Source organism: Chitinophaga sp. H8, from assembly GCF_040567655.1.
In the GTDB taxonomy this organism is placed as follows: Bacteria; Bacteroidota; Bacteroidia; order Chitinophagales; family Chitinophagaceae; genus Chitinophaga; species Chitinophaga defluvii.
The window spans coordinates 57672-115342 of the sequence record NZ_JBEXAC010000004.1; the positions used below are offsets into that span (position 1 = coordinate 57672).

Below are 57671 nucleotides of genomic sequence, written 5' to 3' on the forward strand. Positions count from 1 at the left end.
AAACTAAAAATGTACTGCTTAGCATCGCCATGCCTGGTTCTGCCGGACTGGACGGCAGTCCTACCATGAATGCCGGTATCATCCGCAATAAAGGATATGAATTACTGGTAAACTACAAGGGCAATGCCGGACAAGTACAATATAGCCTCGGTGTGAATGCTTCCACTGTAAAGAACGAAGTGAAAGCGATCACTGTAGGTAGCTCCAAACAAGAGTTTGGCGGTTACAACCCGCAAGGCGAAGGTACCATCACCTGGGCAAAAGTAGGTGATCCTATCGGGGCATTCTACCTCATTAAAACCAACGGTATCTTCCAGAGCCAGGAGGAAGTAAGCGCACACACCACCAATGGCAAAATGATACAACCGGATGCCAAACCCGGCGACATCCGTTTCATTGACTTCAATGGCGATGGCAAGATCACCGATGACGACCGCCAATATGCCGGCAGCCCTTTCCCGGATCTGACCTATGGCATCCGCGGTAGTGTTCAATACAAAGGCTTTGACCTCAATTTCTTCTTCGATGGTATGGTTGGCAACAAGATCTACAACTATACCCGTGCAAGGATGGAATCTATGAATGAGTTCACCAACTTCGGCGCCGGTGTGCTGAATGCCTGGTCTGAAACAAACAGGAATACCAATATGCCCCGCTTTACACAGGAAGACAAGAATAAGAATGCCCGTCGCGTGAGCGACCGCTGGCTGGAAAATGGTGCTTTCTTCCGGCTCAAAACACTGGAATTGGGCTATGCATTGCCTGGCTCGCTGGTAAACAGAGCCCGCCTGCGTGATGTACGGGTATTTGCGGCATGTGAAAATGTATTCACCGTTACCAAATACAAAGGCTATACGCCAGACCTCGGTCAGAATGACGATCAGAATGGCGGTGGCTCCAGCACCATGTCAAGGGGTACCGACCACGGCAGGTTCCCGCTTGCCAGAACAATCATGGCTGGTCTGCAGCTGAATTTCTAATCGTGTCACCATCACCTATTTCAAAAAAAGCAACAGATGAAAATCTCCATCATACAAAAAATCACCATGGCAGCTGCACTTACATGCTCCATGGCAGCCTGCAATGAATCCAAGTTTCTCGACCTGGTGAATCCCAACCAGGCGGTAGATAAAACCTTCTGGACCTCGGAGGCAAATGCACAATCTGCACTGGCCACCGTTTACTCCCCCATCCGCGGACAGATGTACGGTTATTTTGGCGGATATACCGGCTGGCATACCATGAACCGGGCCGACGATGTATGGTTCATCCTCGGAGAGGAAATGCACAATTGGGAACCGGCTACCTATACCAATACAGCCAACACCGCTGAAAGTGACTTTGGCAGGCTGTACAATTGTATCAACCGCGCCAATGTGGTAATGAAGAATATACGAAATGTGCCAATGGAGGAGAACAAGATTAACGAACTATATGGTGAGGCTGCATTCCTTCGTGGTTACGCCTACTTCCTGCTGGCCAGCAACTTCGGTGATGTCCCCCTTCGGCTGGTATCTGCCGGCGATGATGCGAGTGAGATCATGAAACCGTCCTCTCCTGAAGCAGAGGTGTGGAAACAAATCGTAGAAGATTTTAAAACCGCCAAATCATACCTGCCGGTTACCCGCCCTTCAGCACAAGCTGGCCGTATAACAAAAGGTGCTGCTATTGCACACCTCGGTAAGGCATACATATACATGAAGCAATATGCTGAAGCAGAAACAGAGCTGGCGGCCCTTCTTAAAGCTCCTTACACCTACGACCTGATGCCCAAGTTTGAAGACAACTTCACTGAATATACGGAGCTAAACCAGGAGTCTGTTTTTGAAATCATGTATGATGGCAGCTTTGGTGAAGGCTCCTGGGGTTCTGAAGAACCTACTTCCACACAGGGATTTGTGATTGCCAACTTCGCTGGCCCTCAGGGTACCGGCGGCTGGTTCAAATGGATGCCCACCGCTTCCATCGTGAAAAGCTTCATCACGGAAGAAAGACCTGCTGGCGCTGATACCAGATTCGACAAACGGATGTACACCAGCTTCTACTGGAAACACTCCGACTTTAAAGACAAAGTGGCCGATGGTGCCTGGTTCGGGAACCTGTCCTTCGACAAAATATGGGAGGCTTCTGCTACCAAACGCTTACGCGGTGAGCCGGACTACCCTTCCATCGATGGCGTAAAAGGCCGCTTCCTGATCAAGAAATACACGAATTTCTACAAGAACCAGCCCGATGCCAACAGCATGTACAACCAGCAAAACCAGAACAACAACCTCCGTATCATGCGCTTTGCGGAAGTATTGCTGCTGCACGCGGAAGCATGTATCAAAAACAACAACCTGAACGGCGCTATTGCAGACCTTACCCGCATCCGCGACCGTGCCGGCCTGGCCAAAAAGACCTGGGCTACTCCGGATGCCCTCTGGCAGGAAATGATTCATCAGAACGAACTGGAGTTCTTCTTTGAGGGACACCGCTTCTTCGATCTGAAACGCTGGTATCCCTACGACCAGATGAAACAGATCCTCGTAGCGAATAAAAAACAAGGGGCGGAAAACTTCCTGGCAAAACACTACTATCTGCCTATTCCGCAGAATGAACTGAATACCAATACCGCTATCAAACAACATCCCATGTGGTAATACCTTAAAAATGGTGCAAGGGCGGGAATAATATTCCCGCCCTCTCCTTTTAACTGCTGCTATGAATACAAAAAACTTTTTTCAGGGCATGAAGAGCATACTGTTCCTCGCCTCCTTTATATGCCTGGTACAGGCCTGCCGTAAACATCAGGCTGATACTACGCCTGAAGATCATACCACACAAAAGATACTGGAGCGGATGGCAGATAGTGGCTATCTGCTGAATAGCTTTATACAGGAAGATGCTGCTTATCTTTTCCACTTCGAAACGGAAGATGTACGCATCCCTGTTACGGATATCAAAAACATCAGTGAAGACAAAGCGCTCTGGAAAACACAGGTAACACTACGTGATGGTACCGTTCTCACCATCCCTTCGAAGGGGGACGGCCTGGATTTTATGGTGAAGGAAATAACCTTAAACCCCTCCGGATTCAATCCCCTTGCTGCTGTGGCAGACGTATGGCTCCCCGCTGCAGGAAGGGTAAAGGTGACGGTTTATGGAAAGGAAGGTTCTTCCGGTACCATTTCACATTTGTGCCAGTCAGTTACCGAGCGTCAACAAGTACCGGTATTCGGGCTCTACGCCGGATATGATAACACGGTACAACTTACCTTCACCGATAAAAACGGTAATGAACGCGGCAGCACAAAGCTGCACATCAAAACCAACCCTTTACCTATACAGAACTTCCCGGTGCCACGAACAGTAACGGCGCAACCTCAAAAAATGGAACCAGGTCTGAACCTGGTCAGTTATCCCGGCGAAAGTGAGCTGGACGTATCCTGCCCTTATATGGTAGATGCAGAAGGGGAGATCCGCTGGATACTATTACTAAAAAACTCGCCCGACTTACAACGTTTCGGTGCAGCCATTGGGCTGAAAAGGAGGAAGAACGGCAACTTCCTTTCCGGCGACGGACAACTTCACCGTATCGTAGAGTTGGATATGTTCGGCAAACTCATTAAGCAATGGGATCTCTCCAAATTAAACTACACTTTCCACCATGAAGTAGCTGAAGCTGCAAACGGCAACTTTCTTATTACCGTCAGTAAATCCGGGGCGCGTCTGGTAAACGGTAATCCTCGTATCAATGACCACATCATTGAACTCGATCCCGCTTCAGGTGCTGTGGTAAAAGAATGGGACCTGTCTAAGATGCTGGATACTTCCAGGTATGAAAAATCCGATGGTATCACACCTCCCATGTTTTCACAATCTCCTGGCAACTGGGCACACAATAATGGGGTTACGGAATTGGGTGATGACCTGCTGATCACTATGCGCTATCAGGGGCTGGCTTCGTTTACCCGGACAGGTAATCTGCGTTGGATCATTTCACCACACCAGGGATGGAGTGAACCCTATCGCAAATTTCTCCTTCGTCCAGTGGATGAAGAAGGACACCTGCTGACAGACACAAAAGTGATCACAGGCGAAGCTGCTGCACCTGGCTTCGACTGGGCCTGGGGACCACATACACCGGTAAGCCTTCCCAATGGAAACATCCTCGTGTTCGACAACGGGTTTAACCGGCATTTCATTCCCAATGCACAAACCGCGAATTATAGCCGGGTAGTAGCATATCGGGTGGATGAAGCAAAAGGAACCATTCAGCAATTATGGTCATACGGACAAAGCCGTGGCCTCCAGGGCTTTTCCCAGGCGCTTTCCGGGGTACAGTACCTGAAACAAACCGGACACGTACTGTTTTGCCCTGGTATGGGCGTATCCACTTCTAAAGGATATGGCGGGCGTGTAGTGGAGATCGACCCGCTCACAAAAGAAGTCATCTTCGATCTGGAAATCACTGCTCCCAGTAATACCGCTTTTCACCGGGTCACAAGAATACCATTGTACCCGGATAATATCTGATGTGTAGCTTTTTTTGATAATCCATTAGTTGTAGTAAGAGAAAAATTTTATGAGAGATCAGTTTCAGCAACGCTGGGAGGAACTTATGCAGCAACAGGAAGCATTGCTGGCCCAACTGAATACACCGCATCAACACCACAATGGCATCGTACGCAGATACCGGAACCCGGTGATCACCCATCATCATGTACCCATCGACTGGCGGTATGACCGAAACCCGGACACTAACCCATATTGCCTGGAGCGCATTGGTATTAATACCACCATGAATGCAGGCGCCATTAAGTGGAACAACAAATACCTGTTGATGGTAAGAGTGGAAGGGACAGACCGGAAATCTTTTTTCGCTATTGCAGAAAGCCCCAATGGCATCGACCAGTTTCGCTTCTGGCCCCGGCCTGTAGAAATACCGGATACCGACCCACACGAAACGAATATATACGACATCCGGTTAACGGCACATGAAGATGGCTGGATATATGGTATTTTCTGCAGTGAACGCCATCACCCTGAAGCCGTGCCAGGCGACCTGTCTTCTGCGTTGGCCAGTGCTGGCATTGTACGTACGAAAGACCTGCTGACCTGGGAACGTCTCCCCAACCTCAAAGCCTCCAGTCAGCAGCGTAATGTGGTACTGCACCCGGAATTTGTGAACGGTAAATATGCGCTCTACACCAGACCACAGGACGATTTCATTCTCGCCGGTACTGGCGGAGGTATCGGCTGGGCATTGATAGAAGACATCTGCAACCCGGTTATCCGCGAAGAGCAGATCATCAACAAACGCTACTATCACACCATCAAGGAATTAAAGAACGGAGAAGGCCCTCATCCTATCAAAACCCCAAAAGGATGGCTGCACCTGGCGCACGGTGTACGAAACTGTGCAGCGGGGCTACGGTATGTATTATATACCTACCTGACCGCACTAGACAACCCTGCTCACCTGATTGCAGAGCCTGGTGGTTATCTGCTGGCACCGGATGGCATGGAACGTATCGGCGATGTATCGAATGTGTTGTTCTCTAATGGGTGGATCTGTGATGAGGATGGGACGGTATATATCTATTATGCCTCCAGTGATACCCGTATGCACGTGGCGGTATCGAGCATAGATAAATTACTCGATCATTGCCTGCACACGCCCGCTGATGGCCTCCGGTCCGCAGAATCAGTAAAGCGGATCAATGAGCTGATCAACAGGAATATGGCCTTCAGGGAAACCTACAGATAGCGACAAGTTGCCCCGCTTAAAAATAATCTTATCTTTAGTGATTATAGCCAAGTTAAGAGGATACGCTACCCATGAAGCTCGCTTTTATCGATATACTCATTATTGCCCTTTACCTGGTTACTATGATCGTGATCGGTCTGATAGTCAAGAAAAGAGCATCTAAAAACCTGGATGAATATTTCCTTGGTGGTAAAACATTGCCGTATTACCTGCTCGGATTATCCAATGCTTCGGGTATGTTTGATATCTCTGGTACAATGTGGCTGGTGTACCTGGCTTTCGTTTATGGGCTGAAAAGTTTGTGGATTCCCTGGTTATGGCCTGTATTCAACCAGGTGTTCATGATGGTATACCTGTCCATCTGGCTGCGCCGCTCCAATGTACGTACCGGTGCAGAATGGATACAGACGCGCTTCGGCTATGGCAGCGGAGCAAAGTTATCTCATGCTATTGTAGTCTTCTATGCCGTCATTGGCGTAGTGGGATTTCTGAGTTACGGTTTCATCGGTATAGGCAAATTTATGGAAGTATTCCTACCCTGGAGTGCAGTATCCGCCTACGTTCCGTTTGATGTACCCGCTGCTTTTGTACCTCATCTCTACGGCATATTTTTTACCGGCATCGCCACCTTTTATGTAATCCTGGGAGGTATGCAAGGTATCGTGTGGGCAGATGCCGTACAGTTTGCCATCATGACGATATCAGGGGTTGTAATCGCAGCAACGGCTATGAGCGCCATCAGCCCCGATATGCTGGCCACCCATATACCTGCAGGCTGGGATAATCCTTTCTTTGGATGGGAACTTAACCTGGACTGGAGCCACCATATCCCCGCCATCACAGGGAAAATTGCCGCCGACCAATACAATCTCTTTGCCGTTTTTGTGATGATGATGCTGTTTAAAGGTATCTTTTTCAGTATGGCCGGCCCTGCTCCCAACTACGACATGCAGAAAATACTGGCTTGCAGAACACCCCGGGAGGCTGCACTAATGAGTGGTTCCGTATCAGTATTTCTAATGGTACCCCGGTATCTCATGATCATGGGCTTTACGCTGCTCGCCATCGTTTTTTTTAGCGACGACTTCCGGCAAATGGGTAACGGAATAGATTTTGAAACAATATTACCCCGGGCTATCAACCAGTTCTCCCATGCCGGCATGACCGGCCTGCTGCTGGCTGGCCTGCTGTCTGCATTCATTTCCACTTTTGCTTCTACCGTAAATGCAGCTCCTGCCTACCTGATCAATGATGTATACCTGCGGTACATTAACCCTACTGCTTCCAGCAAATCACAGATACAGGCAAGCTATCTGATCTCTATTGCAGTGGTAGTCTTTAGCACCATTATCGGCTTTTATATTCATGATATTAATTCTATCCTGCAATGGATCGTTTCCGCCCTCTACGGTGGATATATTGCTGCCAATGTGCTGAAATGGCACTGGTGGAGATTCAACGGCTACGGTTTCTTCTGGGGGATGTTCACAGGTATTCTTGCGGCCATGATCGTGCCCCACCTGTTCCCAAATACACTGCCATTATATTATTTCCCGGTAATGCTGGTAATATCACTGATCGGCTGCATTGCAGGCACCTATTGCTCTAAACCGGTAGACGAAGCAACTCTGATCGATTTCTACTTACGGGTGCGGCCCTGGGGATACTGGGGACCAATAGCACAAAAAGCCCAGGCACGCTATCCAGGCCTTACAAGAAATACCAACTTCCGTAGGGATGTGTTTAACATCGCCGTAGGTATCGTATGGCAATGCTGCCTTACCCTCCTTCCCATGTATATTGTATTGCAATACAACCTGTCTCTGCTAAGTACCCTGTTGGTGCTTGGTATTACTACGCTCATTCTCAAAAAGAGCTGGTATGACAAAATGAACCGGGAGGAGGAAGCGTATAACAAATTTATGGAAACGATTGCTGTAGATCGGGTAACACCTGTAACCGCTGCTCCTTAGGATATGTAAAGCCCTGCGGATGGCAAGGCTTTACACATTATTTTATCATCAAGGTTGTGAAAGTACCGTACTGCTGCAGGTACCATTGGATTCCAGTCTCAGACACTGAAGCATCCTTCCTGATATAGTTACTGTACAGGTAGTAGATCCACCAGCACAGTATTTCCGGTACACGCAAGGTGAGCCTTGGTCAGGTACCTGCTGGAGGTTGGTATACCCATCCTCCGAGAATGTAACATTGGTAGCAAAAGCACCTGCGATGGCAATCGCAAATACCGCTACAGAAAGACCCATTTTCTTTAAGTTCATAACAGTGAAATTATTAGTTCAGATATATGCCTACTATTTTCTACAGGTTTTCGGCTACTCCTGTTCTATTGCAATAGAAATGATATTAATTACCTGTAATGGTATAGGCATGCAATGCATGTTCATATAAGGCAAACAGCTGATTCCCTTTTACTACAAAGTCTGTCATACGCGCTTTCCTGTTAAGCGGAATATATAAAGTGTGGATATAATCACCTTTTTCCAATGAGAACACATCTATTATTTCATTATGCTGGCTGTGCTGCCTGTCCTCATTATCTGCCAGCAGGGAAGAAAGTACATAGATCTTACCGTCGTCTATGCTGGCGCTATTGTTTACATAGTTGGGGGGTGCAGAAAACTTACTAACTCCCGTAGACATATCTGCTACCTGTATCTTGGCCGTTGTATTGGTGTCCAGCGTATGCCCTTTATAAATCACATGCAGGTTAGTATCGAGGGTGATAAATTCATTCCGGTAATGGTACAGATAAACCAATTTTCCTGTACGTTTGTCGTAGTCTAGTGTACCGTCTGTACAGAAGATGCCATCCACCTGTTTTGTAATAATATCCTTTCCCAACTTTACGAAGGGCGAATCCGTTTTTATTTTTACAAGTATATTCTGCTTATTCCCCAAAGTATCAATATGAATACTGCGTGAAATAAAAGAAGTAGCCGAGATATTTTGCAGTACATTAAAGAAACAGCTTTGTGGCAGAAAGCGACGCATACTCAAATCACCCAGTTGCCCGTTATAAAGAACAGGTGTATTTCCTTCTGCCATATATACCGCAGGGGAATCTACCATTACCCGCGCCAGCTTCCAGGCATATCGTTCTCCGGGAGGGGTTTTAAGTGTCAATTGCTGTGTATCCTTTAAATTCTGGTGTACTGCCAGCAAATGCAAAGCGGCAGAATAATTGCCTAAATAAAGATGTTGATCTGTACATCCGGCAATATAATAGGCAGGGCTGCGTAATTCAAGTGAGTGCGTAAGTATTGCTGTATGTGGCTGCAGCTTACGGGTAAAACCGTTCTTTTGCTCATTAGGTTTATCTGCAAAAACATACAGCCCCAGTACCAGCATCAGACAAGCCACAATGCAAAACGCGGCAAATTTAAAAGGTTGTTGCATAACAGGTAGGTTAAGTATGAACGGATTTAGTATATAACCACATACCCCATAACGCCAGTAGTACGAAGACGATATTAAAATATAGATGTTGCGTCCAGGTCATACGGGAAATAACTCCTCCGCACGAACAGGGAATTTTCTCTGATAATGTGACCAATACAATAATGTAAACAGTGAAAAGCATCATCATTGCAAAAGAGGCATAGAGGCCCACCCGCCGGTAAACCGGAATAACAAGCAGCAAAGCAATAGCTATTTCAGCTACAGGCACTACTATGGCAAGCACCGGTGCAAACCGCGTAACAAGGGGAGATTGTCCTATTACAGCCCGGAAGTTTTCATAATCAAGGAATTTACTCACCGCTGTATAAACGAATAACAAAATGAATAAGAGACATATCGTCTCCAGAACGATTTTTCTTAACATGGGATTGCGGGTTTTCAGGTTAATCATCCAATATCACGGCATTCATGCCTGCAAGTGAACAAAATCGGAGAATTTATAATAGTCTTAGGAAAGTTTTCGGGTCTTCACAAGTGTCGTTGGCGATCTGTTAACCTAATTTACGAAGAAATTTTAAATATCATGTTATCATCCGGGCAGATTCTTTTTATTAATATTGTGCTAATCCTCATTGATAAAAAATGAAACAGGTCATAGTCTCAGTTATTCTCGCCCTTTTATTTACAGCAGTTTATGCACAGGATTTTAACCCCAATGACACACTTATACTGGATATGGATTTTGACAAAAAAACAGATACAATCATTTTTGACAAAACACGAGCGGTTATCATCAGCATGCTGTCAACCCAAAAATTCATAGCGCGAACAAGCCTGGAGCTTGCTTTTGAGGAACCCCTTTCGGGCATACGCAAAACATCCGGCACATTCAACGGCTTTACCTATTTCGTACCGCATATGCGGGCTGGTTATCATTGTGAATTCACCTACAATAAGTCGCTTAAAAAAATTCAGCTTACTGCTATGACCAGATATGAATTTGGACCAGCTAATAATGATGGTAGCGGGGAATCCAGCATTAACTTATTAACAGGTAATTATGTGGGCGACTGGAATTATTTTGATATGGAAAGCGATGAACTGGTAAAAATACCTACTATAAAAAGAAAAATCACATTACCTAAAACCTATCTCGAAAATTTTAATGATGAAATAGTCTACAAATACATAGATACCTGTGCAGGGATTTTCGATAAAACCAAACAGGCAATGATTGCTGCAACCACATTACAACGCCTTACAAGGGCAAGTATTGTTGTGCGTAAAACCTTTCATGATGTATTTGGGGAAAATAACCTGCAGGTAAAAGTTATAAACCCCTGCAATACAGATTCCTCCATCTTTGATGGTGCGTTAACACAAATAGAAGCGATTCTTAAAAATAAAAAAACAACCATATTAACATACAGGCATCCTGACGCTGAAATGTCGCTTATCCATTTTGTAAAAGAAGAAATACATATCCGGGACTTTGGCGGTAAAAAGGCGGTATTTATACCTTTTTATTATTGCGGGGGCTATGAAACATATGACAGGAAAGTCTCCTATCTCATCTTATATGATAATAAAAAATACACCTTCCACATCGATTACTACTGTAAAGGAGCACAAGATTGCAAACCTGTTAACAGTCTGGCTATTTTGCTTAAAGATTTATCTCCGGTGATCAGGCCCTATTTTATCACGTACCTAAACAAAAAGCATACATCAAGAAATAGCTTTCACCAGGATTAAAACCCAATACATAAAAGATGCTCCCAGTCATCCGCGGAGCGTCAGCCCATCAGCCTGAGGCTCATTAAATGATCTTACATCATCAACACTTTTACTAATAGAAGAATTGTTCTGATATAATCTGACCATCTTTCACCTCATATAACATGATCTGATCCATTTTTATTCTCCCGAAACCTTCCACAGTAACATCCATACCCCGCCCTACTGCAAAATGATTGCCGCCAACAACAGGATGGGTAGTATAAGCTCCATAAACGTGTGTTATCCTGGCCACCCAGTCCTTGGCTTTTTTACGAACAGCTGCTTTACCCATAGCATCCTCCAGATAAGGAGAACCAGGAGGTTCCAGGCTGCTTATATTCTCTGCAAAAAACGTTTCCTGGATTTCAAACCACTTCTCTTGCTGGGCAAGCTCATCAAATCGTGCCGCAATTTCCTGCGTAGTTAGTATTTTACTGGTTTCCTGTATCATAACCTTTTGATTTATTTTAATGTTAGCTCAAAACTAAGGAACACTTATTGATACCATAATTGGCAGAAATGACAAAAAAGAAGGCAATATTGCCATATCTTTAACATAAAGAAACAACCGTGCGTATTGCTATTCTTGATTACAAAAATGTGGTGCCCAGCTGCGTGACCGGACCTGCTGATATCTGGAGCGGACTTAACCGGATGTATCCGTTGGTCACCGGGATACCGCTAAAGGAAGATATCGGAATCGATTTTATTACAACAATCGATGGGGAGCTTGTCCGTAGACCTTTAGGAGGAAGCCAATCCCAAAAACTCCGCTCCCGGGATCAGTTCCGGTTAATCATTATTCCGGCCATGCGTTATGATAAAATTGACGAAGTGATTAGCCAGGAGGGTCGTCTGATAACATGGTTAAAAAAACAGCACCAGAAAGGATCCGATCTTGCCAGTATTTGTATTGGAGCCTTCCTGCTGGCAGAAACAGGCTTATTGGATGGCAAAAAAGCTACCACTAACTGGCTGTTCGCAAAGCAGTTCGAACAGCGCTATCCCTCCATCAATGTACAGGATGATAAGATCATCGTAGACGAAGGGCCGCTCTGTTCCTGCGGAGGCGCTTTCAGCTTTACCACATTCATGATTTATCTGATCGAAAAACTGCTAGGGCATCAGGAGGCTGTCATGGCTTCCAAAATATTGATGATCAACACCCATGAAGACTCCCAGCTGGCCTTTTCTGTTTTCCGCTACCAGCACGATCATGCTGATGAGTCGATAAAAAGCGTGCAGGAATTCATAGAAACCCACTATCAGCAAAGCATTCTTTTAGAAAAACTGGCTGCCGACTATCATATGAGCGTTAGAAATTTCATTCGTCGCTTCAGACAGGCAACTGGTAATACGCCGCTGGAATACCTGCAACGCGTGCGTATCGAAGCTGCAAAAAAGCTGCTGGAAAACACCCGCGAGAGTATTGAAAATGTAGCACTGCAATGTGGCTATGAAGATATCAGCTTCTTCAGGAAAATCTTTCGCCGGCAAGTAAACATGTCTCCAAAAGAATATCACCTGAAATATGGTAAACTGAAAGTGGGATAACACTACCCGGTATCCTGCCGCGCATTGAGGCCGGTACCTCCCGAAGGCACTGACCACTATGTTATATTTATTTTAACCCGAACTTTTCATCTCCTTCATTTGTACTACATTCACTTATGGTAGTTATATTCTGACTATCGTAGCTGCTACCTCACCACCGTACTATTGGTATATTTTTAACCACAAAAAACATAATCATGGCAAACAAAGACCTAACAATTATCCTTGTCCATGGGGCATGGGGAGACGGTTCACATTGGCGGCATATTATCCCTGCATTGCATAAAGAAGGATATAAGGTCAGAAGCGCACAGAATCCGTTGACCTCTTTGGCCGATGATATCAATAAAACCAGGGATTTAATTGACGCACAGGAAGGAAAAGTGCTGCTGGTTGGGCACTCCTACGGCGGCGCTGTAATTTCAGGGGCAGGAAATCATGATAAAGTAGTGGGGCTGGTATATATAGCTGCCTTTGCACCCGATGAAGGAGATAGCCTGGGAGGCATTTTCAGCCGGAGAGGTCAGCCAGCCGGTGCAGCCAGCATATATCCGGATAACAAGGGCTACTTATGGATTAAATACGATATGTATCATCAGGCCTTTTGTGCTGATCTGGGAGAAGATGAAGCACTGGTACTGTCACTTTCTCAAAAGCCCATTCATGGCAAATGTTTTGGTGATGCTGCCGGCACTCCTGCCTGGAAAAACAAACCCAGCTGGTACCAGGTTTCCGACAAGGATTTGATGATTCCTCCCGCTACACAACAGGAGATGGCGGAACATATTAAAGCAAAAAAAATTATCCACCTGGACGCCAGCCATGCATCACTGGCTTCCCATCCCAAAGAAGTGCTGGAGCTGATCCGGGAAGCAGCTAGCTATAAATAATACTACAATATTTATTCTTTCCTACCGGACCTTACTTATGTGGCCCGCAGGAAAAATAGTGCTAAATAGTACCCCTGTTTTCAGGCAAAAAGGTGGGTTGTGAAAAAAAAGCGGTCAAAAAACCGAGATTACAATAACTTAGACATTATAACTAATGCTAAAACTACTCACAGCAGCTCACTTTTACTAAAGCCTGAAAGCATATGACATTCAATCATTTTCTCTATAAAAGATGGAAAATCACACTGCCATTATGGTGTATTATCAGCCCTGTAATAGGCTTGCTGTTGTTAGGACTGGCCGGAGAACAGCAAAGTGGTATTTTCACCGCTATTATGGGCATCTCATTGATTAGTGTGGTATTATCCGCAGTGCATCATGCAGAAGTAGTGGCCCATAGAGTGGGAGAACCTTATGGTACGCTCATCCTGGCCCTGGCCATTACTGTTATCGAGGTTTCTCTGATTGTTTCCATTATGCTTACTGAGGCAGCGCAGGAATCCACCTTAGCACGGGATACCGTTTTTGCAGCGATTATGCTGATTCTTACAGGGATCATTGGCATGTCTTTATTCCGGGGCGGCTACATTTATAAGGAACAACCTTTTATTAAACAAGGTGTCAGTGCTTCATTGGTAACTTTAACGGCTATTTCTATTTTAACGCTGGTGTTGCCTAATTACACGACTACCGAAGCGGGGCCTATTTATTCCAGCAGCCAGTTGATATTTGTAGCTATTATTTCCCTGATACTATATGGCAGCTTTATTGCCGTTCAAACAGTACGCCACCGGGATTATTTTCTGCCAGGTGATGCCACAGCAGAAGATGAAGATGCACACGCTGCACCACCTTCCAATTTAACTTCATTAGTTAGCCTGCTTCTTTTAATAGTGGCATTGGCAGTAGTAGTACTGCTGTCAAAAAAATTATCCCCTACCATCGAAGCTATTGTCATTGATCTGGGCGCTCCCAAAAGCCTCGTAGGGGTGATCATTGCAGCAGTTATTCTGCTACCGGAAGGGATTGCCGCTATCAGGGCAGCCGCTAAAAACCGGCTTCAGACAAGCCTGAACCTGGCATTAGGTTCTGCCCTGGCCAGTATCGGCCTTACTATTCCTGCGGTAGCTATAGTAGCCTATTTTGGAGGATTCTCGGTTACCCTGGGTATCGATGCTAAGTCCACTTTACTGCTCATACTCTCCCTGTTCACCGTCAGTATTTCTTTTAACGCCGGTAAAACCAATATCCTGCAAGGTATCGTACTGCTGGTGATATTAGCTACTTATCTGTTCATTACAATAGTTCCCTGAGAAATGATTTATTCGGGCAGGAGGGCGGGATTGATCCCGCCCTTCCTATTTATTATAAGCCGCTTCCAATGCCTTGAGATCAAGTTTCTTCATTTTAAATAAAGCGCTCATCATCCTGCCTGTTTTTGATTTATCCGGATCCTGCAGCATATCAGTGAGCGCTTCAGGTACAATTTGCCAGGATACACCAAACTTGTCTTTCAACCATCCACACACTTGTGCTTTTTCATCACCTCCGGCGGTCAGCCTGTCCCAGTAATAATCTACTTCTTCCTGTGAGGCACAGTTGATAATAAAGGAGACCGCTTCATTAAATTTGAAGTGAGGGCCTCCATTCAGCGCTACGAACTCCTGTCCTTCAATCATAAATTCTATTGTCAGCACTGTTCCTTCCGGCATACCGTGTATTTCAAATCCTTCACTGCCATAATAGGCTACTCTTCCTATCTGTGCATCCTTGAAGATAGACATGTAAAAATTTACGGCTTCTTCTGCATTCCTGTCAAACCAAAGGTTTGAGGTTATTTTCTGATTAGAAATTCTCTTTTTCATTTCAGTACTTTTTTAAGTGATAAATTAGCTTGCCTGCTATTAAGTAGTCCTGCAAAAATAGCATGCTCACTATCAACTGGAGCGGTGCAGAAGCGACTTTCTGAAGGGGTATTAAGGACATCTGCCCGTCGCCTCCTCCCCCTTATTTTGTCGCTTTCGCCCTGTTATCCTTATAAAAAGAGACAGTAAATTTGAACTATCTTATTAATCACTAAAAGATAAAAGCATGAAAGGCAATCTTGCTGCAAACATAGATGAATACATAGCTGGATTCCCCAAAGAAACCCAGCAACTATTGGAAACGGTGCGGACCACCATCAAAAAAGCAGCCCCTGAAGCCGAAGAGGCTATCAGTTATGCTATACCTACCTTTAAATTACATGGTAACCTGGTGCATTTTGCAGCCTTTAAAAATCATATTGGTTTCTATCCTGCCCCCAGAGGAATCGAAGCATTTAAAAAGGAGCTTGCTGTCTATGAAGGAGGCAAGGGCACGGTACAATTCCCCATAGATCAGCCATTACCTTTAGGCTTAATCAGTAAAATTGTAAAATTCAGAGCGAAAGAAAATATAGCGCTTGCAAAGGCCAAAAAGGCCAAAAAGAAATAGCCGCCTTTAAGCAGTATTAAAACATGCAGAAAACGACCCTATTGCTGTCAGGGCCAATATGCTGCTATGGCGGGTTGTGCTTAACCTTTTCTAAAATCAAAAGCCCCTTTCCGCAGGTTAATACCATATTCCAGATAGGCTTTCAGACAAGCCAGGAAGTTCGCCCATCCTTCTGCGTTACCACCCAGCCATGCAATCCCCGCTTCATTGTTTTCCATTTCTCCCTCAGTGATTTTTACTACGGTACTATTACCCGGGGCAGCAGTAAGCGTCATTTCCACCTGGTTCTTTTTGCCTTCTCCCATTTCCCATTCGTAAGACACGAATTCATTCATTCTGATCTTCAAAACTTTTATGGGAAACCTTTCCTCATATTCCGGGAATTTCCACAACAACTCCTTTCCCTCTTCCATCTTCCCGGAACTTTCCGAAATAAAATAATTAGACATTTTTTTGTCGTCTACAATGGCTTCAAACACCTCATTCACGGGTTTGGAAATCTGTATGCCTGCATTAACTCTTAATAAACTCATAACAATAGGTATTAAATGATTAATTGCATCAGAAAAAAAAGTTAACAAAATAACAAACACAATCCTTGCGCTACCAATGCAGCAAAAAGGGTATTCAGAAAATTCACAATATCATTCCCGATATAATGTTTGCGCTCCAGGGAAGCCCCCAGTACAGAATCAGCCAGATTACCCAATATCCCTGCCAATACAATGAAGAGACATCGCTCATCAAACCCCGCCATGATCGCATATATCACGGCTATGATCATGGCGCCTCCGGCCCCCAACAAAGTACCTTCCAGACTTACTACACCATCCAGCCCTTTAGGTTCTTTCTTTAAAGTTAATATATTATAGAAACTACGGCCATATACAGTACCTAATTCAGAGGAAAGTGTATCAGCAGTGGCAGCAGCCAGACTCGCTGCCAACATCATGATGTACATTGCTACACGTTCAGGGTCAATTATCGCCAATAGCGCCATCCCTGCGGCAACGCCTCCATTTGCCAGCACCTGACCGGTTTTTCTTTGTTCAGGATGCAGCCCATCTCCGCTAACCTTCGCTTTTAAATCTTTCCTGTGGGCAGTTGCTAATGTACCCAGTACAAAAAATGTTCCTAACATGCAGATCCCGCCATATCCGGCACCAGCAAATACCAGTGCTCCCACCAATCCTCCTGTTATAGCTGCCGGTACCGATAATTTGCCTGCTCTTACACATACCACCATAACAGCAATAAGCAATACCGTGGCAATGACCAATTCACGAATAGATAATTCCAGCATATAAGCTACCAAACTATTTAAACATCTTCCTTAATAGTGAGTTTCATCATCAGGTCTGTTTGCTCATCCTTCCCTAGTTTAAATGCATGCGTTCCAAACCGGACAAACCCATTTTTTTCATAGAATCCAAGCGCTTTCACGTTCTTCTCCCAAACACCTAACCATATATAGTCCACTTTTTGCTCCCTGGCTATTTCCATCGCCTTATTAAACAACAACTGCCCGATTTTTTCCCCATGAAATTCTTTCAGCACATAAATCCGTTCTATTTCCATACCGCCCGGATCCTGCAACTCCGTTTGTGCCGTACCAAAATTCACCTTCAAATAACCTACCGCGCTACCTGCCCGCATTGCAAAATAAAACAGGGAATCAGGATGATTAATTTCCTTCCTTAACTGCTCCGTTGTGAGCGAGGTATCCAGATAATGCTGCATATTTTCCGGCGTATTCACCGGGGAAAAAGTTTCAGAAAATGTTTGCCGGCTGAGTCGTAGTAACAATTCCACATCATCCGAAGTAATCCTCACCAGTTGTATATCCTGTTTGTGCATTGATCAAAGCATTAATGTGTTCCCGTATAATAGATTAAAGTTACATTTTTACCAGCTGGTTTGCCGGATTCCCGGCAAAATAAGTAAGGCACAAGTACATCTTCCTTCGTAACTTGCCGCATTATTATACAAATATGCATACATCTGCTATACATAACGCTTCCTCAGACAATTATCCAGAAATTACCGCTGTTTGGGAGGCTTCCGTAAGGGCCACTCATCATTTCTTAACAGAAGCAGACATTCAGTTCTATAAGCCGCTGGTATTAAATGAATACTTAAAATCCGTTACGCTTTATTATATCAAAGGAGCTAACAACGATATACAAGGTTTCATAGGTATTGCCGCGGATAAAATTGAGATGCTTTTTATCCATCCTGATGCGAGGAGGAAAGGACTAGGCAAATTGCTGCTACAGTATGCCGTAAAAGAGGCCGCCGCCTTTAAGGTAGATGTAAACGAGGAGAATGAACAGGCAGTGGCTTTTTATGAGCACATGGGGTTTGTGGTAGTAAGCCGTTCTCCGCTGGATGGTTCCGGCAAGCCACACCCTATTCTATCCATGGAATTAAACATTCCTCAATAAAGAACGGCACAGCAAAAGCAGTGCTTTTGCTATGCCGTTGTCATTCATATTGACCACTTATTCAGGTAATGCCAGTACTTGTGCATCTTTCAGTAATCTTTTGCTGAGGATGCTGTAATCCACCTGCTGAACATCCTTTTTACCATCAATGGCCAGTACAGCCGCCGTAGCTGTTGATTGGCCCAGCACCATAAACGTCCACTCCAGGCGGATAGCGCCATATGCGATGTGGCTGGAAGATGGACAGGTAGGGGTGAGCAGATTGGTACATTCTGTCTTCCTGGGTACCAGTGCCCGATAGGAAACCGGCAATGGGCGCCAGGAACCGGCAGGTTCAAAAATAAACCCTTCATTGTAGGCATAACCATCTTTCACAATTCTTCTCACACTATGTACATCCGGAGGCCAGAATGCCACTCCTACAGGATCTTCTACAGGGGTAGGATTAGGTTTCAGAATATGATGCTCGGTGATCACATAGTCCGACACCATCCTGCGCGCATCCCGGATATAAAACATATGCGGCCAGCCTTCATTATCTGTAAATTCATCTTTGGCAAGTCCCCAGGCAGCCCACTCCTGTTGCAATTCCGGGGCCAGCTTCGCAACGGCGGTGTCATTGGCCAGGAAATAAAAAAGCCCTTCCGTAAAACTCCTATGCTCATTATACACCCGTTTCCGGGTGGCATAGTTTCCTCCCGGGTAATCCACATTCATACCATAAAGGTTATGCGACAGGTCATGCCAGGCACCTAAATCAGATTTACCATTTGGGACACTGGCCCATGGGCGCAGTAAATGCCCCCCGGCTTTCAGATAACGGACATAGATTTCATAATTCTTCCGGTCATAATCAGCAGGCTGTTTAAAAGGAATACGGTTATCCGGATCTCTGCTTAAACAAGCCCGGAAACAATAGGCCTGCAGATGTTTATCTGCAGCACCTGGTGTACCAATCTCCCCTTTCTGGATGGCAGGGATTAATCCGCTTTCAGGATCGCCGGGGATAACGTAGGGATCTACCTTTACCTGAAATTGTGCATGTGTAGTTACACCCCGTATCCCGTTTAATGTTTCGCCGTATTGCGCATTAGCTTCCCGGCCAATCACCGTAGCAACCCCCGCAGCTGCCAGCAAATCGCCTTCATAGGTAGCGTCAATAAACATTTTTCCGCTGATGGTTTTACCATCTTCCAGTTTTATCCTGGTAATACGGGTACCTTTTTTTGTCACTGCCTGCGGGCTCTCTACCAAACGGGAATTAATCAAAAGGGCTATTTTATATGCTGCCAGCCAGTCCAGGATCACCTTTTCTCCTACATGTGGCTCATGCGGCCAGAGATCATGGTTCTTTATCCTGCGCTGCAAAGCTACTTCAAATGCTTCCCGCCGGCCATACACACTGGCTATACGCCGGTAAAACTCTAGTGCCAGCCCTCCTACTGCTACACTGTTCTGAAATGCCGGCTGGCTGTCAATATCCGTCACGCCAAGGCCATTCACCAGGATGCCGCCAATATGGGCAGATGGTTCTATTAATGCGACTGTCTTGCCCATTTTAGCAGCCTGTATAGCGGCTGTAAATCCACCCGGTGATCCTCCATATACTACTACATCATAACTGGATTGTGCCAGTGTGATGACCGACAGCAGGCACAGTCCTGCTGCAAATAAATATCTCAGTTTCATCAAATCTCAAAGTTTTAAAGCCCGATAATCTAGTACCCTTCATTTTGTATTAAAGCAGTATTGGCATCCACTTCCCGCTGAGGAATAGGCATTAATACCTGGTAGGCTTTAATAGGTGCATCCCTGCCAAAACTGTTTTCGGCTTTTACCGCTGCTTCCAGCCTGCCGGTACGTACAAGATCAAACCACCGCTGTCCTTCAAAACAGAACTCCAGCCGGCGCTCTTCCAGGATCGCATCTTTAAATGTGGTCTTTGACAGGCCCTTTAACGGATCCAGTCCGGCACGCTTACGCACTTTATTAATGGCATCATATGCTTCTCCATCCGGTGCGCCTTTGGCTTCATTCAATGCCTCAGCATAGATGAGTAACACTTCAGAATAACGCATATACGGCCAGCTGGTACCTCCCTGTGAACCTATCTTTGTAGTAGGATCTGCTAATTTCCAGAAAGAAACAGCCAGTGCGGGGTCTGTTGTTTCTACAGATAATTGCACCGTTTGCTGCGTAGCAGGATGTACGTAAGAGGTCAGGAAAGTAACGGCTTTACGTTTATCAGTAGCTATATATTTATCAAACAGCGATTTGCTTACCCGGAAAATACCGAAGCCATTACTGGGTACAATAGGTGCACCCCGCGGGGCATAGCCGGTAGTAAAGGAATTACCCTGTACATCTGTTACAAACAATACTTCAAAAAGCGATTCTTTACCACAGCGATTCTTCAGTGCAAATACATCTGCATAATCTTCCCACAGGTCATATACTTTCCCGTCTATTACTTCTTTCGCCTTGTTGGCTGCCTGCTGCCAGTATGGTGAGTTGGCTGTATTCCCTGCCCTGGTAAGATATACTTTGGCAAGCAAACCTTTTGCAGCTCCCTGTGTTGCCCTGCCTGCATTACTGCCGGTATATCCTTTGGGCAACACCGTTTCTGCATCTTTCAGGTCTGCTTCTATCTGGTTGTACACATCATCCAGCTTGGCTTTTGGCGCCATTACCCCATCCAGAGAAGTGATTTCCTGCGTTACCAAAGGCACCTCACCATAAAAACGCACCAGGTTAAAATAATGCAGTGCCCGTAAGAACTTGGCTTCCCCCACATACTGCTTCTTTAAGGTTTCATCCATTCCAATACCTGGTATACGGGCTATGACTACATTGGAAAACTGAATACCCCTGTACGCTGTGCTCCAGATCTGCCCGGTGTATACATTGGAAGGAGCCATGGTGTATTTCCACAGCGCAATCCTGTCTGCGCTTCCTGTCAGGAACGGTATGCCATCATCTGCACCAATTACATTGGGTGTTAGAATATGTTCATTGCGATATACATCGTACAGCATAGCATAGGCACCGGTAACGGCAGCTTCTGCGTCTGCTGCATTTTTATAAAAGGTGCTGGTACCTTTCCATCCTGCCGGAGCGAGGTCCAGGTTAGGTTTACAGCTTATGATCAGAAAAGTGAATATTATAACGAGGTATTTCATGATGCGTCCAATTTTAAAATTTTACATTTAATCCTACTAACACAGTTTTGGCGGTAGGATAACCACCATAATCCATTCCCTGGCTAATAGAGGAATTGCCGAAGCGGCTTACCTCAGGGTCATACCCCTTGTAGCGGGTAAACGTAAGCAGATTCTGTGCGGACACGTATATTTTTACATTTGCAAGAGAGAGCGTCTTTAATACTCCGGCAGGCAGATTATACCCCAGCGATATATTCTTTAAGCGCAGATAGGATCCATCTTCAATATGGAAGCTGGACAGGATACGCTGGCCACCCGCCGAATTGGCGCGGGGGATTTCATTACTGGGGTTATCCGGTGTCCAACGGTGCAGTACATCCGCAGATTGATTGTTGTTGCCGTTTAAGTTGTACAGGTCAAAGCGTCCGAAGTTCAGAATATCATTGCCATAACTACCCTGGAAAAATACGTTCAGCTCCACTCCTTTAAAGCTGAAGGTGTTGTTGATCCCACCAAAGAACTTCGGATTACCATTACCTATTACCTTACGGTCCAGGTCATTGATCATGTCATCACCATTCACGTTTTCGTAACGCAGATCACCCGGTTTGGCATCCTTCTGGGCAGACGCATCGATCTCCGCCTGGTTTTGAAAAATGCCTATTACATTTCTGCCATAAAAATTCCCCAATGGTTCTCCTACTTTCATCAGGATAGTATTTCCCCATACCCCCAGGTGACCACTTCCGGAGCCATCCAGGAATTCCGGACGTCCGTCCAATGCAAGGATCTTATTCCTGTTGAACGAAATATTTACTGCCGTATTCCATTTAAAGGCCCCTTCCATGTTCACTGTATTCAGCCCCAATTCGAGTCCACGGTTTTCTACGCGGCCAATATTCTGCAGGGAACTGGTATATCCTGTTGTTTGTGGTACATTGACGCTGAACAACAGATCAGAGGTTGTTTTTACATAATAGTCTGCAGTCAGCATAATACGGTTATTAATGAATCCGATATCTATACCGGCATCCAGTTGTGCATTTTTTTCCCAGCTCAGGTCATAGTTGCTGATACCGGTAGGTACACCCCCCGATTGCAGTACCGGGGTAGCGCCAAAAGGATATTTTACATCTGCCAGGTAAGACTGGAAACCGTAATTCCCTATTTCCTGGTTACCGGTCAATCCGTAGCTGGTACGTATTTTCAGATCAGAAACCACCCGTTGGTCCTGCATGAATTTTTCATTGATAACCCGCCAGGCCACTGCACCTGATGGAAAAAATCCATATTTATTATTGGGGCCAAAACGGGAAGAACCGTCCCTGCGGGCTGTTAAAGTGAGCAGAAAACGATTGGAATAACCATAGTTTACCCTTGCCAGATAGGATATCAATGCCCAGTCACTTGCATCTGATCCGGGACGGCGTAAAGTATTGCCTAATCCCAGGTTGTTGAACTTGGCAAAGTCGTCATTAAAGTTTGAAGCATTGGCCGTCACATTTTCTGTATTGTATCCCTGTGTAGTATAACCTATCATCGCGGTGATGTTATGGTCTTTAGCCAGCAGCTTATTATACGTCAGGGTATTTTCATTGAGCCAGTTGATGGCCTGCGCACTGGTCACAGAGGCGTCTCCGTTAGTATTGGCACCCAGGCCTATCTGACGGGTCACATAATAATTCGTCTTGGAATTAATCAGATCAGCACCCCAGGCGGTACGGAAAGTCAGCCCCTCTATGATTTTATATTCAGCAAAAATATTAGCCAGTATACGGGTGGTAAAGAACTGATTGGTCACTTCATTAGCCAGGCCCAGCGGGTTATCTACCAGGTTGCCATTCAGCGGTCCCTGATCACGGTAATAGGTACCATTGGGATTAAACACCGGAAACGTAGGCGCGAAGTTGATCGCCGCATTGGTCACACCAGAACCGGCACCACCATCTGTTTCTGTACGGGCTGCATTAGACCTGGTATGTGCTCCCTGCATGGAAAGCCCCACATTTAACCGGGAAGTAACTTCCCGGTCCAGATTGGCCCGCAGGCTGTAGCGCTTAAAATCAGAATTAGCCACGATCCCTTCCTGGTTGTAATAATTTCCGGAAATGGCATACCGTGTTTTAGCTTCTCCACCGGAGATAGACAGCTGATAACTTTGAATAGGTGCCTGCCGGAACACTTCATCCTGCCAGTCTGTACCCTTTCCTAAAGAGGAGGGTAAAGGCTGCTTATCTGATGAACCATCAAAATAGGCCGTTCCGCCACCATTGATCCTGGCTTCATTTATAAAGTCAGCATACTCTCTGGCATTCAGCAAAGGAATCTTGCGCCTTACAGACTGTATACCATAATAGCTTTCAAAGTTCACACTGGACTCTCCTTTTTTACCTCGTTTAGTCGTTACCATGATCACCCCATTAGAGCCACGGGAACCATAGATAGCAGTAGAAGAAGCATCTTTCAGTATTTCTATAGATTCAATATCGGAGGGATTGATATCATTGATATCATGTGTAGGAAATCCATCGATCACATATAATGGATCATTGCCCGCATTTACAGAACCTGTACCCCGGATACGAATGGTAGCAGCCCCACCGGGACGGGCAGAATTCTGCGTTACCAATACTCCGGCAGCACGGCCCTGCATCGCCCTGTCCAGATCTACCACCGGGGTCGCCTTGATATCCTGCTCACTTACACTGGCTACTGAGCCGGTCACATCACTTTTCTTTACGGCACCATATCCTACTACCACCATTTCATTGAGGCGGCCTACAAATTCTTTTAACGCTACTGTCAGCGTGTTTCTACCCGCCACATTGATCTGCTGGGAAATATACCCTATACTGGATATTGTGATCACTGCATCCGGGGCTATATCTTTTAATACAAACGTTCCGTTTGCATTGGTATTGGCACCTTGTTTGGCTCCCTTCACCATAACTGTAGCTCCCGGAACAGGCGCACCTTTTTCGTCTGTTACTCTCCCATTGACGGTAATGGTATTTTGGGTCACCGAATCGGTCAACGGGGGCAGGACCGCCACGCTGACCCTTTTCCTTTCAATCACAATGTTATTGCCACTTATCCTGTATATAACAGGCTGACCTTTGACGCACATATCCAGTACCTGCTGGAGTGCAGCGTCTTTAACATGTAAGGATACCGGTATGGTATGTGAAAGTGAATTTTCATTATAGATGATAGATACCCCTGTTTGCGAAATAATCTCCGCAAACACCTGCTGGAGAGGGGTGTTCTTCACCGATAAGGATACTTTCTGCGAATACCCTGCTGCGCTTACATGAAGACAGGTAATCAGGGTGATGAATGCGGTCATTCTCATAACCAGGAAGCATTTACTTCGTAGATAATGTCCTCCAGCAATTCTGTTGAACCCACTGAAGGCGGATTTGGTTGACAGCCCATGTGTTAATGGCGCTTTTCCCTTAAAATTTAAATACATACATTCGTGGTGTTTGGTAGTTCTTAAATAGTCTAGCAGAGATTATCAGGGTACCAGATTTTTGCCGGAGATGCTCGCAACAGCTCCGGCTTTTTTATGGTACACCCTCAGTTTTTATGATCCGTATTTAATATTCGTTTTTCCCGTGTTCCCTTTATGGCAAAACAATTACCTGTCGGCCTGTTATTTTAAAATGATTTGTTCCGCCCGCTTCGAGGAAGCGCAGCACTTCTGTCAGATTTTGGCTTCTGCTGATCCCGCCGCCATATAAGCTTTTATTGGCTGGTGCCTGGTAGACAATCTCCACATCATACCACCTGGATATTTCCCGCAGGATGGTGCCCAGCTCCATATTATTGAAAATAAACAAGCCATTTTTCCAGGCAATGGCCCTGTTTACATCAGTTTCTTTCACGGCAATCCCCAGAGAGTCAATCACAGCAACGGCCTGCTGCCCGGGATGTAATGTTTCTACCGCGGCTCCTCTTTGTACCCGGACAGCCCCCTGTAGCAGGGTGGTTTTAATAGCCGCTTCATCAGGATAGGCCATGATATCAAAACGGGTACCCAGCACCTGCACCTCCAGCGCATTGTTCACTTTTACTTTAAATGGTTTTGCTGCATTGCTGGCAATTTCAAAATATCCTTGTCCGTTTAATTCCACTACCCTGTCTTTTCCGGTGAATGCAGTAGGATATTTCAGGCTGCTGGCAGAGTTAAGCCATGCCCTGGTACCATCTGGCAAGGTAAGCTGGAACTGGCCTCCCCTTGGGGTACGCAACGTATTAAAACCTGTTGCCGTGCCGGGCCCCTGTGCGATGTATTGCAGTTGTCCCTTATTTTGATGAATGGCTGTTTTTCCCTGTTGGATCACCTGGTTGCCGGTGCTGTCTAATGTCACTGCAGACCCATCCGCTAATATCAGTACTGCTTTGTTGCTGCCGGGTAATACGGTAGCAACTGTTGCAGCCGGAATATTTTCCACCGTGGGATGCTGCATCCAGAAATAAGCGCCGGTACTGCCTGCCAGCAGAACGATCGCTGCCGCTGCCCACCAGGTACGCCAGGGATACATTCGTTTTACAGGCTGTTCCAGCTGTCTGATCTGTTGCAGCAATAGCTGTTTCATCCGCTGTTGCGTTTCCGGGTAATCATAAGTACCGGCCAGCCGCTCTTCAAAAGCCTCATCCATCAGTTCAGCCAATACCTGTTCATAGGCAGGATCCGCAATGATACCGCGTAAGGTTTCCTTTCCGGGCGTATCCAGCGTGCCGGTAACATACTGATCGATGATAGCTTTTAATGCCTGTTTTGTGATCATGACATATCCTTTCCTATTTAAAGACGCAAAAGAATAAGGACTTGTAGTGTCTGACCAAAAAAAAAGTGAAATTATTTTTCCAGGATAAATCCTGCCACGGAAAACAGGAGGAGCAGATCACCGGAAACCTTATTCCGGAGGTGGGTTTTGAGAAAACTGATCGCTTCTACCAGGTATTGGTTTACAGTTCCGTAAGTAAGCCCCATTTCCCGCGCGATGTCCGCACGGCTCCGGTTCTCTACCCGGTTCATTTTAAACACCCTTTTCTTTTGGGCGGGCAATAGTTCTATCGCATCCATTACATGGGTATAAAACTCCTTATAACGCAGCTGGCGGTCGGGTACCAGTACCTGCTCTTCCAGGATGGAGAGGTCGTTCTCTTCCGGCAATGCCGGTTTTTTCCGCAATTCAGATAAAATACGGTTGCGGGTAATGATGAAAAGAAAGTTTTTAAAGCTGTTCAGTTCCGGCAAATTTTGGCGCACTTCCCATATTTTAAGGAAAATGTCCTGAGTCACCTCTTCCGATAAGGCAGTATTTTTCAGAAAACTGAGGATATGGACATATACTTTGGACCAATAATGGTCAAACAGTGCTGTAAAAGCCGCCTCATTGCCTGCTGCTACCTGCTGTAGCAGCGCCTGTTCATTTTCATTATGATATACGGGAATTTCCACCAGATAACGTGCATTTACCGGAGTAATATATAGAAAAACCAGTGATAACACCATAATAAAATAAGGTGGAGCCAGAGGTGAGCAACAGATAACCTACCTATATCCTACCCCTTTTTAGGGTAGGATATAGGTAGCTCATAGGTAGGTAAAGGGTAGGATATAGGTAGGATATCTATGACTTTGCATAGGCTAAACATAGGCCTGTCATAGGTTTACCTAAGAACAAAAGGGATAAACCTACGTCAGGATGCACTTTCCGCAGCATCATAGCATAAAAAAGGGTACCTGTGGAGGTACCCTTTCCCATTATTTTAAAGGAGGTTACTTTTTCTGGTATACCCTTACATAATCCACTACAAATTCCTGTGGCAATAGCTTATCGTCTATAGGGCCGGGCCAGGCGCCTCCGATGGCCAGGTTGAGCAACAGGTAAAATGGTTTGCGGAATGGATTATCAGTAGTCCTGTTCGCAGCATCAATATTAAACCGGTGGTACATGGAATCATCACAAAAGATATCAATCTTTTGTTCATCCCACTCTATTGCATATATATGAAATCCCGGGTGCAGGTCTGGTACTGCTATATGATTGCCGCTGGAGGTATGGGATTTACCATCTGGTTTGGCATAATGTATAGTACCATAGATATTGTTTGGCTCCTTGCCGATAAACTCCATGATATCTATTTCACCGGTCATCGGCCAGCCGCCGTTACTGCGGTCGGCTCCCAGCATCCAGATAGCGGGCCAGATGCCCCCACCCTGGGGCAATTTTGCCTTTACTTCAATACGTCCGTAGGTTACGGTAAACTTATTATCTGTATTGATACTGGCACTGGTATAGCCAGCCAGGCTATCTTGCTGACTCCAATAGGTTGCCCCTGCCCGGTATGCGGCGTTAGGATAATTTTCCTTTATTCCCCGGATAGTAAGCACCCCATTTCCGACCTGGATATTCTCTTTCCTGGCCTGGGTATAGTATTGGGCCTCGTTATTCCGTACATGCCCTACCTCATATCCCCACTTACTGGTATCTGGTAGTCCGGTATAATTAAATTCTTCCTGCCAGATCAGCTTCCAGCCTTTCTTTTGCTGGGCGGAAACTACATTGCATATACAAAGTCCTGACAACAGTAAAACGATAGCATACTTCATAACATGGAAAATTATAGCTATTCAAATATAATTAACTCATCTCCGGTAATAGCATGAAACAGGTTTTGCAACTGATGCACATGTACAATAGGTAATCCATAAGGCACTAACCCGGCAGGAGCATCTGTTAAAGGTTGAAAGGCTTCCGCTTTATACAAAACATGGATACTGTTCAGCCGGTTGTATTTAAAAGAATATACATTTTCATCTTCTCCATAGTCAGGATCTCCCGGAATAAAACCAAATTTCCGTAATAAATAGAGGTCCAGGATAAGTGGATTGGCTTTTTCACAGGAGATCTTGCTAAGCGGCAATCCGGAGTTATAAATATAACCGTCCAGGATCCCTTCCACCAGGAATGCGGTTTCCTGCATGTACCTATCATAGTACCATACGTAATTACCTATCCGTATATCTGAAGCGATGATCATTATTTGTTTTTCAGCTTTTCCACTTCTGCTTCCAGCCTGATAAGATGCAAGGTAAGTTCTTCTATTTTTTGCAACAGCTTTTTATTCATTTCACCCAGGTCCAAACCATTAGCGGCTATTTCGCTGGCGGAAGGAATGTCTGGTAAATGGCGGTTTACTTTAATAAATGCAGCAGTTTCCTGTAGAGAAGGCAATTTGTAATGATCCTCAAATACGTAGTCGGGCCAGGCTTCCTGTGTTACCTTCATTTTACGCGCGGCAATGGTACCTTCTACCGCCAGCCTGTAAACATCTGTCTTTTTGGTACCAATACCTACGTTGCCGTTTCCATCTATGCGCAGGCGTTCCCCATTGGAAGTGTATATCCCTACCGTAGCAGAAGCAGGAGCAAAGACACCTCCCCCGGGGCCAGGCGTAGTGATGGTATTTAAACGGAATTTATCTGCCAGTACTACTCCATTCAACTGTATTGCTGACACTCCATCGTCAGTAGAAGCCCCCATTACCAACCTGCCAGGTATTTTTACAAGTGAACCATTAATAGTAAGAGGAGAAGCACTATAGACTCCTGTAGCAGAATATTGATGAATCATTAATGTATTACCATCATCATTTGCCAATCCTATTCCCCAGCGAAGTATACCCTGGTTGTTTTTTAAAGAGAAAGACCTGGCAGCTTCATTGCCCTGCACAATAATCGGATTAGTAGTAGTGTTGTTACCATTATCCGTAACAGATTGCAGCGTTTGTGCATGTACTGCACCTGCCATTAAAAGTAACAATACAATAGATGTTGTTTGTTTCATAGATAGGATTTTATGGGAAAATTATAAATAAAATAAGGATTATCATAAAGTCTGTAGCTGCTATAACTAATTACATTTGCCGGCGCGTTATTTTTTATCCGCGGCTGCTATCACCACAAGCGCTACGATCAGTACCAGGCTGTACTCCACTCCACCGGTACCATGTTCTCCCACAAACCAGCCCTTGGCAGCATGGATAATGATAATACCCAGGGTAAGCTGTACAATAAAAATAGCGGCAATCCACCGGGTGTAATAGCCCAACATCATTAAGATCCCACCTGCCAGCTCCACAATGGTAATCAGCCACACAATCGCCAAACCAAAAATAAATCCACGCTCCTCCAGAAAGTTGGCAAAGCGCCCTATAGTACCTCCGGTAATACGGATCACGGCATGTGCTATCAGCATAAACGGCACTGCTATTCTTAAAAGCAGCAGGCTTTGGGATAAAGTAATAAACGGAAATTTGTTTTTCATGTGGTAGTTAGATTTTTGTTGATAAAAAGGAGATAGAAAGGGACACGATGTACCGGGTTGCACAAACACCTGCTAAATATAACTAATTTATCTTATCCTTATTGCATAGTTGTTTACAGAAAAAATACTTTATGTTTGCGGGATACTTACTTTATCTACATATCAAAACCGGACCATCAAATTCCGGGTGCCTGCATAGCAAGTGCTGCTGCTACCTTACCAGATAGTAAAGGGATCAGCATGCCTTTTCTTCTCTTGCTAAATCATCGATTCACTATTTCTTTACCTGCAATCATGAATGGGATCCTCCATCCTGATTGTTCTTTCCATAAACAGCTCATGCAACATTCATCAAACAAAACAATTGTACTGGAAGCTTATAAATATTTAATCGGACAGCAACGTACCGACCTCATTGACACCTACGTAAGTGATCACTATATACAGCATAACCCTGGTTTAAAAGACGGTAAAGCAGGATTGCGGGAAGCGCTGACCTATTTAAAACAGTTGCCGCAACCCGCAGCTCAACAGTCTCCGGTAATAAGAGCCCTGGCAGCAGATGATATGGTATTCCTTCATCTGGATTTAACTTTTGGAAACAAAAAACTGGTAGTAGCCGAGCTATACCGTACAGAACAGGGAAAGCTGACCGAACACTGGGACGCCATACAGGAACAGCCGGCAACAACTGACACAGCTGTTACGATGACCAACGGCAGCACCGTGATAGAAGACCTTTCGCTTACCGCAAGTAACAAAGCTATCATAACCGCATTCTTTCAACGGCTTTGCCATCTGCCAGATCCCATCACCATAGCCAGCCACCTAAGCCCCACATGCATCATCCATGATCCCGAAATACCAGCCATTGCCGGGCGCACTGCATTAAAAATGCACCGTATACTGGCAGAAGGGAATTTTGTAGTGGTACAATCCGAAGGAAAAAAGGCAGGTACCCCCTCCGTTTTTTATGACATTTACCGGTTAAAAAACGGAGTAATAGCAGAATATTGGTGCGTATCGCAGGCCATCCTGGCAACGATGCCACACACGAATGGAATGATTTAAATAAATAACTTTACAATATGGACATACTCTTTGATGAACAGACCCTTTCTGTAAAATACGATGAAGATATTGATAACACCCTTAACTGGGACGATGTAACCCGGATTACAGGTTATAAAGTATTTTCTTATCCCGGAGAAGTCACCTTCCTCGTATTTGACAACGAATTTGGCGAAAACCTGGAAGTATCGGATGAAATGAGCGGATGGCTGGAACTTATGGGTGGTCTGCCGGACATCTTCCCTTTACCGGCCGACTGGCAGGAATTATTGTACGACTGCGAGCCCGGCGAGGAAGATGTAACCCTCTTCACCCGGTAAACAGGTATTACAGCAAGGACAGCATCATAAAGAGGTTCTTAAACGCGCTATTGGCATTAACAGTTTTGTATGGAAGTAGTTCACGAATCATCTTACCAGGCTGCCAGTAAGGTGGCTGGCAGTATAGCAGCCCATTTTGTTAAACATCTTATTGCTGCCCAGGAAAATCAGGAAGAGGATCTGGCCATTGTGCCGGAACCCCGGCTGATTGAAAAAATGATAGACATCGCTTTCTGGGCCAGCCTGCAAAGAGAAGAAGGACATGCACCACGTATTTCCCTCGCTTTTCTGATGCCGTCCCAGGCAGGCAAACCCCTGCTTTTCCAAAAGCGGCTCCCGCTGAATTCAAAAGTGCTGAGCAAACTGGCGCCAGGAGTGGAACGCCCCGGGGTACACGTAGGTGTATGGTGTGAAGGTGACGAATTATATATCTGGGGCACCACTACCAAACTACCCAATTATTGTTTTGTGCTGGATGTATCTGAGCCAGGATTACTGGTCGTAAAACACCGCCGGATAATAGGATTGGGAAAATTTACCAACGTGGCGGTACTCAAAGGCGACCAGGTAAAAGTAGTGGATGAAAACAGCGCCCTCCTGCCGGATAGCCCGGCTATGCTGACTTCCCTATTGGGGCTCGACTCTTCTCCGCTATGGAATGACCCGGTCAATGTATTGATCCAGATAGCTGTATCTATGCGGGCACATCAGCATGGAGGTATTTTGCTGGTAACACCCGCGGGAAATGATTGCTGGAAAGAGTCTATTGTACAGCCATTACAATATCCCGTATATCCTGCCTTTTCCGGCGTAGCCGACCTCACCAGCCACGATTGCAGGAAGGTAACAGATATTCACTGGCAAACAGCATTAAAACGGGAAATCGATAATATTACCGGGCTCACTGCTGTAGATGGTGCTACCGTGATCAATGACAAACACGAGCTGCTCACCTTTGGGGCCAAGATAGCACGTGCCAGCAAATCTACCCCGGTAGACCAGGTACTGCTGATGGAGCCGGTGATAGGAGGTGGTCCGGTATTGGTACATCCATCAGGGATAGGAGGTACCCGTCATTTTTCAGCAGCACAGTTCATCCATGATCAAAAGAATGCACTGGCCCTGGTAGCTTCCCAGGATGGCTATTTTACCATCTTCTCCTGGTCGCCTCATCATCAGCTGGTACAAGGGCATCGGATAGATATCCTGCTGATATAACCGCCTGCTGTAGTCTGGGCTATTCCGAACGCAGGCTCTTTACCGGATTGGCCAGCGCTGCCCTGGTGGCCTGATAGCTTACTGTTAATAAAGCGATGAGCAATACACCTCCTGCTACAATAGCAAAGATCCACCAGGTAATTTCAGTGTGATAAGCATACCGCTGCAGCCAGTCGTGCAAAAAGTACCAGGCAAACGGTATCGCAATACAACAGGACAACAATACCAGCAGTACAAAATCTTTGGACAGCATCCGCCATAAGTTAAAGGCGGATGCTCCCAATACTTTTCTGATGCCAATTTCCTTCGTCCGCTGTTCTGCAACAAAAGAAGCCAGTCCGAATAATCCCAGGCAACTGATCAGGATAGCCAGCGTGGCAAAAAAAGTAGACAGCTTCCCTATCCCTACTTCATAATTGAATTTTTTAGCATACTCTTCATCCGCAAAACTGTATTCAAAAGGAGCAGCAGGATTATATTGCTGGAAAATGGCGCTGATCTTTGTAAGCGCATCCCTGATATTAACATCCGGTTTGATACGGACATTGATAAAGTTGCCCCGCTCTTTCAGGATATAAAAAAAGGATTGAGGTATAGGTTCATAAGGAGAGGCCATAATCATATCCTTGATCACCCCTAATACCTTATAACCAACACCATCCCAGCGGATGATTTTACCAACCGGATTTTCCAGTTTCATATATTTTACTGCCGATTCATTGAGTACCACACCGGCAGAATCAGTCGCAAAATTCCTGGAAAAATCCCTGCCGTCAACGAATTGCCACCCTACTGTTTTCCCATGTTCAAAGGTGATGCCAATGGTAGCGAAAAAGGCTGGCTCACCAGGCATTTTCCCCTCCCATTCAAAACCACCATTGCTGGACCAGATATCCGTTACGGGTCCCTGCGATTCGGACACTTCCCCTACCATCCCTGTTTCCAGCAAGGCAGTACGCGCCGCCTGGTAGTTGTTATAAATGTCCGGGGTAGTCATACGTACCGCTATTAAACCTTCCCTGGTATACCCTACAGGCCGGTTCTTTGCATATTGAATTTGTTTAAAAACGATAATGGTCCCTGTGATCAGCAATACCGAAACAGAAAACTGTACCACTACCAATACTTTACGTGGCAAGGCCGCAAAACGACCTGCCCGGAAAGTTCCTTTTAACACTTTTACTGGCTGAAAAGCCGAGAGGTACAAAGCCGGATAACTTCCTGCAAGTAACCCGGTAAACAAACTGAATCCTATACCTGCCGTCCAGAACCAGGGGTTGCGCCATAATACCGAAATATCCTTATCTGCCACCTGATTAAACCAGGGCAGCAATAGTTGTACGATCACCAGAGATAACCAAAAAGAGAATAAAGAGACGAGGATTGATTCGCTCAAAAACTGGCTGATTAATTGTCCGCGTACCGAGCCTACAGCTTTGCGTATCCCTACTTCCTTAGCTCTTTTTTCCGAACGGGCCGTGCTAAGGTTCATAAAATTAATACATGCCAGGAGCAGCACAAAAAAACCAATGATGCCAAAAAGCCGCACATACTGGATTTGTCCCCCTACACTTACCCCGTTTTTAAATTCAGCATACAAATGCCACCGGCTCATGGGATGTAGAAATATGGAAGTAGTGCCGCCGGGAGGAGATGGATTTTTCTTTTCCAGTATCTCCCCTATTTTCTGCGACACCTTATCAAAATCTGCCTGCGGGGCAAGCTGTACAAAAACGGAAGTAACATTTACATCCCACCTATCCAGTGCAGCATGAATCCAATCCCAGGAAGTCGTATATAATTTCCAGGGGGCAACAAAAGTCAGTTCGTTGAAGTAGGTATTTCGTGGCAAATCTTCATATACACCCGTTACTTTTACATTGAGCCGGTTATCCAGCTTCACTATCTTATTCAGCGGATCTGTGTCTCCAAAAAGAGATTTGGCCAGGGTAGCAGACAACATAATGGAAGACGGATCTTTTAGCCCATTCCGGGTGCCTTTTAACATTTTCAGGGTCAACATTTCCGGACCATCCTCCTCCATAAAACTACCCGACTGTGTAAACTTTTTTTCCTGGAAAGAGATCGTATTTGTGCCTGGAGAACTAGCGATAACTACATATTTAAAATCATCCGGGAACTTGTTGCGCAGTTCAGCCGCTACAGGGATTGGCAAGCCGGGAAAAGCCCCCGTTTCCCCCTTCATGGAAAAACGTTGCCATACCCTGGCAATACGGGGATAATTTTCATGGTATTTATTAAACGACAATTCGTCCCATATCCATAATCCTATCAGTATAGTAACGGCCATCCCTACAGACAGGCCGAAAATATTGATAAAAGAGATGCGCTTGTTTTTCAACAGGCCCCTGATGGCGATTTTTAAGTAGTTCCTGAACATAACAGTAATATTTTGTTCCTGGAAGCATTCCATTCACATGACTGATACAATAAGATTGCCACAATCCTTCCGCAGCCACCAGCAGGCACTTTCCTATTTTTCTCTTTACAAAAATGTTCATATATGGACAGAAAATGTCCGGAAATGGATATCCTGTCCTGAATGATTCCTGCCAGCAGGTATTACTATACTTATCTTGCCTTGACAATCCTGACAGTTACCAGTATACGGTGATTGAAAAGATAAAGCTACCCATTTATGATGAATAAAATTTTCTGCCTGCTTAAAACCCCGGGCCATTGCTAAATGAGCAGTCACGCATCATCATTTTCAGGTATTGGTAATCCAGGCATAATACCTGTTTTTGAATATTAGCTAATACCTTTGCAGCCTGATAACCATGCTGCTCACTGCAGGGTAATATGTCAGGTGCATGTAATAATTAAATAATGACGAACAAGCGATATTTCTATCTGATACTGATACTGGGTACATTAACTGCATTAGGTCCATTTTCCATTGATATGTATCTGCCTGGCTTCCCGGCCATCGCAAAAGAATTGCAAACTACCGTTGCCGGTGTAGGGCTTTCCTTATCCAGCTTTTTTATTGGCATTTCGGCAGGACAGCTGTTGTATGGTCCGTTATTAGATCGTTTCGGCCGTAAGAAACCATTATATATTGGGCTAACACTTTATATCCTGGCATCGCTGGGGTGTATGACAGTACATACTATTGACGCACTTGTTGCGCTACGTTTTGTACAAGCCATTGGGAGTTGTGCTGCAGCAGTAGCTTCTATTGCCATGGTACGCGACCTGTTTCCTGTAAAAGATAATGCCAAGGTATTTTCCCTGCTGATGCTGGTAGTAGGTGTTTCACCTATGATAGCTCCTACTGTGGGTGGCTATGTAACAGCCGCATTAGGATGGCAGGCCATATTCCTGATCCTGGCCATTATGGGCGCCCTCATTCTTTGTGCCGTTATTTTCTGGTTGCCCGAAAGTTATCAGCCCGATCCAACTTTTTCTTTAAAGCCAAAACCGATTATTAACAACTTCCTTTCAGTGATCCGGGAGCCACAGTTTTATACCTATGTATTTACCGGCGCTATTGCCTTCTCCGGATTGTTTGCTTACGTTTCCGGCTCTCCACTGGTATTTATGGATATTTTCCAGGTAAGTGAAAAAACGTATGGATGGATATTTGCCTTCCTGTCTGTAGGATTTATTGGGTCCAGCCAGGTAAACAGTCTTTTACTGCGGAAATATAAAAGTGAGCAAATTGTATTAATAGCATTGATCTGCCAGGCGCTGACAGGAATTGTTTTCCTACTGGGTATGATAAATGGGTTATTGGGGCTGGGAGGTACCATTGCCCTATTGTTTGTTTTCCTGTGTTGTCTGGGCTTTGCGAATCCTAATGCTGCAGCACTTTCGCTGGCCCCCTTTTCAAAGCAGGCAGGCAGTGCCTCTTCTTTGATGGGCGCCTTGCAAATGGGACTGGGGGCATTGGCCTCTGTGGGCGTGAGTCTGTTTAATGCCAAATCTGCCGTACCGATGGTAGCCATTATGGCCGGATCGGCTACACTGGCATTAGTAGTATTGATAACAGGACGTCGCACCATTACTGCACCGGTAACAGCATCAGAAAAAAGTGCCGGTGTGATTCACTAAATACTGATCTGATATACTGCTGTTTCCTGCATACGTGAGGCTACTACAATCTTTATCCCATTAGCATGCTGGTCAAATAGTTCCTGTACCAGTGACGGATTGTTATTGTCCTGCGAAAGATGTGACAACAGTAAATGGCTCATAAAAGCAGGCCGGTGTGTTTTAAAAAGTTCTAATGCCTGTGTATTAGACAAGTGCCCTTTACCACCACGGATACGATTCTTTAAATAATAGGGATACCTGCCTTGCTCCAACATTACTTCATCGTAGTTGGCTTCCAGGAAAGCGGCATGGCATTGCTGGAAATGACGGATCACATGTTCGCAGGAGATCCCGATATCTGTAAAAACACCAATATTAATTGTATTACCAGTAATAATAAAGCTATGGGGTTCTGCAGCATCATGCTCTTTGGGAAAAGCTGTCACCGCAAGGCCTCCGATGTACACCGGTTCATAAGCCCGAAAGGCAGTTACCAGATGCTCGTGCAAAATAAGCCCCCCATGCAATAGTGTGCCGGCAGTAATGTATACCGGCAGCTGATACTTCTTCGCCAATACGGCAACACCCCGGATATGATCCGAATGCTCATGAGATATAAAAATAGCCTTTACCTGTTGCATGGATAATCCGAGCCGCCTCATGCGTTTCTCTGTTTCACGGCAGGAAATACCTGCGTCGATCAACACAGCTTCCTGGTCATTCCCAATATAATAACAGTTGCCGTTGCTCCCTGAATTTAATGATGCGATAAATAATGACATATTATAATAAGCTCGTTTAACAAACGTTCGACAAAGATAACTGAAAATACAGACCCCTGTTTTCAAACTATTACGATTCGTTGCTATTTGCATTTTAACATTTCTTAAAGGTTACCTTTTCATGCCGCCTTGTATAAAGCATAAATCTCGTTACTATGCGCAGTTCCTTATTCTATTGGGTAATCCCCATACTGACGCTGTGTGCCTGTCAACAGCAAACCAGCAAAGAAATGTCTGCCTACACCAACACCGCAGACACCACTAATTTTTCTGCAGACATTGCTAACCTCACCTCTCCTTCCAGGAAAAGGATGCGGACTGCTGATGTACGATGCCGCGTAAACAACGTTTTTGCTGCCACCTCCCGCATGGAACAGATTGTTAACTCACTGGACGGCATCGTAGTAGAAAGCACCTTGCAAAATGTATCCCGGCAAAGTCATGAATTTCCCTACACAGCAGACTCCATCAAACGTGTACAGCTTTACACTCCTACGGCCAATCTGACATTAAAAGTGCCCGTAGCACAGCTGGACTCTGTGGTACACACACTCACAGATATGGCCAGCTATATTGATCATCGTGTGCTGAAAGAAAAAGATGCAACATTAAATTATCTGGCAAATGCACTGAGAAATCAACAGGCTGCTGCAAATAATAACCAGGTAAGCCCTGATAAAAAAACATCCTCATTAGATGTTGCCAGATATAAAGACCAGCAGAAGGATAATGTGATTGACAGAAAAATAGCCAACCTCGACATACAGGATCATGTAGCTTATGCCACCTTTACCGTACAACTCTTCCAGCCCGAACTGGCCGACATACAGGTAATGGCCAATCCAAGACAGATGATCCGTGCCGGTTTTGGTACGGAGATCTTAACTGCCCTACGTAGCGGTACAGAGTTGCTGAGAGCGCTCATCATTTTCTTTCTCCAACTCTGGCCATTATGGCTGATCCTGCTATTGGGATGGATCGGTTACAAAAAAATAATCAAACAATTGTACTTCCAGAACGGTTTTAATAAAAGTGATAAAGGATAAGCGGCTGACTGTTACAGGCGAAAAAGTTATACCTTATGGTATCTTCCTGCAGTTAAAACAGCTCATATGGGAAAGACATTTGCGATTGGAGATATACACGGTGCATTAAAAGCACTGAAACAAATAATAACAGCCATTGATCCGCAAAAGAATGACCGGTTAATCTTTCTGGGAGATTATGTAGATGGCTGGTCTGAATCGGCACAGGTGATTGAATATCTGATGGAGCTTTCCCAAAACTTCCCATGTATTTTTATTAAAGGTAATCATGATGCCTGGTGCGAATCCTGGCTGAGTGGGATGCCCCCGGACAAAACCTGGTTGTTTAATGGAGGTGAATCTACTATCAGCAGCTATGCTAAAATCTCTGCTGCACGCAAAGATATGCATCTGGCCTTTTTCAATCACCTGTATAACTACTATATAGATGATCAAAACAGGTTGTTTATCCATGCTGGTTTTTCTTCTATGCACGGCCCGGCATATGAACATTATCAGAGTAATTATTCCTGGGACAGAACCCTTTGGGAAATGGCGCTTACAATGGACAACAGGATAGAAAGGGATTCCGTGTTATTCCCTAAAAGGCTCCTATTGTTCAAGGAAATCTATATTGGCCATACCCCCACCCTACGTTATGGGGTGGATGTGCCCATGCAGGCATGTAATGTGTGGAATATAGATACCGGGGCTGCATTTACGGGAAAGCTGTCGGCACTGAATATTGATACCAGGGAAGTATTTCAAAGCGATCCGGTACCATCACTCTATCCTGGTGAAAAAGGAAGAAATAAATAAACCAGGAATATTACCATTGCACGATGATCACGCATACGTCTGATTCGTCACGCAGGGCAAACTCTTTACTTCCCCAGGGGCGGGAAGCCACCTTATTGGAATTAGGATGCAGCAGCTCAGGAGCATTCTTGTTTACCTGCTGATATACCGCATCAATATCATCCGTTTCAATTCTTATTTCCGGACGGTCTTTTATGGCAAAATCATGATCCTGTACCAGGTGAATTTTCAGCGCATCTTTTTTAATGATGCAAAAAGGGCGCTCTGATTTCAGCTCATCATAAACGATATCAAATCCAAGACAGCTGACAAAGAGTTTCAGTCCGGTGTTAATATCGGAATAGAAAATATTTGGTACTAAAGTATTGAATTTCATATGCGGGGGCTTTCCAATAAAATTAAGACTTTTTTGTTTTATGCCGCTTCCTTCCGGGTTTGCCTTGTCCGGTAATTCCGCTATTTATGTACATTTGATGCATGTATGCACCTATACTGGCACATATAGCCAAATATGTAACTTTAAACGACCAGGAGCAGGAAATCTTTTGTGCCGCCCTGCTGCATAAGCGTTTCCGCAAACACCAATATCTGCTTCAGGAAGGAGAACAATGCCAGTATGATCATTTTGTGTTAAAAGGTTGTCTGCGCCAGTATGAAGTAAGTGAAGATGGTAAAGAAAATGTAGTGCAGTTTGGGTTCGAAAACTGGTGGATGACCGATTGGCACAGTATGCTTACCAATACCCCATCAGTATACAACATAGATGCCCTGGAAGATGCGGAAGTACTACTAATTGAAAGAGGGCTACTGGAACAGCTCTTTAAAGAAATCCCTCCATTGGAAGTTTATTTCCGGAAAATCCTGCTGCAGGCATTCAGTGCGCTGCAACGCAGAATACTTTATCTTCAGAAGCCTGCAGATGAAAGGTATGCTGACTTTTTCAGCAGGTATGCCTATTTTGAGCAACGTCTTTCCCAGCAACATATAGCGTCCTATCTGGGTATCACCCGGGAAACCCTTAGCAGACTGAAAAGTCAGCAGATGAAACCAGGTAAATGATATTGTGATATTTATCACAATATTTATTTACCAAAAATCACAGGATCTTACCTCCTATCCTCCGCAACTTTGTACTATAAAAATCAAATGATGTACAACGTATTCACACAGCAACTGTTTGCTACGGAGCATAGCTGGACCGGCTTCATATTACGGTTCACCCTTGGGGTGGTACTTTTTCCACATGCTGCACAAAAAATGTTCGGATGGTTTAATGGTCCTGGCCTTTCCGGAGAAATGGAACACATGACACACGCGATAGGGCTGTCAGTACCTGTTGCCGTCTTATCCATTCTGGTAGAATGTTTGGGTACCCTGCTGCTACTCACGGGCTTTGCTACACGTATAGCGGCAGTAGGCATGTTTGGCCTGTTTGTAGGGATGATTGTATTTGTGCACTTTAAAAGCGGCTATTTCATGAACTGGTTTGGCAAGATGCCTGCCGGGCACGAAGGATTTGAATACCACCTCCTGGTATTGGGTTTATGTATACTTATCTTTATGCATGGAGGCGGGCGTTATTCCATTGACGGGCTCCTGACCCGCTGATACTGGCTCATCAGTAAGGTGATCACTTGTTAAATGGAGCAACTTATGTAAGTTTACGCCCAAATCCAGACTGCATGAGCCAGGGTGATCACCGTTATTTCATTATCAATAAACCTTCCAACATTGTATCCCAATTTGTGAGCCCGGATAAGGTAGGATTGTTAGGCGACCTGGATTTTAGCTTCCCCGAAGGCACACATGCCGTAGGCAGACTGGATAATCATTCGGAAGGGCTCCTGATTTTAACAACGAATAAAAGGGTCACCAAACTCCTGTTTGAAGGAACAACACCCCATAAGCGTACTTACCTGGTAAAAGTAAAGGATACCGTAAGCCCCGAAAGCCTAAATCGTTTACAAACGGGGGTTACCATTAAAATCAAGGGCAACGAGAATTATGTCACGACCCCGTGTGAGGCATCCATTGTAGCAGATCCTGCTGTCTTTTTCCAGCAGGAAAAAGGACAAAAGGAGTACAAGCCTCACACCTGGCTGCTGATTACTTTAACGGAGGGGAAGTTTCACCAGGTAAGGAAAATGGTGTATGCCTTGCGTCATCGTTGTAAACGGTTGATCAGGGTATCTATTGAAGATCTGAAGCTGGGCGATCTTCCGGCAGGAGGGGTAAGAGAGATAGCAGAAGAAACATTCTTTGAACAGCTGCGTATTGATAACTGGCGGGAATAAGTCGCCTTTCTACACCTTACTTTTCCGTATAGATTTATGCTCCTTTGCAAGAAACACTTCCAGCGCATCTAATTTATTGGCCCAGAAAGCCCGGTATTTTTCGGCCCAATCAGACACCTCTTTTAGTTTTCCCAGGTTGGCCTCACAAAATCGTTCCCGTCCCTGTTGCTTAATCACTACCAATCCGCATTCGGTCAATATCCGGATATGCTTGGAAACAGCTGGCCGGCTGATATTAAAATTCACGGCTACCTCGTTCAGGTTCAGTGACTGATAGGCCAGCAAATTGATAATTTCCCGTCTGGTAGGATCGGCTATTGCCTGAAAAACATCTCTTCTCATGTAGAATAATGCGTCCTTATGAAACCCATTGGTTACAAATATAAGAAAACCTGCGTTATCACAACTATTTATCGCCCCTTAGCCTTACTTTTCTGTAGTATTATTATTTTCCATTTGCTTGATAATATTGGTTACTTCTGTTTCTGTAGCGCGTAATTTCTTCTGGCAGAATTCGATCAGCACGGCAGCACGTTTCACCTTTTCCGCCAATACATCTACCGAAACGGATTCATTCTCTATTTCTGCTGCAATTACCTTCAATTCCTGGAAGGCTGATTCATAGGTCAAATGCTGTTCCATCTGCTTTATTTTTAGATTTAACGGTGGCGTTAATTTCCATGTCAGTTAATAATACTTTAATATCCTTACCGGTCTTAATACTTGTAGGGTCACTGATAATTTTATCATCCACATATACCAGGGCAAATCCGCGTTTCAAAATATTTGCCGGACTCATCAACCGGAATACTGTTTCATAATGCCCGACATAACTCCGCTCCCTTTGAATGCGTATCCTGCTGAAAGACCGGATATTAGCCAGCATATTATCCAGGTCGTTTAGTTTGTTGGATACCAGTATCCGGGGCTTGGACAACACCTGGTTAGACAATGCCATCAGATCCCGGTGCTGATTAAAAAGGATAGACCTGGTGGTATTAACAGTGACCTGGTTATAATGAATGACTGCCTCTTTATGCTGTGCCAGTAATGTCCTGGCATTATTAATAATTCCTGTATTAAGTGCTGACAATGCCTGAAAGTGAATAGAAAACAGTTGTTGTGATTTGATCAGGATGCGTTGTTGTTCATCAATCACCGCTTCTTCAAATTCCTTATTATGTGATATGATAAATTCCGCAGCCTTGGTAGGTGTTTTAGTAGGACTATGCGCCATCATATCCACGATGGTTTCGTTCTTCTGGTGCCCTATCCCTGTTATAATAGGAATAGGAAATTTAGCGACTACCTTCCCAAAGGTATAGGTATCAAAAATGAGAAAGTCTGTTTGCGCACCTCCTCCACGGATAATCACCACCGCATCATAAGGCACGTTTGCTTTAAAAATATCCACCAGCCGCTGCTGCACCAATTCCGCCTTTGTTTCTCCCTGTACTACGGTAAAGTAATTATCAATAATAAACTGGTACCCAAAACGGTTGGTATCCAGGGTATGCTTAAAATCCTGGTAACCGGCAGAATTAGCAGAAGTTACTACTGCTATCCGCTGTATAACCGGGTTTAATGTAAGCTGATTATTCCTCGTAATATATTGGTTACCTGATTTTTGTATAAAGTCGGGGCAATCCCGCAACAACTGCAATAAAGTTTGCTGCTTTTGTTGCTCCAGTAAACCAATAGTAAAGCTGGTATCTATATCCAGTAAAGTGATCTGCAGGCCATATACTGCATGATACGTAACAGACACTTTAGCCAATATATGAATATCATTCTTAAACTGCTGGCCAGTAACAAATTCAAATTCCCGGATCCGCTCTGCTCCCTGCCCCCATGCTACCGCAGCTACCTTTGCTACAATAGCACTGGACTGCTCCTGCTTCTCTACCAGGTCAAAATAGTGATACCCTTTGTGCTCATAACGGGAATAATTTGTCACATCCGCCACAATCCAATAGGTTTGCCCGGCAAACATTCCTGAAATAGCCTGCTGTACCTTCCTGGTAAGATCCGATAACTTTATGAATGGTAACTCCTGCATAGTTTTAGGGCCAGCCCTGCCTCCCTTCGGTAAAATTAGCGTTATTAGTTTTTAATCAGGCATTTTTATGGCCCCAGCTTTAACAAGCCCTTAGCATTATACGGCTGACTTGGCATAACTCTTGTTTCATTTCCCAAGAACAAAAACATGAAAGACATGAAAAAGATACTCATAGCCGCTTCCGTTGTAGGCACCGCCGCTGCTGGTCTCATTATATATTTAAAAAATCGTGATAAAGCAGACAAACTCCTGGAAAGGGCTAAAGAAGCTGCCCGTAAAACCACGCGGAGGTTAAACAATAACATGCATCAGGTAAATGGCAAAGCTACTCAGCTGTGGAGTAATTCGATGGGGTGAGGAAAAGTGCTTTTCTCAGAAAATACCAATAAAAGAGCTGGAAAATTTTCCAGCTCTTTTATTTTAATCAAATCTCTCTTAATTCAATAACTTTTCATTACTCTCAATAGGATAATTACTAGTTGTAAGAAGTTAAATGATTATCAGTGACATCAAAACAAATACTATCGCTTTTGTACATCACCTCAATTGGACCATTTTAAAAAAATAGTTTTAACGTCCATAATACTTATAAAAAATGTACTCATTGTATTTATTCTATGCGTTTAAAGGTATGCATGCTGTTACGGTAGTATTCACGGGTAAAAATCCCTACTTGCAGTGGGAAGTTAGGTATATCATTACCCCGTTCAAAATAGAATGTTATCCCCAAGTCCATAAAGGTTAAGGAGCTGATATCACCATATACATCTTTAGACTTCACCGATAAAGCGTCATAAATTTGTTCATAAGACATATTAAACAAATCAAGTCCATTGTATTCAACTTTCAACGGGGCGTTCAACCCAATAAAACTAGCTTTATTATCGTCATAATCAGCTGTAATCTGATTATTTAAAAAATAATCAATCACATCGTCTCCGCTTTTTCTACTCGAATATTTATTCTGATATTGTTCCCTAAGCTTTGCTCTTTCAGTTCCTAACTTTATATTGCCCGCACCAACAAAAGGTGTGATGTTTATAGTCATAGCTTCTATTTATTTAATCCTTTCTGTAATTTAGGTAATAAAACGTCTCTAAAATAGTTTTCCATCTGCTTAATACCTTTCTCCATATCCTTTGTTGTAACTTTTGCATCTTTTAGCATTTGAGGGTTTTCCTTCATTACAACACGTAGATTATCTACTCCCATCCTAAATGCATCTTCAAACTTTCCTTCATTCAGCAATCCTTCTTCAACTGCTCTATATTCCCTAGCTGATCTATACCCCCCAAAACTGCCTGTTTCCGCATGCAATGAGGTAGGTGTCTGCACTGCTGGCGCTTCGCCCTTTTCCGCCTTACCAGTATTCTTCAAGGATGAAGCAGACGGAATTTCATGCCTATCAAAACCTTGTTTTTTAGAAAGATCATCCATTTTTCCGCCTTGCACCGCTGGATTTCGTTCAAATAAGCTGGCTAAAGGTTTTACACCTCCAGAAGCAAAGCTAGCAATTGTATGAATTCCAGCATTATCTCTTGCGGCCCTTATTGCCGGAACATCAGAAGGTTTTCCTGTAGGAGCTACTGCTGGTTGAGAAACAGTTAACAATCCCACTACAATTGGAATAATAATCCATGGGAAATCACCTCTGGGATCCTTAAAACTAATAGGATTATTAAAGTTGGAAGTGTAAGGTGACCAGCCTTCCATATCACCAATCTTTGGATCAATCTGCCACCATCTGCCTATCTGAGGATCTAATGATCTTAATGGGGCCTCATACATTTCCAAGCCCGTACCATCATTAAATTCCTTATTTTGTAGCTCTATTCCATTGTATTTCATCCGGTTCTCCGGATAATTACTGCCCCTCAAAACATTCGAACTAATCCCCGCCATCGTCAATCCAAACGGGTAATAATGCGTTTCCTCTAAAACAGGACCACTGGCAAGTGTTACCATTACATTATCAAAGAACACATCTTGCGGGCTTTCATTACTGGTGTATACATACAAGAACCCGCTCTGTTGTACCACCATATTATCCTTTGCCAAGGTTTGCAGCTGATCAGGTTCCCCCTGTACCTGTTTTACCCCACTATTCTCTTCTACTAAATTAAACTGATCATTGAACAATACAAAATTCAGGTAGGCTTTAGGTTTATCCTGCTTAAACTGGTCAGGGTCCTTTTGTTGGAGACGCTGATAATCGCTGCTGGTAAAATTATTGGCAAATGGGGAAGCAGGTTCGGCTGAAACCACTGCATGTGATTGCTCCCCTTGTCCACTTCCGTTAAAAGCCTGTACCAGGGAGGCAAGCATATCTTCCACCGGTGCGGGATGCTTATTCTCCTGCGGGCCTTGCGATTTATAGAATGCTTTAGCACCTATTTGTATTGTATCTCCTGCCATTACCCTAAGCACCAGGGAGGGGCCTATTTTCTTCCCACCATCCTTGGCATTCAGTTTGGCTACAAATTCATTTTGTGGAGTAGTTTGATCCTGAGGATAACCAACCGGCTTAGCAGTGCGGCTGTTATCAATATTGCTGAACAAAGCGTTCTCCTTCGGAGCTTCCATAGTTTCCATCGTCGCGGCATACATACTCAGATCACTTTGCTCAGTCAGTACCATCCGTACATTACCCAGGTGGTCCTTCACAAAATAATCAAATGTATAATCCGGAGATTGCCCTGTTTTATAAACTACCCTTATCCGGCCCTCTTCATGCCCTGCAAATCGCAAAGTATCATTTTCGTAGACAAAACCATTAATATAATCTGTAGAAGTAGTTTTAGAAGGGGTTACAGTATTATCAATAACTGTTTTCCTTAGCTTATTACCAGCAGCATCGTATTGATAGTTAATACTACCCTTTCCACTGATAGTAATTGTTTGTGGTAGATTTAAATGATTATAAGTAATTGAAGCAATGCCTTTATTAAGATCAACCATCAGATTTCCATTTCCATCATACGAGTAGTCATTCCCAGAATTGGTACCATTAATAAAATCTCCAAGTTTTGCAGTGGCAGTATTACTTGGATCAGCAACTGCCAATAATTTATTACTATTTGCCTGATAAGCATAAGTTAATTGGTCAATAGTACGGATTTCAGTACCCACCATCCCTTTTTGATTCATGGCTTTTATATTGCCATTCTCATCATAAGCAATGCCACTTACAGAATAATCCATTACGTTACGTGTCCAACTTGCTCCACTTGTGTTTTGTTGGCTGAAATCAGCTGTAATTATTCGTCCGGAACTATCATAATCATAACCGTAGGCCCGTGGTATTTTATCATTCCACCCTTTCCACTTTATGCCTGCGATATTACCATTAAACTGATTTTTGACAGTAAATCCATAATCATAGCTCAGCTCCTGTCCAAAATGGCTGACATTATTTAAGGTAGTATTAACATAATCCTTATTGATACTCTTTAGCCATCCCCGGATATTATATTCATAATTCAAAACCTCCAACTGAGCTGTTGGGCCAGTTACCCCCAGCCGTTTGGTCTTTAATTGACCTAATTCGTCATAAGTATTTTCTGCAATTGTTCTTTCAAGCCCTGCCAGATCATTAAATTTCTTTTTCGTGGCAACCGGGCGGCCACCCACATCATACTGCAGCATTGTCAGGACACTGCTTTCAGGGGTAATGCTTTTCAAGTTGCTATGCCGTTGAAAACTGCTTATTAGCTTTCCACTGAAATCATATTGACTGGTAAGTACATCTGCTCCTCCATTAATATTATCCGACAATATTTGTACTACCCTTCCTTTTGCATCGTAATAGTTAGTTGTAGTAAGCCATTTGTTAGTTCCTAATACGAGCGTTTTAGTACCTGTCACCAGACCATTTGTCAAATTACTTATTGTTGGTGTTTCAGCATAAGCATTGCTTCCTGCCTGTGGCTTCCCAAGATCGCCATTTACGGGTACGATCCTATCCTTGTAATTGTAGTTATCATAAAACGTATATGATAAAGGAGTCAAAGAGCTGGCTGCTATTCCTGGCAATGGATTTGTAGCAGGAATAGTTATACTGGTACTTGCAGCAGGGTTAATTTCTGCCAGAAAGGTTGCCCCGGTAGTTGACTCAAACCCATCCAGAAAGCTTATGCTTTGAGTAGCTTCATAAAGTTCTGTACTACCGTCATAAGATCCTACTATGAGATCGGAAGCCCCTGGAAATGTATGGGATATGTTAGCTGTATTAGTAAGGGCTGTATTCATACTGCTCTGCAAGGCAGCACGGGTAGTATTTGCTTTATACAGTGCCGTCATTACAGGCCTGTTCAACCCATCATAAAAATTCACCAGCCACTCCTGCGGGGACTTCGCACGCTGCACAGAATCCTGGGTAAATACAAGACGATCTCTGACATCATATACCATATATACAGGGCCTGCTCCTGGCACCTTCTTCATAATCATACGATTACGTTCATCATACTGATATTGAAAGCAAAGTTCACTCGCTAAAGGGGCCACATTCCAGTTACCCAGGAGTTTTTCGGTAGCCAAAGGAGGAATTACAAAACGCAGATTTCCAAGGTCATCATATACGTAATAAGTACAAAGCCATCCACTATGTGCATTACTGCTGTAATATTCCTTTCGCACTTTCTTTTTAACCAAACGTCCTTGTTTATCCTTAAACTCCTCTACCGCATTGTTCATTTCGTCGGATGTGCGATTTTTATACAACTTCCCAGGCGCATAAAAACCTGTACTGGTAGGTAAAACGCCACCGATCGGCATATTCCAGATACGCACAGAATCATTTACATCATTTCCATAATAAGTATAACGTACCGGCCTGTCACCTCCCCTTTCAACAGTGGAAAGATCATTTTTTGCCCAGCTATTACCTGGTGCAAAAGTTCTTAATACGCGATTCAATGGTGATATTTCATAATCCGTGTTGCTATAGTATACACTCTCCCCAGCTGCTCCTGGATTTAACGTATTATTCTGATAAAATGAACGCTGGCTATTAAAAGGATCTGTTTTAAACTTCCCATCACTTACGTTACCACTTTGTGGCACATAAGGCAGGTACTTTAATTGTTCCCGACCATAAGCATCATATATCACCGGAGCAACAATATCTTTTCCTGATGTACTTATTCCCTTGCTTACCATTTGTATCGGGCGGCCTAGTTCATCAAAATATTGGGTTGTTTGCTTCACTTCACTAACAGTTCTGCCAACAGCTGTGACTACAGCAGTATCTGTTGTCGGCATACTGGGTTCCCAGGTACGGATATAATTAATCTTAGAATTAGTATAAGTTGAGGGGGGAGTTAATGGCACTGCTGTTGCACGACCTGCTCCACCTGGAACATTTTGCCCGTATACAACACCTCCTACGCTCGTCAATATGCTCCATATGATTATAAATAAGGAATAGGCAGAGATATTACGCATACTTTTCTTTATCAAATGGTTAATGATTATCTGGTAATTGGTTGTTGATATTGTAGATCAAATTGTTTCAGCACATTCCCATTTTGATCTCTAATGACCTTTAAACGGCCATGGCTATCATATTCATAATAAGAAAGCTGATTTTTCATATCACATTGACTGGTCATGCCTACCAACGGAGAATAAGTAAAGGTGGTCATTTGGCTCATGGCCGGATATAATCGTAACTCATCCACCAGTCCGCTTCCTGTGATTTTAACTGCCGACATCCCGCTTATCTGATGTTCATAATAAGTCCATCCACTACTATTCGTAATACCTCGCAGTACTGTACCCTGCGTACCTGTAATACTATAAGGAGCACTGTTCTTTGTCCAATAAGTTAATTTATACACATTGGCAGTTGCCAGGCCTGTTTTAGTAATACCAGTAGCTCCTGCATTGCTTAAATTAAAGGCCTTTTTACCGGTTAATGCAACCGACCCGTCTCTGATAGCAGATGGCACTACCCAGTTACCATTATTATCTGCCTCAAAACTTGTATAGGCAATGTCATTATTGATAGCATTTTTCACTTCTGCTACTGGATAGATATTCGCGTAATCCCATAAATAAGTGAGCTGCATATCTCTTTCCTTAGATTGCTCAAGAATATTTCCAAAAGCGTCATACTTCTGGAAACTTGCTACCGTTTCCATAGGATTATTGCCAAGTTTAACATTTTGGCGGATAGGCATAATAAGATCGCCGGTCCATAGTTTAAAGTCTGTTCTTGTTTTGTACAGTAGGGTAGTGTTCTTATAGTTTTCCTCTTCTATAGGAATATTCAAAATATTTTTCTGTTCGAGTTGCCTGATCCCAAGAGAATCCTGGCTGGTTAAGGCGGGATTAGCTATTGCCAAAATATCCTGTGGATACCTTATTTTTTTTATAATACTGTCATTTATAGAACCAGCATCCCCTTTTGAAATATCCTCCCTTATACTAGTGGCCAATAAATGGGCATTATTATCATAGGTAAACACCTGGGTACGAATAACGGGATTAAGCCCTCCATCGTATTCTTTCGTTTGTTGCTGGATGGGTTTATAAATAATCGAGCGATGGGTAAAACTCACTACTTTATACTTACCATCAAAATAGAGATCATTAGGGTCTGTTTCCTTTCCAAGATAATTAATAGCAGTACCTTCTATTCCTTGTCCACTCCCCCCGAAGCATCTCTCTCCCCATTCTCTTTGTTCAGACATTGGATTCCAAGAGTATGTAGGCAGACAAGTCTGCGAATAATTTGCGGCCTCATTATAATTCCCAATCCTGACTACTCCTAAACCTGCTTTATAACCTCCAGCCACTACTGGATTTTCAAACATTTTGTATGTATAATTTTCTTCGTTCACAAGACGATACTGATTACCAGACCTTGCGTAAATAGCCTTTCGCTCTGGTAATCCCCTCAGATGCCCCTGATTAACATCTCTCTTATATGGACTCTCCAACAAATCATCACTCCATGCAAACGACTTAAAATAATACTCTGTTTTTCCATTATCCACTCCTGCTTCATTTTGCAAATATTCTGTAGTTTTCAAATACATTACAGCACTGCCATTAAAAAGATTCAGATCATTAACAGGATGTGAAAACAAGTTATACTGCGTATGAGTCGCTCTTACAGATGAACTGAGCGCGTACATATAATCCTGCCCAAGTACCATTTTAGGAACGGTTGCAACCCTATCACCCTGCATATCATTACCATACTCATATATTTTTCGTTGTAAAAGCTTCTTTGCTCCATCATAATAATTGATACTATCTATTCTAATTCCACCTCCAAAACGAATCGTATAAGAACTGCCATTGTACTCCCAATATTCATGTGATGAATACCCATATTCATATATTCCACCTGTAGCTGTGATAATTGATCTGAGTGTACCTGTTATAGCATGATCAAAATTAGGCGTCCGGTTCGCAAGGGAGATTGTTTGCGATCCCGTTTCCCAAACAGGAATATTGTAATATTCCCTGTTCTCCTTACGTTTAACAGTCATATCATTTCCCGACAAAAAAACTGGGGAATTGAGCGCGCGTGCCAACAAGGTCCTATTATTACTACCATTAAAGTATCCCCAATAATCTAATGATTTAGTATCAGGCCGTGGGAACTGGTATTTTTCATGGTATGTAAATCTATATATATTCACAAGGCTATCATTACGATCATAAAAACTTAATGATACCAACTTATCTCTGTTGGCAGTAAGCGTATCATAAGAAAAGACTATCCTTCGCAAATATTTATCTGTGATATCATTGGAAAATACTTTTATGGTGTCTATTCTTCCATGAGGTGAAATGAAATCAATATATCCATTGGGGAAAGTAATCTTCGAAAGCGCTTTAGGTCCACTTCTCTTAATTTCTGTTTTAGATAATATGGGTTCTTGGGGAGTATAAGTTGATGAACAATTCAAAGAATTGCCTGAAAAATAACACATAGATGCTACAGGTAAGGATTCATTATAGCTAATCTGTGTTCCTCCAAGAGATGATCCATCATATGAAAAAACGATCGAATCTTTTGAGCTTGGGGAAATAATTTTGTTGAGGCTATACTTTGACCAATATGTCTGTTCCGATTGGCTATCATATGTATTAACAAACTTCATCGAATCCCTGCTACTTATCTTCTCCTTCTTATAAAATTCCCATTGTCTTGTTTCTGTTTTCTCATGTTCAAAATAAAAATAATTTCTACCCCCACCATCAGTAATCCTATATCCATTTCCTGTCAATCCAACTTTAATAAGAGGATCGTAAGGAAAAACCAGGTAGCTTCCATTGTCTGCTCTTAAAAATTTCCCGCCACCACCTGGATAACTGAAATAATAGACATCTGGCTCTATATCATATTTTCCATCAACCATACCTTGCACCTTCGCCAATTCGCTTGCGCTGCCACCTTGCAAACTAGTCCAATCCACCGGGCTGGCAGAGGAACCTGAAACTGAGCCATTGACCTCCCGGTTAATTTCTCCCCCCACATTTAACACCCATCCCACACCTACAGGTGCATTCTCTGGATCAGTAGGTTTAACTCCTGTTGCATTGTAAGTCAGCGTTATCGGTACTACCAGATCTTTGCTCTTCACTTCATAAATAGGTATCGCAATATTCAATGTACCGGTAGCGTAATCCACCCCGTCAAGCGTAGCCCCTGTAGCAAGGTTAACAGGTGTTGAAGGGCTTGCTGGGATAACGGTAGTTATTTTATTAAAACTGATCTGCGCATAAATAACTTTGCTAAAAAAAAGTAGCATTATTATCAGGAAAGAATGTCTAATCATTTTCTTCATATAGAACAGCTGTTTATTAATTAGGGTTTAATGGTGATCATCTTTCTTAATTCAATTATTTCTCTTTTCATTTCTTCCCTCTCTTTTCTTTCTGCTATCAGATACAACGTCAGCTCCTCCACTTTCTGTAACAGCTTCCTGTTCATCTCGCCGAGGTCTAAACCATCTGCTGCCACCTCTTTTGCAGAAGGGATATCCGGCAAATGCCTATTTGCTGTGATAAACCGTTCTACTTCCTGTAAAGAAGGAAGCTGATAATCAGGATGGAATACAAAATCGGCCCAGGTTTCCTGTGTCACCTTAACTTTTCTCGCTGCAATCGTCCCTGCCACAGCCAGTTTATAAGCTCCGGGAGCAGTTGTGCCTATCCCCACATTCCCATCAGGTCTGAATACCATCCAGGGGGCATTATGCACAGAGGTGGTACTATTACCACCGATATACGCATAATGCATAGTCCCTGCATTGGCATACACGCCCATTGACAGCATTTTTGTCAGAGAGTCATAACTGATACTATACTCTCTGGCCCAGCTTTCATTCAATTTCATGTCAATGTTAACTCCCCAGGGATAGGCAGTTGGGTTGGTTAGTTTAATACTTCCTCCATGTACATGCAACCTGGCGATGGCATTTGATGTTCCAATACCCACATTCCCTCCATTAGTTTGAATCAAGGTATTAGTAGTAGTTCTATATCCCAGATAAAGAGCACCGGATTTAACATTCAGCTCATTGGAAGTTAGGGACAAGCCCGTTGGAGATGCAACAGACAATCCATTAACAGCTGCAGGAATAACTACAGGACCTAAAAACTGCGCGTTCGTCAAAACGGTTAATTTATTAGCAACCACGCTATCCTGCGCATAGGAGAAATAGCCATTGAGCAATAACAGGCAGGCAAGGGAAATAGGCTTAAATAACATATGGATAAATAGATTTAAATATGATAACAATGCAGGTTAAAAATTATATCCCAGCCGGAATTTTATAGGGTCTGTCCGGGGTACATGCTGGTTATATAAAAAGTCATAGAGTAATATCATATTCCCTTTGACTTTACTACTGATTTTATACTTTTTGCTGATCCCTATCAGCGCGCTGCCTGTCCACTTATCAAATTGTTTTAACTGGCTCACGTCGCCGAAGGGGGTATTATAGTTTTGTTCAAAACCACCATTGATGAAGAAGGTGCCTTTCAGTTTCCAGTCTATGAAACTGCGCAATCCCACCCCCTGACTATTGAAACGGATATTATCAAAGCCGGTACCCATACCTAATTTATAGGCGGCTCCCAGGCCCGCACTACCATTCTTGTGAAATTTGTAGCCCACCTGTCCGGCTATATCGCTGGTAGTAGGAAAAAATTGGCTGCTCCGCTGAAACTGAATGTTGCCTCCAAACTCCAACCGTTGTATTAAACTTTTGGTTTTCATTTCATTAGGCTTAAAATCGGGCATCTCTGCGGCATTATCCAGGTCCGGGAATTGTTTTTTCAGCTGGTCAAACTGACTACGGGCTGCCTCCATTTGCTGGCTTACGGCAGCACGGGCATCAGGCCCACCGCCCCCCATTCGCTGCTGTATCAGTTGCTCTACCTGGGCACGCGTTTGCAACCCCTCCAAGTTAGGTGTACCTGCAGCTCCTCCGGGTATATTAAATAGTCCCGCAAGCCGGGAATTCTTTTGCATAAAATCCTGAAAAGCAGGCACTTTCCTGATCAACTCCAATGCCTTGGCCTCCGCCTTTTTCTTGTCCTTGAATACAGCTTTGTACTCATTAAGCTGCTGGGCATAATAATAGGCTTCCTTATTAAGCCGCTGCAGGTCTTTTGTAAAACCTGCATATCCTGCCAACTGTGCTTTTAGCTGTTGGCGGCGCTCCCGGATAAAGGCCTTCACCTGTTCCGCCTGCTGCAATTTACTTTGCAATTGCTGTACACTTTGCATGGAGCCATTCAGCTTCTCTTTTACCCCTTTTGTTTTCCCCAGCAAGTCTTTGGATTCTTTCAGAAACCCGAGGGAGCTTTGTAAAGTATCCAGGTAACCGGAATAATTACCGGACAATGCCTGTTCATATTTACCTGTCTTTTGCTTGATCTTATTTTTCAGACTACCCAAAGAATCGATGGAGTTGGTAAAGATATTTTTGGCAGCCAGCGAGTCCATTTTTGCCAATTTGGACTGCATCCGCTTTTCCTCCCTGGCAAAACGGCTCAACGCTTTTTGTGTCCGCTTTTCTACCTGCCGCTCCAGCTTTTTTGATTTTTGCTGTACCTGGGAATAGTATTTGACCGGTACTTCCCGGGCCTTACGCAGGGTACTATCCTGTGCCATACTGCACAGTGCACATAACAAACAAAAAAACATCAAGGATAAACGCATACAGGTAAGGGTTGTCACATTATTTTTACGGGTTGAACAATATCACAGCATCAAGGTAGTAAATAGTTTTTATATTTTTTACAGATAAAACAGCCGGGGCATCTATGGGGGTTTTTGGCGCATTATGACTTCCTGCAATTATACCGCAGTAAATTATCTTATTTTGCAATTACTATTTTAACCGGTACTTTATTTAAACCCTCAAAATCCGTTAATATGAACATGAAAACCTGTCAAGGGGCATATGAGTATTAATCGTTTTAGTAATCAACTAATTAATCTTTTTTTTGCTGCTATGCACTAAAAAATGTATATTCCGTTACCCGTCAACCCCCTATGCCATATGCCCAAGCGTTATTTTGAGCGACTACAGACAGTTGATCATCTGATCAAAATCAAAGGAACAGGCAAACCTGCTCAGTTAGCCAAAAGACTCCGTATTTCAGAACGTACCTTATACGAGTTTCTGAAGATGATGAAAGATTTAGGTGCGCCTATCGAGTACGACCGTTATAAGGAAACTTATTATTACGGTGAAAAAGGAGGCTTTAATATCCGGTTTATTAAAAACCTGGTATCAGAAGGTATCTTACTGCTGCTGCTTGCAGGATGCTATTACTGGTTTCCGGAACTAGCCGGATAACCATTATGTTTTTACGGCCATACCATATCTCTTTATTGCACCCGCTCCTGTCCCCAGGACCACGGGGTTTAGGTTGTTTGCCCTGCCATTTCTCCCTTGATCGTTAACTTGAAGTTAATGTATCCGGTTCCTATTCCCATTCACTTAAAACATCGTAATATTACACCCTATGATTGGATAAGTAGGATATACTCCAAAACTCAACCTACTATTTATGAAGAACTTATCACCCCTATTACAATGTACACGCTTAATAAAGTACTGTATTGTATGCCTTGATAAACAAAAACATAGCACATAGTATTTCCAATAGCCTGGCTTTAAGTATATCGCATTTACCGCCGTTTCATCCATCAAAATTATTAAGATCTATATGAATGATCTGTCTGCTTTCAATGAATCTAATCAACCGCCTGCCCAGAGCACGCTATCTGCTACTTTAAAAAAACTCAATAAAACATTATTGCAGCTCATGGAAAATGAAGATGCGCTGCAAACGTCAAAGCTGAGAGAATTAAGAGATTATCAAAGAATCACCAACAACATGGATGTACCCACCGCTACTCAAACCAATGTATATGTTAAGTTAATACTGGAAGAAATCGAAACTTACCGCCCATTTAAAATTATGCAGGATGCCTCCTTTAAAAAGACTACCCTGATTGATGATGACTGCTATATGAACCTCCCCGCAAGGAACTAAAACAACAACCAGACAAAAGGCAGGATATCATTAATAACCGGATACATTTCTCATAACGCGGTTTAGATTAGATTTTAATGGTAATAACAGGCGGGTTTCTATCTAGTTACCTGCTATCCTTTAATTACTCAGTGCAAGCAAACAACCTTATTGTCCAACAAGCAAAATAACCACGAAAATCCCTGTCAAAAACAATTATCAATTTATGACCTCTAGTCTTCCTTCAGGCAGCAAATTAAAATTGAATTGTATTATCATCGGTGATAACCCTCCCGGTATGCCCAACCTGGACCAGTATGCAAGCCAGACGCCTTTTATATTCCTGGCCAACCGTTACGCTTCTGTAGCGGATGCCTATGTCATGCTCAGCACAGAACTCATTCATGTAGTGCTGCTGGGGCAGAACGTACCAGAAACAGAAGAATTTTTCCTGATGGACACCCGCCTCGAAAATACATTGCCATTTCTCATCCTCTCCTATCCCGACAACAGCTCCCAACCCTTTACCATTTACTCCATGGACTTATTACAAGCTCCTTTTACTTTTGAAAGATTTCTGGAGGTAGCACAAAGAGTATATAACCTCATCTACCAACATGCAACAGATGTTCCTCCTAAAAAATATGATGATCATTTTATGATTGCCTGCGAGGATAATCAGGATGAAAAAATCTATTACGATCAACTGCAGGTGGTAGAAGTATTAAATGATTTTATACACCTGCATACCCTTCAGCAAATTCACACGACCCAGGTAACACTCGACTGGATCACCGCTCAATTACCAGCTTCCCTGTTTATGCGGGTGCATAGCTGGTATATTATCAACTTTAACTTTGTGACGGAAGTAAGCAAAGAATATGTGATGCTGGGGCATATAAAAGTGCCTATTATGGCTAATGTAAGTGCAGAAGTGGCTAAACGCTTTAAAAGAATGCATGGCTATTAACAGCTACTGCCACCAGTATTATTCATGCTTTCCCGACAATATTTCCACGATCTTTCCCACTACCCCCGCTGCATCATCCCCATAGGTATGCCCCCCGGGCAGAACCAGGTGCTTATAACCGCGGATCGTTAATGCTGCCAGGCTGAAATCTTTTTCCTGCTCCCCGAAGATCAGTAACAACGGGGTATGTATGATGCGGTTCAAAGCTTCTGCCACACTCATCCCCTTATTACCAGACATACCCATCATGCTGGAGAGATGTACTTCCATATCTGTAAATTGAGAGGGAGATAATAAAACCAGTTGCTGCACCTTTGCTTTCATTTCTTCCGGTAAAGCATTATAAACAAAAGGCATTACATCTGCGCCCATAGAATATCCTACCAATATCACCTCCGGCCCCAGATGCCACTGGGCCTGGTATTGCCGGATCAACACAGTAATATCGGCTGCCGCCTTTTCCGGCGCCTTTCTGGTCCAGAAGTACTTGAGGGCATTGAGGGCTACTACGGGATAATTATGGTCCTGAAAGGCAGTCACCACTTTCGTGGAAAACTGCTTCATCCCGCCATCTCCCGTAATATATAAGATCAAAGGTTGCTGACTGCCAGCAGCTGGCCTGGCTACTACCGGCAATGCGGTTTGTGCTACCAGCTGCTGACTGGCCACCAGGAATACACAGGCTGTTAAAAGTGTCCGTACCATTTTGTTGTAGTGC

General features: G+C 43.9%; 53 protein-coding genes (1 of these 53 only partly in view). 24 read left to right on the forward strand and 29 right to left on the reverse strand.

The annotated features are described in order from the left end of the window. From ABR189_RS29200 to ABR189_RS29220, 5 genes are all read left to right on the forward strand, one after another. On the forward strand, positions 1 to 980 hold the final stretch of the coding sequence (locus ABR189_RS29200) for a SusC/RagA family TonB-linked outer membrane protein (protein ID WP_354664066.1). Its footprint begins 2038 nt before the window's first position; 980 of the gene's 3018 nt are visible here — the last part of the coding sequence; the start codon falls outside the window, past its left edge; it ends in the stop codon at positions 978 to 980. A gap of 36 nt (positions 981 to 1016) precedes the next feature. Further along, positions 1017 to 2642 carry a RagB/SusD family nutrient uptake outer membrane protein gene (locus ABR189_RS29205; RefSeq protein ID WP_354664067.1) on the forward strand — a complete coding sequence of 542 codons (1626 nt, stop codon included), beginning with the start codon at positions 1017 to 1019 and terminating at the stop codon, positions 2640 to 2642. Positions 2643 to 2730: 88 nt separating this feature from the next. Beyond that, on the forward strand, positions 2731 to 4518 hold the full coding sequence (locus ABR189_RS29210) for an aryl-sulfate sulfotransferase (RefSeq protein WP_354664068.1): 1788 nt from the start codon (positions 2731 to 2733) through the stop codon (positions 4516 to 4518). A gap of 49 nt (positions 4519 to 4567) precedes the next feature. Next, on the forward strand, positions 4568 to 5752 hold the full coding sequence (locus ABR189_RS29215) for a glycoside hydrolase family 130 protein (RefSeq protein WP_354664069.1): 1185 nt from the start codon (positions 4568 to 4570) through the stop codon (positions 5750 to 5752). A gap of 71 nt (positions 5753 to 5823) precedes the next feature. Beyond that, positions 5824 to 7725 (forward strand): sodium:solute symporter family protein, encoded by a 1902-nt coding sequence (locus tag ABR189_RS29220; RefSeq protein ID WP_354664070.1) that lies wholly within the window; start codon positions 5824 to 5826, stop codon positions 7723 to 7725. A 48-nt stretch (positions 7726 to 7773) separates the two neighbouring features. Here ABR189_RS29220 and ABR189_RS29225 read toward each other — a convergent pair whose 3' ends face one another. The 3 genes from ABR189_RS29225 to ABR189_RS29235 all read right to left on the reverse strand — a co-directional run bounded on the left by ABR189_RS29225 (position 7774) and on the right by ABR189_RS29235 (position 9599). Beyond that, positions 7774 to 8034, reverse strand: a complete 261-nt coding sequence (locus ABR189_RS29225; protein ID WP_354664071.1) for a DUF6520 family protein — start codon at positions 8032 to 8034, stop codon at positions 7774 to 7776. 85 nt (positions 8035 to 8119) lie between these two features. Then, entirely contained in the window at positions 8120 to 9172 is a 1053-nt protein-coding gene (locus ABR189_RS29230; protein WP_354664072.1) for a hypothetical protein, read from the reverse strand. Between the two features lie 10 nt (positions 9173 to 9182). Then, positions 9183 to 9599, reverse strand: a complete 417-nt coding sequence (locus ABR189_RS29235; RefSeq protein WP_354664073.1) for a MauE/DoxX family redox-associated membrane protein — start codon at positions 9597 to 9599, stop codon at positions 9183 to 9185. Between the two features lie 218 nt (positions 9600 to 9817). Here ABR189_RS29235 and ABR189_RS29240 point away from each other — a divergent pair, with 218 nt between their 5' ends. Further along, complete coding sequence (locus ABR189_RS29240) at positions 9818 to 10930, forward strand: hypothetical protein (protein ID WP_354664074.1); 1113 nt, start codon at positions 9818 to 9820, stop codon at positions 10928 to 10930. A gap of 94 nt (positions 10931 to 11024) precedes the next feature. Here the strand turns inward: ABR189_RS29240 and ABR189_RS29245 are convergent, their stop codons facing one another. Then, complete coding sequence (locus ABR189_RS29245; protein ID WP_354664075.1) at positions 11025 to 11405, reverse strand: SnoaL-like domain-containing protein; 381 nt, start codon at positions 11403 to 11405, stop codon at positions 11025 to 11027. Between the two features lie 119 nt (positions 11406 to 11524). On the opposite strand from ABR189_RS29245, the gene ABR189_RS29250 reads away from it, so the two are divergent. The 3 genes from ABR189_RS29250 to ABR189_RS29260 all read left to right on the forward strand — a co-directional run bounded on the left by ABR189_RS29250 (position 11525) and on the right by ABR189_RS29260 (position 14711). Beyond that, entirely contained in the window at positions 11525 to 12508 is a 984-nt protein-coding gene (locus ABR189_RS29250; RefSeq protein WP_354664076.1) for a GlxA family transcriptional regulator, read from the forward strand. 197 nt (positions 12509 to 12705) lie between these two features. Next, positions 12706 to 13398, forward strand: coding sequence for an alpha/beta fold hydrolase (locus tag ABR189_RS29255; RefSeq protein WP_354664077.1), 693 nt, complete (start codon positions 12706 to 12708; stop codon positions 13396 to 13398). 203 nt (positions 13399 to 13601) lie between these two features. Further along, positions 13602 to 14711 (forward strand): calcium:cation antiporter, encoded by a 1110-nt coding sequence (locus tag ABR189_RS29260; protein WP_354664078.1) that lies wholly within the window; start codon positions 13602 to 13604, stop codon positions 14709 to 14711. A 45-nt stretch (positions 14712 to 14756) separates the two neighbouring features. On the opposite strand, the gene ABR189_RS29265 is transcribed toward ABR189_RS29260, so the two are convergent. Then, entirely contained in the window at positions 14757 to 15263 is a 507-nt protein-coding gene (locus tag ABR189_RS29265; protein WP_354664079.1) for a VOC family protein, read from the reverse strand. Between the two features lie 226 nt (positions 15264 to 15489). On the opposite strand from ABR189_RS29265, the gene ABR189_RS29270 reads away from it, so the two are divergent. Then, complete coding sequence (locus ABR189_RS29270; protein ID WP_354664080.1) at positions 15490 to 15873, forward strand: iron chaperone; 384 nt, start codon at positions 15490 to 15492, stop codon at positions 15871 to 15873. An 80-nt stretch (positions 15874 to 15953) separates the two neighbouring features. On the opposite strand, the gene ABR189_RS29275 is transcribed toward ABR189_RS29270, so the two are convergent. From ABR189_RS29275 to ABR189_RS29285, 3 genes are read right to left on the reverse strand one after another with little or no spacing between them, the layout of a single operon-like run. Further along, entirely contained in the window at positions 15954 to 16406 is a 453-nt protein-coding gene (locus ABR189_RS29275) for an SRPBCC domain-containing protein (protein ID WP_354664081.1), read from the reverse strand. A 41-nt stretch (positions 16407 to 16447) separates the two neighbouring features. Continuing rightward, positions 16448 to 17176 (reverse strand): DUF92 domain-containing protein, encoded by a 729-nt coding sequence (locus ABR189_RS29280; RefSeq protein ID WP_354664082.1) that lies wholly within the window; start codon positions 17174 to 17176, stop codon positions 16448 to 16450. A gap of 17 nt (positions 17177 to 17193) precedes the next feature. Then, positions 17194 to 17730 carry a GNAT family N-acetyltransferase gene (locus ABR189_RS29285; protein WP_354664083.1) on the reverse strand — a complete coding sequence of 179 codons (537 nt, stop codon included), beginning with the start codon at positions 17728 to 17730 and terminating at the stop codon, positions 17194 to 17196. A gap of 134 nt (positions 17731 to 17864) precedes the next feature. On the opposite strand from ABR189_RS29285, the gene ABR189_RS29290 reads away from it, so the two are divergent. Further along, positions 17865 to 18317 (forward strand): GNAT family N-acetyltransferase, encoded by a 453-nt coding sequence (locus ABR189_RS29290; protein ID WP_354664084.1) that lies wholly within the window; start codon positions 17865 to 17867, stop codon positions 18315 to 18317. Positions 18318 to 18374: 57 nt separating this feature from the next. Here ABR189_RS29290 and ABR189_RS29295 read toward each other — a convergent pair whose 3' ends face one another. The 9 genes from ABR189_RS29295 to ABR189_RS29335 form a co-directional block, all read right to left on the reverse strand. Next, on the reverse strand, positions 18375 to 20006 hold the full coding sequence (locus ABR189_RS29295; protein WP_354664085.1) for an FAD-dependent oxidoreductase: 1632 nt from the start codon (positions 20004 to 20006) through the stop codon (positions 18375 to 18377). 29 nt (positions 20007 to 20035) lie between these two features. Further along, on the reverse strand, positions 20036 to 21496 hold the full coding sequence (locus tag ABR189_RS29300) for a RagB/SusD family nutrient uptake outer membrane protein (protein ID WP_354664086.1): 1461 nt from the start codon (positions 21494 to 21496) through the stop codon (positions 20036 to 20038). A gap of 13 nt (positions 21497 to 21509) precedes the next feature. Continuing rightward, positions 21510 to 24830, reverse strand: a complete 3321-nt coding sequence (locus ABR189_RS29305) for a TonB-dependent receptor (RefSeq protein ID WP_354664087.1) — start codon at positions 24828 to 24830, stop codon at positions 21510 to 21512. Between the two features lie 274 nt (positions 24831 to 25104). Further along, positions 25105 to 26271, reverse strand: coding sequence for a FecR family protein (locus ABR189_RS29310; protein WP_354664088.1), 1167 nt, complete (start codon positions 26269 to 26271; stop codon positions 25105 to 25107). 71 nt (positions 26272 to 26342) lie between these two features. Next, entirely contained in the window at positions 26343 to 27002 is a 660-nt protein-coding gene (locus tag ABR189_RS29315) for an RNA polymerase sigma factor (RefSeq protein ID WP_354664089.1), read from the reverse strand. Between the two features lie 267 nt (positions 27003 to 27269). Next, the gene (locus tag ABR189_RS29320) at positions 27270 to 28103 is read right to left on the reverse strand and encodes a glycoside hydrolase family 16 protein (protein WP_354664090.1); all 834 of its coding nucleotides are present in this window, start codon (positions 28101 to 28103) and stop codon (positions 27270 to 27272) included. A gap of 17 nt (positions 28104 to 28120) precedes the next feature. Beyond that, positions 28121 to 28534, reverse strand: coding sequence for a hypothetical protein (locus ABR189_RS29325; RefSeq protein ID WP_354664091.1), 414 nt, complete (start codon positions 28532 to 28534; stop codon positions 28121 to 28123). After that, positions 28534 to 29340: a hypothetical protein gene (locus ABR189_RS29330; protein WP_354664092.1), complete on the reverse strand. Its 807-nt coding sequence runs from the start codon at positions 29338 to 29340 to the stop codon at positions 28534 to 28536. The genes ABR189_RS29325 and ABR189_RS29330 overlap by 1 nt, the downstream gene beginning before the upstream one ends. A gap of 87 nt (positions 29341 to 29427) precedes the next feature. Next, complete coding sequence (locus ABR189_RS29335) at positions 29428 to 29820, reverse strand: DoxX family protein (RefSeq protein ID WP_354664093.1); 393 nt, start codon at positions 29818 to 29820, stop codon at positions 29428 to 29430. 339 nt (positions 29821 to 30159) lie between these two features. Here ABR189_RS29335 and ABR189_RS29340 point away from each other — a divergent pair, with 339 nt between their 5' ends. The 3 genes from ABR189_RS29340 (at position 30160) to ABR189_RS29350 (ending at position 32429) form a co-directional block, all read left to right on the forward strand. Continuing rightward, positions 30160 to 30891 (forward strand): nuclear transport factor 2 family protein, encoded by a 732-nt coding sequence (locus ABR189_RS29340; protein WP_354664094.1) that lies wholly within the window; start codon positions 30160 to 30162, stop codon positions 30889 to 30891. A 17-nt stretch (positions 30892 to 30908) separates the two neighbouring features. Then, positions 30909 to 31211, forward strand: a complete 303-nt coding sequence (locus ABR189_RS29345) for a hypothetical protein (protein ID WP_354664095.1) — start codon at positions 30909 to 30911, stop codon at positions 31209 to 31211. A 69-nt stretch (positions 31212 to 31280) separates the two neighbouring features. Further along, entirely contained in the window at positions 31281 to 32429 is a 1149-nt protein-coding gene (locus tag ABR189_RS29350; RefSeq protein WP_354664096.1) for a putative sensor domain DACNV-containing protein, read from the forward strand. A gap of 19 nt (positions 32430 to 32448) precedes the next feature. Here ABR189_RS29350 and ABR189_RS29355 read toward each other — a convergent pair whose 3' ends face one another. Beyond that, positions 32449 to 34830, reverse strand: a complete 2382-nt coding sequence (locus ABR189_RS29355; RefSeq protein ID WP_354664097.1) for an ABC transporter permease — start codon at positions 34828 to 34830, stop codon at positions 32449 to 32451. A gap of 449 nt (positions 34831 to 35279) precedes the next feature. On the opposite strand from ABR189_RS29355, the gene ABR189_RS29360 reads away from it, so the two are divergent. Then, positions 35280 to 36506, forward strand: a complete 1227-nt coding sequence (locus ABR189_RS29360) for a multidrug effflux MFS transporter (protein WP_354664098.1) — start codon at positions 35280 to 35282, stop codon at positions 36504 to 36506. On the opposite strand, the gene ABR189_RS29365 is transcribed toward ABR189_RS29360, so the two are convergent. After that, positions 36503 to 37270: an MBL fold metallo-hydrolase gene (locus ABR189_RS29365; protein ID WP_354664099.1), complete on the reverse strand. Its 768-nt coding sequence runs from the start codon at positions 37268 to 37270 to the stop codon at positions 36503 to 36505. The genes ABR189_RS29360 and ABR189_RS29365 overlap by 4 nt on opposite strands. Positions 37271 to 37425: 155 nt before the next feature. Between ABR189_RS29365 and ABR189_RS29370 the strand changes: the two genes are divergently transcribed. Together ABR189_RS29370 and ABR189_RS29375 are read left to right on the forward strand one after the other, a co-directional pair. Beyond that, complete coding sequence (locus ABR189_RS29370) at positions 37426 to 38316, forward strand: DUF4349 domain-containing protein (RefSeq protein ID WP_354664100.1); 891 nt, start codon at positions 37426 to 37428, stop codon at positions 38314 to 38316. Positions 38317 to 38382: 66 nt separating this feature from the next. Then, positions 38383 to 39114: a metallophosphoesterase family protein gene (locus ABR189_RS29375; protein WP_354664101.1), complete on the forward strand. Its 732-nt coding sequence runs from the start codon at positions 38383 to 38385 to the stop codon at positions 39112 to 39114. A gap of 10 nt (positions 39115 to 39124) precedes the next feature. On the opposite strand, the gene ABR189_RS29380 is transcribed toward ABR189_RS29375, so the two are convergent. Then, entirely contained in the window at positions 39125 to 39490 is a 366-nt protein-coding gene (locus ABR189_RS29380; protein ID WP_354664102.1) for a VOC family protein, read from the reverse strand. Positions 39491 to 39591: 101 nt separating this feature from the next. On the opposite strand from ABR189_RS29380, the gene ABR189_RS29385 reads away from it, so the two are divergent. The 3 genes from ABR189_RS29385 (at position 39592) to ABR189_RS29395 (ending at position 41408) form a co-directional block, all read left to right on the forward strand. Further along, entirely contained in the window at positions 39592 to 40173 is a 582-nt protein-coding gene (locus ABR189_RS29385; RefSeq protein ID WP_354664103.1) for a Crp/Fnr family transcriptional regulator, read from the forward strand. Between the two features lie 87 nt (positions 40174 to 40260). Next, positions 40261 to 40722, forward strand: a complete 462-nt coding sequence (locus ABR189_RS29390) for a DoxX family protein (RefSeq protein ID WP_354664104.1) — start codon at positions 40261 to 40263, stop codon at positions 40720 to 40722. A gap of 74 nt (positions 40723 to 40796) precedes the next feature. Further along, positions 40797 to 41408: a pseudouridine synthase gene (locus ABR189_RS29395; RefSeq protein ID WP_354664105.1), complete on the forward strand. Its 612-nt coding sequence runs from the start codon at positions 40797 to 40799 to the stop codon at positions 41406 to 41408. A 9-nt stretch (positions 41409 to 41417) separates the two neighbouring features. On the opposite strand, the gene ABR189_RS29400 is transcribed toward ABR189_RS29395, so the two are convergent. The 3 genes from ABR189_RS29400 to xseA form a co-directional block, all read right to left on the reverse strand. Further along, positions 41418 to 41750 (reverse strand): ArsR/SmtB family transcription factor, encoded by a 333-nt coding sequence (locus ABR189_RS29400; RefSeq protein WP_354664106.1) that lies wholly within the window; start codon positions 41748 to 41750, stop codon positions 41418 to 41420. A gap of 84 nt (positions 41751 to 41834) precedes the next feature. Next, the gene (gene xseB, locus ABR189_RS29405; RefSeq protein WP_354664107.1) at positions 41835 to 42050 is read right to left on the reverse strand and encodes an exodeoxyribonuclease VII small subunit; all 216 of its coding nucleotides are present in this window, start codon (positions 42048 to 42050) and stop codon (positions 41835 to 41837) included. After that, a complete protein-coding gene (gene xseA / locus ABR189_RS29410) occupies positions 42028 to 43467 on the reverse strand; it encodes an exodeoxyribonuclease VII large subunit (RefSeq protein ID WP_354664108.1) in 1440 nt (479 codons plus the stop codon). The genes xseB and xseA overlap by 23 nt, the downstream gene beginning before the upstream one ends. Before the next feature lie 156 nt (positions 43468 to 43623). Between xseA and ABR189_RS29415 the strand changes: the two genes are divergently transcribed. Next, positions 43624 to 43824, forward strand: coding sequence for a hypothetical protein (locus ABR189_RS29415; protein WP_354664109.1), 201 nt, complete (start codon positions 43624 to 43626; stop codon positions 43822 to 43824). Positions 43825 to 44077: 253 nt separating this feature from the next. Here the strand turns inward: ABR189_RS29415 and ABR189_RS29420 are convergent, their stop codons facing one another. Genes ABR189_RS29420 through ABR189_RS29440 form a run of 5 tightly spaced genes read right to left on the reverse strand, consistent with a single transcriptional unit; the run spans position 44078 to position 54658 of the window. After that, positions 44078 to 44515: a hypothetical protein gene (locus ABR189_RS29420; RefSeq protein ID WP_354664110.1), complete on the reverse strand. Its 438-nt coding sequence runs from the start codon at positions 44513 to 44515 to the stop codon at positions 44078 to 44080. A 5-nt stretch (positions 44516 to 44520) separates the two neighbouring features. Next, positions 44521 to 48912 carry a DUF6443 domain-containing protein gene (locus ABR189_RS29425; protein ID WP_354664111.1) on the reverse strand — a complete coding sequence of 1464 codons (4392 nt, stop codon included), beginning with the start codon at positions 48910 to 48912 and terminating at the stop codon, positions 44521 to 44523. 26 nt (positions 48913 to 48938) lie between these two features. Then, complete coding sequence (locus tag ABR189_RS29430) at positions 48939 to 52274, reverse strand: hypothetical protein (RefSeq protein ID WP_354664112.1); 3336 nt, start codon at positions 52272 to 52274, stop codon at positions 48939 to 48941. Between the two features lie 20 nt (positions 52275 to 52294). Further along, complete coding sequence (locus tag ABR189_RS29435) at positions 52295 to 53200, reverse strand: hypothetical protein (RefSeq protein ID WP_354664113.1); 906 nt, start codon at positions 53198 to 53200, stop codon at positions 52295 to 52297. 36 nt (positions 53201 to 53236) lie between these two features. Beyond that, positions 53237 to 54658: a hypothetical protein gene (locus ABR189_RS29440; RefSeq protein WP_354664114.1), complete on the reverse strand. Its 1422-nt coding sequence runs from the start codon at positions 54656 to 54658 to the stop codon at positions 53237 to 53239. 343 nt (positions 54659 to 55001) lie between these two features. Between ABR189_RS29440 and ABR189_RS29445 the strand changes: the two genes are divergently transcribed. The 3 genes from ABR189_RS29445 to ABR189_RS29455 all read left to right on the forward strand — a co-directional run bounded on the left by ABR189_RS29445 (position 55002) and on the right by ABR189_RS29455 (position 56953). Further along, the gene (locus tag ABR189_RS29445) at positions 55002 to 55301 is read left to right on the forward strand and encodes an HTH domain-containing protein (protein WP_354664115.1); all 300 of its coding nucleotides are present in this window, start codon (positions 55002 to 55004) and stop codon (positions 55299 to 55301) included. Between the two features lie 373 nt (positions 55302 to 55674). Next, on the forward strand, positions 55675 to 56004 hold the full coding sequence (locus tag ABR189_RS29450) for a hypothetical protein (protein WP_354664116.1): 330 nt from the start codon (positions 55675 to 55677) through the stop codon (positions 56002 to 56004). Between the two features lie 205 nt (positions 56005 to 56209). After that, a complete protein-coding gene (locus ABR189_RS29455; protein ID WP_354664117.1) occupies positions 56210 to 56953 on the forward strand; it encodes a LytR/AlgR family response regulator transcription factor in 744 nt (247 codons plus the stop codon). An 18-nt stretch (positions 56954 to 56971) separates the two neighbouring features. Here the strand turns inward: ABR189_RS29455 and ABR189_RS29460 are convergent, their stop codons facing one another. After that, positions 56972 to 57658, reverse strand: coding sequence for an AcvB/VirJ family lysyl-phosphatidylglycerol hydrolase (locus ABR189_RS29460; protein ID WP_354664119.1), 687 nt, complete (start codon positions 57656 to 57658; stop codon positions 56972 to 56974). Positions 57659 to 57671: the final 13 nt, after the last annotated feature.

Bases quoted from the DNA above. Each gene is read 5' to 3' on its own strand.
- ABR189_RS29205 (WP_354664067.1), top strand. From the start codon at position 1,017: ATGAAAATCTCCATCATACAAAAAATCACCATGGCAGCTGCACTTACA.
- ABR189_RS29210 (WP_354664068.1), top strand. From the start codon at position 2,731: ATGAAGAGCATACTGTTCCTCGCCTCCTTTATATGCCTGGTACAGGCC.
- ABR189_RS29215 (WP_354664069.1), top strand. From the start codon at position 4,568: ATGAGAGATCAGTTTCAGCAACGCTGGGAGGAACTTATGCAGCAACAG.
- ABR189_RS29220 (WP_354664070.1), top strand. From the start codon at position 5,824: ATGAAGCTCGCTTTTATCGATATACTCATTATTGCCCTTTACCTGGTT.
- ABR189_RS29225 (WP_354664071.1), bottom strand. From the start codon at position 8,034: ATGAACTTAAAGAAAATGGGTCTTTCTGTAGCGGTATTTGCGATTGCC.
- ABR189_RS29230 (WP_354664072.1), bottom strand. From the start codon at position 9,172: ATGCAACAACCTTTTAAATTTGCCGCGTTTTGCATTGTGGCTTGTCTG.
- ABR189_RS29235 (WP_354664073.1), bottom strand. From the start codon at position 9,599: ATGTTAAGAAAAATCGTTCTGGAGACGATATGTCTCTTATTCATTTTG.
- ABR189_RS29240 (WP_354664074.1), top strand. From the start codon at position 9,818: ATGAAACAGGTCATAGTCTCAGTTATTCTCGCCCTTTTATTTACAGCA.
- ABR189_RS29245 (WP_354664075.1), bottom strand. From the start codon at position 11,405: ATGATACAGGAAACCAGTAAAATACTAACTACGCAGGAAATTGCGGCA.
- ABR189_RS29255 (WP_354664077.1), top strand. From the start codon at position 12,706: ATGGCAAACAAAGACCTAACAATTATCCTTGTCCATGGGGCATGGGGA.
- ABR189_RS29260 (WP_354664078.1), top strand. From the start codon at position 13,602: ATGACATTCAATCATTTTCTCTATAAAAGATGGAAAATCACACTGCCA.
- ABR189_RS29265 (WP_354664079.1), bottom strand. From the start codon at position 15,263: ATGAAAAAGAGAATTTCTAATCAGAAAATAACCTCAAACCTTTGGTTT.
- ABR189_RS29270 (WP_354664080.1), top strand. From the start codon at position 15,490: ATGAAAGGCAATCTTGCTGCAAACATAGATGAATACATAGCTGGATTC.
- ABR189_RS29275 (WP_354664081.1), bottom strand. From the start codon at position 16,406: ATGAGTTTATTAAGAGTTAATGCAGGCATACAGATTTCCAAACCCGTG.
- ABR189_RS29280 (WP_354664082.1), bottom strand. From the start codon at position 17,176: ATGCTGGAATTATCTATTCGTGAATTGGTCATTGCCACGGTATTGCTT.
- ABR189_RS29285 (WP_354664083.1), bottom strand. From the start codon at position 17,730: ATGCACAAACAGGATATACAACTGGTGAGGATTACTTCGGATGATGTG.
- ABR189_RS29290 (WP_354664084.1), top strand. From the start codon at position 17,865: ATGCATACATCTGCTATACATAACGCTTCCTCAGACAATTATCCAGAA.
- ABR189_RS29295 (WP_354664085.1), bottom strand. From the start codon at position 20,006: ATGAAACTGAGATATTTATTTGCAGCAGGACTGTGCCTGCTGTCGGTC.
- ABR189_RS29300 (WP_354664086.1), bottom strand. From the start codon at position 21,496: ATGAAATACCTCGTTATAATATTCACTTTTCTGATCATAAGCTGTAAA.
- ABR189_RS29305 (WP_354664087.1), bottom strand. From the start codon at position 24,830: ATGAGAATGACCGCATTCATCACCCTGATTACCTGTCTTCATGTAAGC.
- ABR189_RS29310 (WP_354664088.1), bottom strand. From the start codon at position 26,271: ATGATCACAAAACAGGCATTAAAAGCTATCATCGATCAGTATGTTACC.
- ABR189_RS29315 (WP_354664089.1), bottom strand. From the start codon at position 27,002: ATGGTGTTATCACTGGTTTTTCTATATATTACTCCGGTAAATGCACGT.
- ABR189_RS29320 (WP_354664090.1), bottom strand. From the start codon at position 28,103: ATGAAGTATGCTATCGTTTTACTGTTGTCAGGACTTTGTATATGCAAT.
- ABR189_RS29325 (WP_354664091.1), bottom strand. From the start codon at position 28,534: ATGATCATCGCTTCAGATATACGGATAGGTAATTACGTATGGTACTAT.
- ABR189_RS29330 (WP_354664092.1), bottom strand. From the start codon at position 29,340: ATGAAACAAACAACATCTATTGTATTGTTACTTTTAATGGCAGGTGCA.
- ABR189_RS29335 (WP_354664093.1), bottom strand. From the start codon at position 29,820: ATGAAAAACAAATTTCCGTTTATTACTTTATCCCAAAGCCTGCTGCTT.
- ABR189_RS29340 (WP_354664094.1), top strand. From the start codon at position 30,160: ATGCAACATTCATCAAACAAAACAATTGTACTGGAAGCTTATAAATAT.
- ABR189_RS29345 (WP_354664095.1), top strand. From the start codon at position 30,909: ATGGACATACTCTTTGATGAACAGACCCTTTCTGTAAAATACGATGAA.
- ABR189_RS29350 (WP_354664096.1), top strand. From the start codon at position 31,281: ATGGAAGTAGTTCACGAATCATCTTACCAGGCTGCCAGTAAGGTGGCT.
- ABR189_RS29355 (WP_354664097.1), bottom strand. From the start codon at position 34,830: ATGTTCAGGAACTACTTAAAAATCGCCATCAGGGGCCTGTTGAAAAAC.
- ABR189_RS29360 (WP_354664098.1), top strand. From the start codon at position 35,280: ATGACGAACAAGCGATATTTCTATCTGATACTGATACTGGGTACATTA.
- ABR189_RS29365 (WP_354664099.1), bottom strand. From the start codon at position 37,270: ATGTCATTATTTATCGCATCATTAAATTCAGGGAGCAACGGCAACTGT.
- ABR189_RS29370 (WP_354664100.1), top strand. From the start codon at position 37,426: ATGCGCAGTTCCTTATTCTATTGGGTAATCCCCATACTGACGCTGTGT.
- ABR189_RS29375 (WP_354664101.1), top strand. From the start codon at position 38,383: ATGGGAAAGACATTTGCGATTGGAGATATACACGGTGCATTAAAAGCA.
- ABR189_RS29380 (WP_354664102.1), bottom strand. From the start codon at position 39,490: ATGAAATTCAATACTTTAGTACCAAATATTTTCTATTCCGATATTAAC.
- ABR189_RS29385 (WP_354664103.1), top strand. From the start codon at position 39,592: ATGTATGCACCTATACTGGCACATATAGCCAAATATGTAACTTTAAAC.
- ABR189_RS29390 (WP_354664104.1), top strand. From the start codon at position 40,261: ATGATGTACAACGTATTCACACAGCAACTGTTTGCTACGGAGCATAGC.
- ABR189_RS29395 (WP_354664105.1), top strand. From the start codon at position 40,797: ATGAGCCAGGGTGATCACCGTTATTTCATTATCAATAAACCTTCCAAC.
- ABR189_RS29400 (WP_354664106.1), bottom strand. From the start codon at position 41,750: ATGAGAAGAGATGTTTTTCAGGCAATAGCCGATCCTACCAGACGGGAA.
- xseB (WP_354664107.1), bottom strand. From the start codon at position 42,050: ATGGAACAGCATTTGACCTATGAATCAGCCTTCCAGGAATTGAAGGTA.
- xseA (WP_354664108.1), bottom strand. From the start codon at position 43,467: ATGCAGGAGTTACCATTCATAAAGTTATCGGATCTTACCAGGAAGGTA.
- ABR189_RS29415 (WP_354664109.1), top strand. From the start codon at position 43,624: ATGAAAAAGATACTCATAGCCGCTTCCGTTGTAGGCACCGCCGCTGCT.
- ABR189_RS29420 (WP_354664110.1), bottom strand. From the start codon at position 44,515: ATGACTATAAACATCACACCTTTTGTTGGTGCGGGCAATATAAAGTTA.
- ABR189_RS29425 (WP_354664111.1), bottom strand. From the start codon at position 48,912: ATGCGTAATATCTCTGCCTATTCCTTATTTATAATCATATGGAGCATA.
- ABR189_RS29430 (WP_354664112.1), bottom strand. From the start codon at position 52,274: ATGAAGAAAATGATTAGACATTCTTTCCTGATAATAATGCTACTTTTT.
- ABR189_RS29435 (WP_354664113.1), bottom strand. From the start codon at position 53,200: ATGTTATTTAAGCCTATTTCCCTTGCCTGCCTGTTATTGCTCAATGGC.
- ABR189_RS29440 (WP_354664114.1), bottom strand. From the start codon at position 54,658: ATGCGTTTATCCTTGATGTTTTTTTGTTTGTTATGTGCACTGTGCAGT.
- ABR189_RS29445 (WP_354664115.1), top strand. From the start codon at position 55,002: ATGCCCAAGCGTTATTTTGAGCGACTACAGACAGTTGATCATCTGATC.
- ABR189_RS29450 (WP_354664116.1), top strand. From the start codon at position 55,675: ATGAATGATCTGTCTGCTTTCAATGAATCTAATCAACCGCCTGCCCAG.
- ABR189_RS29455 (WP_354664117.1), top strand. From the start codon at position 56,210: ATGACCTCTAGTCTTCCTTCAGGCAGCAAATTAAAATTGAATTGTATT.
- ABR189_RS29460 (WP_354664119.1), bottom strand. From the start codon at position 57,658: ATGGTACGGACACTTTTAACAGCCTGTGTATTCCTGGTGGCCAGTCAG.